The sequence below is a fragment of the Psychrobium sp. 1_MG-2023 genome (assembly GCF_030689115.1).
GTDB lineage: Bacteria > Pseudomonadota > Gammaproteobacteria > Enterobacterales > Psychrobiaceae > Psychrobium.
Genome location: NZ_JAUYVJ010000007.1, coordinates 1 through 57,671, shown reverse-complemented (window position 1 = coordinate 57,671; position 57,671 = coordinate 1). Strand labels below are relative to the sequence as shown.

Genomic DNA, 57,671 nt, shown 5'->3' with positions numbered 1-57,671 from the left:
AACAACAACAGATTTAAACCCAGATCAATTACTGAAACACCTCATCGATGAAAAAATTGATTATGCCATCGTTGACTCAACTGTGTTAGCACGCAATAGACGTTTATACCCAGACTTAAGCCTTGCTATGACCCTCAAGCACTCAAAGCCTATCGCTTGGGCGCTCTCAAAAAATACCGATGATTCTTTATTTAGTGAAGTCATTTCCTTTTTTGGTCAACACCAAGGGGACGGTGAGATTATCCAATTGGAAGAGAAGTATTTTGGTCACGTAAAACGCTTTGACTATGTTGATACTCGCGCCTTTATCAAAGCGGTAGAGACTAAGTTAAATAAATATCAAATCCTCTTTGAAATATACGCTGAGCAGTTAAGATGGGAGCAAGTTGCAGCCATATCTTATCAAGAGTCTCATTGGAACCCTCGAGCAAAGTCCCCTACAGGGGTTCGTGGAATGATGATGCTGACATTACCCACGGCAAAACAGATGGGTGTAAAGAGTCGTTTAGATGCGGAGCAAAGCATTCGAGGCGGTGCTCAGTATATTCAAAGTTTATTAAAGCGAGTCCCAGAATCAGTTCCACAAGACCAACGCTTTTGGTTCGCTTTAGCGGCATACAATGTCGGGTTTGGTCACCTACTTGATGCCAGAGCGTTAGCCAAAAAGATGAACAAGGATCCTGATAGCTGGACTAGCATTAAGCAAATATTACCATTGCTTGAAAAAGCCAAATATTACAAAAAAACACGACATGGCTTTGCTCGGGGTCGGGAAGCCGTTCACTATGTCGATAGCATCCGGCGCTATTTTGAAACACTCACAGCGATGAACATCAGTTCTAAACTCGAAGAGCCATCATTGGCGATAGCCGCTAAAGCAGACTCCTTGCCCCAGCAACCTATTGTACGTCAGTGGGCAACACCAAAAGTCGTTGAAGAGAAAAAACCTATTCTAGAACTACTAAGAATAAATTAAGGCCCCCCACCAAGGTGACAAGTTTTAATACGTTTTGCCTAATTGCCATTGACTTAAAACAATGACATAGTACTTTTTTTGTTCGAAGTACGATTGTTATAGTTCAATGGCATTTGGTGTGCCTAAAACTATTCTTATTAAAAATCGAGCTAAAGTTGATCCAAAACAACTTCACTAAAGTACTTATAGGTTTATCCTATTGGCTAATTATGTTTTCTGAACGTTTATTATCAGAATCTTCACACAAGGGACTCGTGTTATGACCTTTTCAGATATCTCTTTTAAGAAAAAAATCCTCATTTTAATCGCTTTGCCATTTATTGGCTTTTTAGGACTCAGCCTTTTTTCTATCTCTAAAAATGCAGCAACCCTAAGTGAAATGAATGCATTAACCCGATTAACTGAATTAACAACAACCTATAGCAATTTAGTACACGAGCTACAAAAAGAACGTGGGATGACAGCAGGCTACCTTGGTTCAAAAGGGTTGAAGTTCAAAGATAAACTCATTCAACAACGATTAGCCACAGACAACAAACGCTCACTCAAAGATACTTATTTAAACAACAATAAAATAACCGACCAAAACATTATCAATTTAAACCAAGCTATCAAACTACAATTAGATCAATTGCAAAGCACTCGCTCAACCGTCGATAACTTAACTATCCCTTTGCCAGAAGCGTTAAAATATTACACTCAACTTAACTCAACAATTTTAGATATATCAACGATTATCTCGAAAATAAGTTCAGACACTGACATTACCAATGCCACTGTCGCCTATTACAACTTTTTACAAGGAAAAGAGCGAGCAGGAATAGAGCGCGCTGTATTAAGTAATACCTTTAGTGCCGACTCTTTTGCCCCAGGGATGATGGTAAAATTTTTCTCACTGGTGTCACAGCAAGATACCTACTTTAATGTATTTAATGCTTTTGCCACTTCAGAGAATAAACAATTTTTAACTAAGTCACTCGATCACCCAGCTGTGGCTGAAGTACATCGCATGCGTAATATTGCACAATCGACAACAGCGGGCTTCTCCACTGACGGAGAATATTGGTTTTCTCAATCCACCCAGCGAATTGGACAACTAAAAGCCACTGAAAACTTTTTAAGTAAATCGCTATTAATTCTCGCTCAAAACACCAAGAGCGAAGCACAAACAGCTTTGACTATGGTGACCCTCTCAATTTGTGTTCTCGTTTTGCTCGCAGCAATTGTTAGTTATTACGTTATTAAAGAAATGCTCGGTCAAGTTCATGATCTTACTCACGTCATGGGCGAAGTTCGACATAACAATGACCTTAGTGTAAGAACCCAATTGACGAACAAAAGTGAACTGGGGCAAATATCAAAATCTTTGAATAACACTTTACTGACGTTTTCTAACGCTATACAGCATATTACCTCGGTAAGTAACTCCCTTGCAGATAAAGCGAATGAAACAAGCCAAACCTGTACAGACAACTCCGTTACTATGGAGCAGCAACAAAATGAAATTTCACTAATTGCCACCGCTATAGAAGAAATATCTGCAACAGTTAAAGAAGTTGCCAGTAATACGCAGTTAGCCGCAGATTCGGCCAAAGAAGCGGATGATGAAGCAACGCAAGGGTTAGCAGTAGTTGGCCGTTCTTACCATGCGATAGAGTCATTAGCTAAAGAAATAAATGACTTGGCTGAAAAAATTACTAATCTGCATGAAAGCAGTAACAATATCACCAATGTTGTCGATGTCATAAAGTCCGTTGCTGAACAAACGAACTTACTGGCGTTAAACGCTGCAATCGAGGCGGCTCGCGCCGGCGAACAAGGTCGAGGGTTTGCCGTTGTTGCAGATGAAGTGAGAACACTTGCCCAACGAACCCAAGAGTCGACAACGGAGATTGAAACCTTCATCACGGGCTTACAAAATGATGCAAACTCTGCCTTTAATGTTATCGAAGTCAGCCAATCAAAAGCATCAGAGGCTGTTTCTGAAGCCAAAGCCGTTGAACAAACATTATCAAATATCACTGCTTCCGTGGGTCACATTTTCTCCATGACAGAACAAGTTGCCGTTGCTGCTGAAGAACAATCTGTAGTGACGCAAGAAGTAGCTGAGAATATTGTTAATGTTGAACATAACTCGGCTGCTTCTACTACGGGGGCGACACAAATCGCAGCAACAGCTAACGAGCAAGCGGCGCTAGCAACAGAGCTGCAAACCTTAGCCAATACCTTTAAAGTGTCGTAACCCGTTAGAAGTGCCATTAAAAATAACTGAGATACAAAAAAGGAGAGCTACCGATTGCGGTGCTCTCCTTTTTTACTCATAGCTATAAGAAAACTGCTGGTTAGTGCTGTTCGCTCGCTAAGTTAACCGTATATTTAGGTATTTCAACAACTAAGTCTTCGTCACTAATACAGGCTTGACAACCCAAGCGTGATTCAGGTTCTAAGCCCCACGCTTTATCAAGCATATCATCTTCTAACTCATCACTCTCTTCTAACGAATCAAAGCCTTCACGAACAATCAAATGACAGGTCACACAAGCACATGACTTTTCACATGCGTGCTCAACACTGATTCCGTTGGCTAAGGCAACGTCTAAAATTGTTTCACCTTCTTGTGCTTCAACAACAGCCCCGTCAGGGCAAAGCTCTTGATGCGGTAAAAAAATCACTTTTGGCATAATCTTCTTCTCCACAGTTCGCTCGATATGCACTCACGAACTGACATAATTTAAATATCGTCTACTGATTGGCCTGATAATGCCTGTCGAATCGACTGATCCATTCGCTTAGCAGCAAAGTCTTGACTAGCGGCATCGCAATCGCTGATTGCTTGCTTAATTGATTTTAAGTCTGTCTGTGCCATCGCCTGCTCTAGCACTTGCATTGCATGACGAATCGGCGAAAGCTCTTCAGGTGATAATAAATGACCATCATCATGAATTGCACTGACTAACCCCTCTAACACGCGTGATGCTTCTACTTTCTCTTCAGCGAGCATTCTCGCGTCCATGTCATCACGCGCGAAGGTCATTGAGTCACGGATCATAGAGGCCACTTCGCTATCAGTAAGCCCAAATGATGGCTTCACTTCAATAGCAGCTTGAACACCACTGCTTTTTTCCATGGCACTCACGCTCAACAAACCATCAGCATCAACCTGAAACGTCACGCGAATATGCGCGGCACCGGCTGCCATAGGTGGAATACCACGAAGCTCAAAACGAGCTAGAGAGCGACAATCTTCAACCAGCTCTCGCTCACCTTGTAGGATGTGCACGGCCATTGCCGTTTGACCATCTTTGAATGTCGTAAACTCTTGCGCCTTAGCTACAGGGATTGTGGTATTTCGCGGGATAACTTTCTCGGTTAAACCACCCATAGTTTCAAGGCCTAACGATAACGGTAAAACATCAAGTAGCAGCATATCACTATCAGGCTTATTGCCCGCTAAAATATCTGCTTGAATTGCCGCCCCTATCGCCACGACTTTATCAGGGTCAATGCTAGTTAATAACTCACGCTGGAAGTATGCAGATACTTGCTCACGTACATGAGGGACACGTGTAGAGCCACCAACCATTACCACTTGTTCAATCTCGTCAATCGCTAAACCAGCGTCACGAACGGCACGACGACAGGCCATAATAGTTCGTTTGACTAATGGTGCAATGATTTGATTAAATTGTTCACGCGTTAAACTGCCCTGCCACTCACTGCCGCAAGGTAAACTTAATGACAACTCAGTTTCTTCAACAGAGCTTAGACGTTCCTTCGTTTCACACGCTAGGCGGCTTATTTCGCGTTGCAATGCTGGTGAGTGCTCACCGTCATAACCTGCTTGCTCAAAAATCCATTGCGATAAGGCTTGGTCAAAATCATCACCACCCAAGGCAGAATCACCGCCTGTGGCTAAAACTTCGAAAACACCTTTATTTAAACGTAAAATTGAAATATCAAATGTACCACCACCTAAGTCATATACAGCAATAACGCCTTCATCATCACTATCTAAACCATAAGCGATTGCCGCAGCGGTTGGCTCATTCAACAAACGAAAAACTTTAACACCTAATAACTCCGCAGCATCTTTAGTGCCTTGACGCTGCGCATCATCAAAATAAGCAGGTACGGTGATTACAACCCCATCTAGTTCGTCACCAAGTGTATCCGAAGCGAGTGCAACCAATGGTCTTAAAATTTCACTCGATACCTGTATTGGGTTAACAGTACCGTTGCATGTTTCGATATTAATTAAGCCGTTCTCGGTCGCAGACAGCTTATAAGGTAACTCACTGTGTTTAGCCTGTATATCGGCTAGCGTACGGCCCATAAAGCGCTTGACGGAAACGATAGTATTGGTTGCATCACTGATTGAATGCGCTTTAGCAGCATAACCAACATCAATACCTTCAGGAGAATAATGAACAATTGAAGGTAGTGAATCTCTACCATTCTCATCGGCTAACGTTGTTGCCTCACCGCTTCTAACGGTGGCAACCAACGAGTTTGTGGTACCTAAATCAATACCGGCAGCTAAGCGACGTTGATGTGGAGCAGTGCTTTGCCCCGGTTCTGAAATCTGCAATAAAGCCATAGTTAATTCTTATCAGTAAATAAAGGCGGTGGATGTATGCTATTTTATACCAAATCAATCGGTGAAGTGAGCTTAAATTTCACTGTTTTCACATCTAAAATCACTGTACCTATACACTTATTAGTAAGTGTATATTTGCTCTTCTAATGCTTCAGCTTCTTTAGATAATTTAAGCATAAACTTTAGCTTTCTGACATCATCCGCAGCTTGCTGTAATGTGTCCGCAGAGTTTTCTGCAAACTGACGACTGAAGTTTAGTTTAAACTGGGTGATAGCTTGTTCAACCTGTTGTTGAAAATCACTTAATGCCTGTTCAGGGTCTGAGGCTTGCGGAATATCTTCCAACAACTCTCTTAGTTCCATTTGTTGCATTAAGAACATCGGGTCTCTAAGCGTTTTCGTCTCGTGGGCTAACTCTATTCCGGCAAGGGATAGTAAATATTCAGCGCGTTTATCGTGACTTTTAAGCGTATCAAAAGCATCATTAATTTGTGCGGCTTTGTGCACAGCCATTAAGCGTTCTCGCTCACTCGCGTTAGCAAAATTGTCAGGGTGAATTGTACGCTGTAATTCTAGGTATTTAGCTTTGAGTTCTGAAGCATTGACTTCAAAAGTGGTTGGTAAGGCAAATAGTTCAAAATAATTCATGATAGGTAACTACTGAGACTAAACAGAGAAGCTTTCGCCACAACCACACTCACCATCGACATTCGGGTTTTTAAATTCAAACCCTTCGTTAAGTCCATCCTTAACGAAATCAAGCTGGGTACCATCAAGATAAACCAAACTTTTTGCATCAACGATCACTTTAACGCCATGCTGTTCAAACACTTCATCGCCTTCATTTAGCTCATCAACAAACTCTAATACATAAGCTAAACCAGAACAGCCGGAAGTTTTTACGCCTAAACGCAGACCTAGTCCTTTACCACGATTTTCTAAAAAACTGCTTACTCGTGCCGCAGCAGATTCTGTGACATCAATTGCCATAATCTATACCTTTGAGTGCCCCTAGGGGCACTTTTACTTAATCAGTTAATTATTTCGCTTTATAATCGTCAATTGCCGCTTTGATTGCATCTTCAGCTAAAATTGAACAGTGAATTTTAACTGGTGGTAATGCAAGCTCATCTGCGATATCACGGTTTGAGATTTCACCCGCTTGATCAAGAGTCTTACCCTTTACCCACTCTGTAACTAGTGAGCTTGAAGCGATAGCACTACCACAACCGTATGTTTTAAACTTAGCATCTTCAATCACGCCAGCGTCATTGATTTTAAGTTGTAATTTCATCACGTCACCACAAGCTGGTGCACCGACCATCCCCGTTGCGATTTGAGGGTCATTTTTATCAAATGAACCAACGTTACGTGGATTTTCATAGTGATCTAATAATTTTTCGCTATAGGCCATTGTTTTATCTCCTACTAAATTCTTTAATAACTGCTAGTGAGCAACCCATTCAACGCTGTCTAAATCAACACCGTCATTAAACATTTCCCATAAAGGTGACATTTCGCGTAAACGACCAATCGAGTTTGTCATTTGCTCAATCGCATGATCAATTTCTTGCTCCGTCGTGAAACGACCTACACTAAAACGAATTGAGCTATGCGCCATTTCGTCATTTAAACCAAGAGCCCGTAATACGTATGAAGGCTCAAGGCTTGCAGAAGTACAAGCACTACCTGATGATACGGCTAAGTCTTTTAATGCCATCATCAATGATTCACCTTCAACATAAGCAAAACTGATGTTAACGATACCGTTATAACCTAATTCTCGGTCACCATTTAGGTATGTTTCATCAATCTTTTGCAAGCCATCAATTAATCGTTGGCTTAACGTTGTAATATGCTGTTGGTCTTTAGTCATGTCTTCTTTAGCGATACGGAAAGCTTCACCCATACCAACAATTTGGTGAGTGGCTAATGTACCTGAACGCATACCACGTTCATGGCCGCCACCATGCATTTGTGCTTCTAAACGAATACGTGGTTTACGACGAACGTATAAAGCGCCAATGCCTTTAGGGCCATAGATTTTATGCGCTGAGAATGACATGAGGTCTACTTTTAATTCAGCTAAATCAATGTTTATCTTGCCCGCGCTCTGTGCGGCATCAACATGGAAAATAACTTTACGAGCACGCAGCATTTCACCAATAGCAGCAATGTCTTGAATAATGCCGATTTCATTATTGATATGCATGATTGAAACAAGCACAGTGTCTTCACGAAGTGCATCTTCAATTTGAGCCAGAGTAATGATACCGTTTGATTGTGGCTCAAGGTATGTTACTTCAAAACCTTCACGCTCTAACTGACGACATGTATCTAAAACGGCTTTATGCTCTGTTTTAGAAGTAATGATGTGCTTACCCTTCTTTGAATAGAAGTGAGCGGCACCTTTGATCGCTAAGTTGTTAGACTCTGTTGCACCTGATGTAAACACAATTTCGCGCGAGTCAGCATTAATTAAGTCAGCGATTTGATTTCTTGCAACATCAATCGCTTCTTCAGCTTGCCAACCAAAACGATGTGAACGAGACGCTGGGTTACCAAAGTTTCCTTCCATGGTTAAGCAATCAACCATTTTCTTGGCAACGCGAGGGTCGACTGGTGTTGTCGCCGCATAATCAAAATAAATCGGGAATTTCATCTATTACTCCACACCTACGAGTCTTATCGACTGTGGTACTATCTATTGCTAATAATTTTCTAGACTTTTATAAAAAAAGTTCTTATTAAAATAACGAATGTCAGCTGTAAAAATCAGCCAACATTAACTAATTCGGTTAGTATGCAAAATATCGTGCTGTAATTCTTGCACTTTATTTTGTTGCTTCGCGATAGCGATAACTTCAGAATTATCCATTAATTCTCCCAGCGATACACTATCGAGAAACTCTTGCATTTTATCGCTAAAGTCGTTCCATAATGAATGCGTTAAGCATCTGCCTGCAGGAGAACAAGGTTTATCGCCTTTACATCGTGTCGCTACAACTGAGTCATTAACAGCGCTAATCACGGCACCAATTGAAATATCAATTGCATCGCTGGCGAGTTGATACCCACCACCTGGACCGCGCACACTAGACACTAAGTTTGCCTTACGTAACTTTGAGAACAGTTGCTCTAAATAAGATAAGGAAATACGTTGACGCTCAGAGATATCAGCTAAGCACACAGGACCAACGGATTGATGTAATGCAACATCAAGCATTGCGGTTACCGCATAGCGACCTTTTGAAGTTAATTTCATGCTATTGCCTTAGCCATATTGAACAATAAGGCAATTACAACAAACCCGACTAAATTAGTCAAGTATATAACTGACTATTTTAGTCGGGTTTATTTTTTAACTGTTAAATCGACGCGATCCTACCACAAATCACTTAAAATGAGCCAGTCAAATAATCTTAGTCTTTAGTCTGTTTATTATTTGGCCCGCGTTGCGTAGCGGTTAAAATGCCACGTAAAATATTCAGTTCCACCTCTTCTGGTCGAGCTCGATTATATAAACGACGTAGTTTTGTCATCACTTGCCCAGGGTGTGCTTTAACAATAAAACCAATATCATTTAATGTATCTTCGAGATGAGCGTAATACCCTTCTAATTTTGCAGAATCAGGATATGCTTCTTCAACAGGTTTAATTTCTGTCAATGCAGCCATTCTAATCTCATAACAAATAGTTTGAACGGCCATTGCTAAGTTTAATGAACTATACTCCGGATTAGCTGGGATACAGACATGAAATTGACATAACTGTAGCTCTTCATTAGTTAAGCCACTATTTTCTCTACCAAAGACCACTGCAACTGGATAATTTCCCACCTCAGACATTAGCTTAATACCACATTCTCTTGGGTCTAGCATCGGCCACGGTAATGTACGTGAGCGAGCACTTGACCCAACAACCAAGCCACAGTCAGCAACAGCTTCTTCAAGCGTATCGACAATTGTCGCTTCTGATAATACATCACGCGCACCAGATGCCAGCGCATGAGACTTTTCATCGATTTCAGTTTGTGGGTCAACTAGTACTAAATCACTTAAACCCATCGTTTTCATCGCACGGGCTACACTACCAATGTTTCCCGGATGAGTGGTTCCAACCAGTACAACTTTCACTTTTGGTAACATTGATTCATTTGATTGACTGCTCACGTTTATAACCTTTTTATTTGCCCCGACGATCAAGGCGTCTCTAAATTTTTGCTATAGTAACAAAACTCACATCCAGTTGCTTCATTTTAACTACCCTAACTGCCCCTCTAAAATAATTTACCGTGACCAATGTTGTAGTTTATGAATGAATAAGCTTGCCATTACCAAAACCTCTGGTACAATTTGCGCCGTTTTTAATTCAAGCCAATGGCTGAATTTTCCGTTCTTTAAAATCCAAAGGTAGACACTATGCATCCGATGCTTAATATTGCAATTCGGGCAGCTCGTAGCGCGGGTAAAGTAATTATGCACGCGACTGAGCAGCTAGACAAAGTTGAAGTTCAACAAAAAGGAACTAACGATCTTGTCACAACAGTTGATAACGACGCCGAACAGGCAATCATTGAAGTAATTAAAAAAGCATACCCAGATCACGGCTTCATTTGTGAAGAAAGTGGTGAGTTAGGTAATCGAAGCAGTGAATACCAATGGATTGTCGATCCACTTGATGGCACGACCAACTTCATCAAGGGTATCCCTCATTTTGCTGTTTCTATCGCATTACAAGTTAATGGTAAGACAGAACAAGCTGTTGTTTTTGACCCTATTCGCGATGAGCTATTTACTGCGACCCGTGGACAAGGCTGTCAATTTAACAGCTACCGTACACGTGTAACCAAAGCAAAAGATCTTAAAGGTACTGTAATTGCTACTGGCTTTCCATTTAAAGTAAAGCACTATAAAGAAACCTATTTAGCTATTTTCTCAGATATGTTTGATGACACTGCAGACATGCGTCGTGCAGGCTCAGCAGCACTAGACTTAGCACACGTTGCTGCAGGTCGTTTAGATGGTTTTTGGGAAATTGGTCTAAAGCCGTGGGACACTGCCGCAGGTGAATTATTAGTAAAAGAAGCTGGCGGTATCGTTACTGATTTTACCGGTGGTCACGGCTATGTTGCTTCAGGCAATATTGTTGTTGGTAACCCAAAAGTTGTTAAGGCTATGCTTTCTAAAATGCGCCCGCATTTGACGCCGGCTTTATCACGTTAATCGCAGTGAATTCTCTCTACTAAGAGTATTCTCTCTACTAAAAGGGGCTAACGATGTTAGCCCCTTTTTTATTTATCATATACCTAACACCAACTCCATTCATGAAGTAATACCCATTCCGTTAATGTAAATGAACAATTTTGTAACGAGGCTAAACGAATTAGCGCACAACCTCTACGTTTTAACCGAACTTAAGGCCCAACAGAATCTAAGTTTCAATACCCATGTTGGCAAAGCGGCAGTTATTAACCAATTTAATTATTCTTATTCACTAATCAATAATACTGCCATCATTCTTCCATCCCGCAAACAGGTTCAAGGCTAAATGAGCGGTGCTGTTTAATGTTCTAAACTGACGTCCTTATCTGGCGAGTCATTAAACAACCGAACTTGATTTCGGCCAAGGTTCTTCGCTTGATAAACAGCTTTGTCCGCTTGTTCGAGTAACTCTTGAACATCTTGAGTCTGCTCTTGCCACATTGCTACTCCGATACTGACCGTTATGGATATCTGATGACCATGATAATCAACTATTGTTTTTTCGATGGATAAGCGAAGTCTTTCAGCTAACAATATGGCTCCTTTTTTGTCCGACTGAGGAAGGAGGATAGCAAACTCTTCACCACCAATGCGGGCGACGCAATCATATTCTCTTACTTGTGACATACAAGTTTGACAAAAAACTTTCAACACTTCATCACCACAAGCATGACCATAAGTGTCATTGACCTTTTTAAAGTAATCAATATCAAGCATTAAAATACTAAATTGCTGTTGGCAACGTCTGGCTCTTTCTAGCTCCTGGTAAGCAACGTCTTGAAACTTTCGCCGATTGATCGCACCTGTTAGGGGGTCAATCGATGCAAGCTCATTTAGTCGCTTTTTGTCAATTTCTTGTTGTTTGATTGACATAGCCTGTCGCTCAAAACGAATGGCAGAGATAATATCTGCCTGTAAAAGCTTCCTTCTATTCACTTCATAACTGGCAAACATTTCTCTCATTTGATCATCAGCAAACTCCAAAGTAAAACGCTTATCGCGCTGCCCTTCACTCAAGCACTTCATTGCATGGGTCATCAAATGAATTGGATAAATGATACTATGACCAAGCAACCAGGATATAACAGTTGAAAAGAAGACTAATACCAGCAACAAAGACGTGATGACAACAAATACAAATTGAATACTGTTCAACTCTTTTTGCACATTTTTCTCATTATCTAAAATCAATTGCTCGATAAAGGCATTTTTAGCATTAATTTTACCTGTCATCACCTCAAACCAATGCTCACTATCAATGGTCAATTCTGCCTGTGAGGCGATTGAACGTTCTAATTGCGTTTCGAGCGCCACGGCCTGTCGATAAACTGAAGAGCTAAGAACTTTTTGCCACTTATTTTTCTGTTCAATCGTTGCTGAGTTCATAAAGAGTGTTAGTAATCCACTCCTACTCCCTTGCAACAAATAAAAATCTTTTAAAAGCTTAGAGTCTATAGATTGCCCACTTAAAATCCAAGCGCCTATCGCTCGTTTAAGGCCCACGACTTCCTTCATATTAACCAATGCTGAAAGACTAAGCGTATTACGTGTAAGATCCGCGTTATGACCTAAAGAAAGTAAGCCATCAAGCACGGAGATAAGCTCTTTAATCGATTGTGTGTAGTATTGTTGGGTATTGGAAATATGACTAGTTTTGGAATTAACTAACCCTCTTTGCTGGTTTAATTCAGCTAATGCTATATCTGTATCAGCTAATTGCTGACTCACTCGATCAGCAACACTACCTGTTCTAATCTGCATTACCCTTTCACGGTAGTTACTCAAAGCCTTATCTGTAACAACACGCGATGCCAATAGTTCTGATGAAAATCTTTCGAAGTTCGACCCAATAGTGGCCGTTGTCAATCCCCTTTCAATCTGTAATGTATGAGACAATTTATTAGCAGCATTAAGCAAGCCTGTGACTTCAATAACTTGTTTTGCATTTTGGTAGTACTGGTAACTAAAAGTCACTACAGACGCACTTAATACGAGTAAGCCAAATAGTGGAATAATCATCCCTAAATAAATACGATTATCTAATTTAATTTGACGACCGACCCAAGCCTTAATACGTTCACTCCAAGATGGTGTAGAGCGATCATTTGTCGTTAACCCTTGCTCATGGACAAGCTTGGCATAAGACATGTCATCAACCACAATATGATTCATAATCCAGTTCAATAAAAACAAACTGACTTCTTGAGCAACTTCAATGGTTTCTGCGCTAAGCAAGCGCTCGCGTAATTCAGGAATTTTATTAATAAACTGTTGATGCTGCAGCTTATGTTCTTCGTAATCAGGGTAGTTACATTGTTGTAGCAACGCTTCTTCACGAGTAAAGTGCTGCTTCACATAATGCTCCAATTGTCGAAAAATATCTTTGATGATCAGCTCAGTCGAACCATTATTAATCGCTGTATTAATTTCATTGATGAGTTTTAACAGTTGTTTATGGTCTTGATCTATTGCGTCAACACCAACGCTCATACCATCGTTCCAATTTAGTTCATTCACAAAGCAGCCTACTCATATTTTTGTTCATCTAACTTGTGCTTGAAACTAGTTAAACGTGATTACTTATTTTAATGATTATACTAAATTTTAAACGTTGAACTACAACAACGTGGCCGGAATGAATACAATTAAACCAATTAATACTAATGTCATTAAATATCTGCCTACTTGGGCTTGTTAAAATAAGCTCATCGGCATTGCTCACAATTCCGATAACCAGGTATTCACCAGACGTCTTGCTCAAAAAAATTTACAAGCGACATAAGAGCACTTACTTAATGCAATCGCTAAACACACCGATTAGACAATTGGACGAACTACATTATTTACCGTTAGTGATAAGACACTGAGGCGTAACAATAGCGCCGATAAATACTGGCCTTTTACCAACACTAGCTATAAAATACGAATACCTCTCATTTACCTTAATATACGCATGAAAATTGCAGCCCCACATATCTTAATTATCGAAGACGACCTGTCGCTCAATGAACAACTCAGCGCTTTATTAATCACTAAAGGGTATCTGGTTACTCAACATCACGATGGAGAGCAAGGGCTGAATGCCGCAATAAGTCACAATTATTCCATGGTTTTATTAGATGTTAGGTTACCCATCATTGATGGCTTCACCGTACTACAACGACTGAGGCAGCACTCAACAGTGCCTGTCATCATGATCACTGCTTGTGCGGCTGAACAAGAACGAATCCAAGGGTTTAGTTATGGAGCTGATGATTACTTACCAAAGCCATTTAATATCACCGAATTAATTTTGCGTATTGATGCACTATTAAGGCGGGCCAACATTTTAGAGCAACCAACGCCTGGGACCACACTGAGTGTCGATGAAATCAAGCTATATAAAGATAACGCTCGAATCACATTTTCCGATAAACCGATTGAAATGACTCCTATTCAATTTAAGCTATTATGGACCTTAATCGAGAATAAAAACGAAACCTTATCTAAACCCTACCTTTCTCAAGTCGTTCTCGAAAAAGAGTTCAGTCAATACGATCGTAGCTTAGATATGCACTTAAGTCGTGTCAGAAAAAAACTCACTTCTGTTGGAATGCCTAGCACACGTATTATCACTAGCCATGGTCGCGGATACCGTTTTGAATGAATAGGTTATTTTTATGGAAGTTGATGCTCATTGTCGGCTTAGGTAGTGTATCGTTATTTTTTGTCATCGACCTATTATCACGCCATACTGAAACCAGAATGAGCCACATAACACAACAACATCAAACTGAAATTCTGATGTTTGCTGCAACGGCAGAAAGGCTCCACCAGCAACAAGACAAGGCAGCTTTAACACAATACCTAACACAGCTACAACACCAAGAAGACACTTGGGTCGCCGTCGTAGACTCACAACTTACGTCGTTATACCAATCAAGTTTAGACCCCCGCTTTCTAGACAACTTTACGCTTGGCCGCGACGTCAGTTGGAAAATACACCTTAATTTTCCTAATAACCCCGTCATGGACGTTGCATTTAGCAACAGTTCAATACACTTTTTAATCAGATTACCACAGCGTATGCGTCCGGGTGTTTATTGGAAACCAGCCTATATAGCACTGCAATTCATCCTGCCTCTGATCATTTTAAGTGTGATTGCATTCTATATTTACCAATATTTAATGCGTCCCTTAAAACAACTTAAACATGCCAGTGAGTTATTAGCAAAAGGTCAGTTTGATATCGAAATAGTTTCCAAGATAAATACGCGAGAACCCGAGTTCATTAGTGTTGCAACTACCTTCGAACATATGTCACATCGATTAGGACAACAAATTCAAAACCAAAGGCAGTTTATTGCCGATTTCTCACACGAATTAAGAACACCAATCGCAAGAATAGAAACGGCTTTAAATTGTGCAGAAAATAATATTTCATCGGTTCAAATGTTACATCGAGTTAGAGATGAAATCACCGGTATAAGAAAGTTGAGTGAAGATGCATTAACCCTAGCTTGGATAGAAAACGAACAGGTAGCACTTACGGTTGAAACCTTCGATTTAATCGATCTTGTTGACTCGATCATTGACGATGCCCAGTTTGAGTTTCACCCTAAAGTAATCACCTCAACATTACCTGACTCAGTCATTATCCAAGGGAGTATACGTCCGCTAGCTCAAGCAATCGAAAACATCATACGCAATGCGATGCGCTTTACACCAACGAGTATTGACATTACTGTTCACCGTTATGATAACTACGTTGAACTATGTGTGCGTGACCATGGCCCTGGTGTGGAGAATTGTGAACTTGAAAACATCTTTAGACCTTTTTACAGGATCGCTGGTGATAATACCTCTAGCAGCGGCTATGGCCTTGGACTTGCGTTGGTGAAGCGCGAAATTGAAGCCCTTCATGGCACAGTAAAGGCACAAAACAGAAGCCCAACGGGTCTACAAATGACGGTGAGATTGCCGCTCCACACTTAAATCAACTTAACAGAAGTGACGTGTAGTTTGTAACAATTGTAAAAGTGGTTCTGTTGGATTGCATGAAATGATAAATTACACAAATACGAATTATTATCATTAACAATAAGGCATCTAAAGCATCATGCAACTTGCAAATATTAAACTAACCACACTCTCTATAGCAATGATTTCTGTACTGGGCAGTCACAGTGTTTTTGCGAAACAGGCACCGCAAAAATCAAAAAGTGATACCGAAATGATTGTTGTCGTTGGTCAAGCGACAAGTGGTCTAGATAATCTAATCAATCAACAAGATATTGAAAACATTCAAGCCAATGACCTCGGTGATCTTTTCCGTCAAGATTCGACAATCAGTGTTGGTGGCTCAGTCGGCATGGGCCAAAAGCTATATTTACGAAATGTTGGTGAAGACTTACTCAATATATCAATCGATGGTGCAGCACAAGCTGGAACAGTGTTTCATCACAGTGGCCGAGTTAACATTGAACCCGAATTATTAAAACAAGTTGAAATAGAGGCAGGTACTGGTAGCGCGACTGCTGGTCCAGGTGCTTTAGGCGGTTCAGTACTATTTATTACTAAAGACCCAAGTGATTTATTAGCCCCCCAACAGACTCTAGGCGCCTTAATAAAAACCTCTTATTATGGAAATGGCGAAGGATTTAAAAATACAGCCACTGTTTACGCTCGTGATAATAACGAAGTCATTAGCGGAATGTTAAGCGTGACAGATTCTGATCTTGGAAATGTTGAAGACGGTAACGGGCATGAAATCCTTGGTACAGAATCAGAAAAAACATTGGGTTACGCTAAAATAAAATTGAACATTAGCCCTGAACAAACCTTATCTTTAAGTCATGAAAATATTGAAGAGCAAGGAGATATCTTATACAAACCTGAGCTCATTGCTAGTAAGCGCAATGTACCAGAACCAACAACAGGTAGCCGCGCGACCACTATCATTAACTATTCCTATGACGTTCTTGATAGTGATTACATCAGTATTGATGTTAACGCTTACGATACGGAGCAAGAGCAAATCAGAGAATTTCGAGGTATTGCGTATGACGGTGGCCGTAAATCGACGGGATTAACACTGAAAAATACCAGTACTTTTGCACAACATGACTTAATTGTAGGTTTGGACTACCGTGATGATACGAGCTTTCTCAATGACGTTGACTTTGCTAATGCACATTTCTCAGAAACAGGAAAAGTAGCGGGTCTGTTTGTACAAAATATTAGCCAATTGACTGACCAATTAACTTTAAGCTCCGGTGTTCGTTTTGATCAGTATAAGTTAGATGATACAAATGGCTTATCGTTAGATGATCAGGGATTCTCGCCAAACGCCAGCATTAACGTTACTTTATCGCAACAATGGAGTATCAGCGCAGGTTATGCCGAAGCGCTGCGCGGTCCAGAAGTAAAAGATTCATTTAAACTATCATCGGCCAGTAATGATCCAACGCTCAAAGCTGAACAAGCTAAAAACATCGAACTGGGTGTTGATTATAATCTAGAGCAGTTCAATTTCGCTGCTGGCATTTACCGTACAACAATCGAAAACCCTGTTGGCGGTGAAACTCCTTGGTCAAAAGTGTATCAAAATCTCAAGCATGATATTAAAACTGATGGTTTATTTTTAACCGCAAACTACACCAGCGATAACCTAACATTGAGCGCAAACTACCATAACGCAGAATCAACCATGAATGATGAACTGGTAACACGTTATGTTTATAGCTCTGCAGGTGTTTCCACTGGTGATAAATTAAGTTTAAATGCAAATTATCAACTACACGATGCACTGAGTATTGGTTGGAATGGTCAATTTGTTCAAGGCATTGATACTATCAATATCACCGTTGCAGGAGACAACTTAACCACAGTAAAGCCAGGCTATGCGGTTCATGATCTTTATGCTCGTTGGACTCCATTTTCAGAGCAAAAACTGACACTTAATATTGCAATAAAGAACCTGTTCGATAAACAATATTTAGATCACGCGAGCATGGAAGACTTAGAACATAACCCTGGGTACTCTGGTATTATTGGGGCACCAGAAATGGGTAGAGACTTACGCGTCAGCTTAGCCTATCAATTTTAAGCTATACAGTAATAGCGCATTAACGGCATGTTTTATGATGCCGCTGTAGCTTACGGCGGCATATACATTTGTAAATAAGGAATGGTTCTTTATGAAAAGTTACTAATATTGGGATAGGTTCACTGGGTTTTCTGATCTCCCGAACCTTGACGGCCAAACAAACCAAGTCCAAACGCCAGCTCTAAGCCAACGCCTAACATAATGAACACCATCACCCCAGATACCGTACCAAAAAGATAGCAAGCGACTGCAACAGCGATATACAGAAGCAGTATGATACTTCGATTTAAGTCTCTCATAAAACACCCTTCTCTGTTTAATATTTAACCTAAAGTTAAAACAAAAGTCGAACTAGGTCAATAGTATTAAACATAAAGTCTTTGTAACAAAGTATATTAACATTTAGTCTAAAAATTTTATCGACAGAACAGTAGCTTAAACAAATTATTAGATAAAAGTAGTAAACTTCGAGAAAAGCAGCGCGAAATAGCCATAAGTCTAAGGTTTTTTTTGTTAAAAGCCATTGCAATTGTTCACGGCCTATCTTACTGTATCAATCATCTTTTAAACAGTTATTAACGTTTGGCTAACATATGAATATTATCCTGAACCATCACCACCATCATATTATCCGGTAACTTTCAGGAACTATTCGGCTGGAAGATTACAAATAACATCTTCCAGCGGTTGCACAAAACGATGAACCTCTGGAAGACCAGAGGTTTTTTATTTTGGAGCAACAAAAAATGCAAACAAGCAACAGATTACGTATCGCGATTCAAAAAAAAGGTCGCCTATCTGACGAAGCCAAAAAGCTACTAAAAGGTAGTGGCGTCAAATTCAACACCAACTCTCAGCGTTTAATTGCTCACGCCACCAATCAACCCATTGACTTATTGCTTGTTCGAGATGACGACATTCCAACGCTAATCATGGATGGTGTTTGTGATTTAGGTATCATTGGCGAAAATGAGCTAGAAGAAACAGAGTTAGAACGTATCGCCGCTAACGCCCCAAGTGAGTACGATGTATTAAAACGTCTTGATTTTGGTGGTTGCCGTTTATCTTTAGCTATCCCATCGGAAGTGAAATACACGGGCGTACAACAGTTTCAAGGTCAACGTATTGCAACGTCATACCCGCATTTATTAAAACGCTACTTAGACAGTAACAATGTTGACTTCACCAGTGTAACGTTAAAGGGCTCTGTCGAAGTTGCACCGCGCGCAGGTATTGCCGATGCTATTTGTGATCTGGTTTCAACTGGTGCGACACTCGAAGCTAATGGCTTAAAAGAGTCTCAAGTATTCTTTGAGAGCCAAGCAGTATTAATCCAGTCAAAAAACAAACTCAGTGCTGAAAAACAGCAGTTACTCGATAAATTACTCACACGCTTTAATGGTGTGATTCAGGCACGTGAATCAAAATACATCATGCTTCACGCGCCAAAAGACAACGTTGACAAGATCATTAGTCTATTACCCGGTGCTGAAAACCCAACGATCTTACCATTAAGTGATGATGGTAAAGTAGCCGTTCACGCGGTTAGTAGTGAAACACTATTTTGGGAAACTATGGAAGAGCTTAAAACCCTTGGCGCAAGCTCGATCCTCGTCATGCCGATTGAAAAAATGTTGGGGTAGAGAGTCATGCGCACATTAACTTGGTCACAATTAACCACCGAGCAGCAACAATTACAGTTGCAGCGCCCTGCTCTTGAAAACTCAGCGATGTTGCAACAGCAAGTGGCCAATATCATCGACAATGTTAAGCAAAATGGTGACGCAGCATTAAAAGAGTATGCGACACGATTTGATAACATTAGCCTTGAGCATATTGCTGTGTCACCTGAGGCTATTGACGCCGCACAAGCGAATGTCTCAGCGGAATTAAAAGCCGCTTTAGCAATGGCTAAAACAAACATTGAGACCTTTCACCGCGCTCAACTGAGTCAAGACATTGTCGTTGAGACAACCCCTGGGGTTCAATGTGAATTACGCACACAAGCATTACAAAGTGTTGGTCTGTATACTCCAGGAGGGAGTGCGCCTCTTCCATCGACTGTCTTGATGACAGCAATCCCAGCCATGATCGCAGGTTGTCCGCAAATAGTTTTATGTTCGCCGCCGCCCATTTCGGATGTCATTTTATATACCGCTAAGCTCTGTGGTGTTTCAAAAATATACCAAATCGGTGGCGCTCAAGCCGTAGCAGCGATGGCTTATGGCAGTGAATCCGTCCCTAAGGTTGACAAAATATTCGGTCCTGGCAACCGCTTTGTCACCGAAGCGAAAAAGCAAGTGGCAATGGCTATCGGCGGTGCTTCAATTGATATGCCAGCAGGCCCCTCTGAAGTGCTAGTGATCGCTGATGAGCAAGCGAACCCTGCTTTCGTCGCTGCTGATTTATTATCTCAGGCGGAACATGGTACTGACTCGCAAGCAATCTTACTCACCCCTTGTAGTGAGGTTGCTAAGCAAGTGTCCATTGAAGTTGAGAATCAATTAAATAAACTAACCCGACAAGAAATTGCCCGTCAAGCAATCGAACACAGCCGTATTTTTGTCACCGACGATCTCAATCAAGCTATTGCCATCAGTAATCTCTATGCACCTGAGCATTTGATCATTCAAACCGAGCAGCCTCGGACAGTGCTTGATGCTATTTACGCAGCGGGCTCAGTGTTTCTAGGACGCTGGAGTCCAGAGTCAGCGGGTGATTACGCTAGTGGTACTAACCATGTTTTACCAACCTACGGTATGTGTAATAGTTACTCGAGCTTAAGTCTTGCTGACTTTTCACGCCGATTCACCGTACAAGAACTGACATTTTCAGGCTTAAGCACATTAGCTAACAGCATCTGCCCAATGGCAACAGCCGAAGGGCTCGACGCCCACAGAAATGCCGTAACAATCCGTTTAGATCAGGGAGAACACAATGAGCAATAGCCTAGCCCAACAACTTGCTAGACCCGAACTACTCGCGATGACCCCCTATCAATCGGCGCGCCGAATAGGTGGTAGTGGTGATATTTGGCTTAACGCCAACGAGTCCCCTTTTGCGGAAACAGAGCCAAGTTACAACCGCTATCCAGAGTTTCAACCTGATGCTTTAATTGAAAATTACAGTCGCTATAGCCAGCTGACACCAGAACAAGTGCTGGCAAGTCGTGGGGCCGATGAAGCAATCGAATTACTCATTCGTACCTTCTGTATCCCGGGGCAAGATAGCATCACTATCTGTACCCCAACCTATGGTATGTACGCCATCAGCGCAGCTACTTGCAATGTCGCGGTCAATACAGTGCCGCTAACCGACAGTTGGGAGCTAGATCCTCAGTTAACGGATAAACTTAATGGCAGTAAGTTATTATTTATTTGTAATCCAAACAACCCAACGGGCTCGACATTAACGCCTCAACAACTAGAGCCTATTGTCGCCAAATTGTCGCAACAATGCATCGTTGTTGTAGATGAAGCTTATATTGAATTTTCACCTGAACTATCAATGGCGTCATTGATTAAACAATACCCTAACTTAGTGGTGCTACGCACATTATCAAAAGCTTTTGCCCTAGCAGGGCTTCGCTGTGGTTTCATGTTAGCGAATCAAGGCATTATCGAATTAGCTAAAAAGGTCATTGCTCCTTACCCTATTCCAGCCCCCGTTGCTGAGATAGCTAGTGAACGCTTGACCGAAGCAGGCGTTCAAATAATGAAGGAGCACGTCGCAGAGCTTAACCAGCTTGCCGCAAAGTTTAAGGAGCAAGTCAGTGTTCTAGAAGGCGTCAGTAATGTGTATAGCTCAGGTGCTAACTTTATCTTGATTCGTTTTAACGATCAGCGCTGGTTTAACGCGTTAGGTGAAGCCGGCATCGTGGTCCGTAATCAGTCTAATGTCGCAACTTTAGAGAACTGCTTACGATTTAGTATTGGCAGCCGCAGTGAAATGAAACGGCTAATCGAAACCTTACAGCAAATAGCAAAACAACAAGCGGCCTAATTAATATTGATATTCAATTAATTACGCCAAAAACCAATGTACTCCCCGTTGAGAGAGCAATAGTCGAGAGCACAATGAGAAGCAAAATTTTATTTATAGATCGTGATGGCACTCTTGTTGAAGAACCAGCCATTGATAAACAACTAGACACCCTTGAAAAGCTGGTCTTTGAACCTAATGTTGTGCCTGTATTATTGCAGCTACAACAAGCGGGTTACCGCTTAATCATGGTCTCAAATCAAGATGGATTAGGCACGGAGAGCTTCCCAACGGCTGATTTTGATTTAGCCCATAACAAGATGATGGATATCTTCGCCTCACAAGGGGTTACCTTTGATGATGTCTTAATTTGTCCACACTTTGACCATGAAAACTGTGCCTGTCGTAAACCACGCCTAGGTTTGGTCAGTGAATTATTACAACAAGGTCAAGTCGATTTTGAAAACAGCTTTGTCATTGGTGACCGTGATACTGACGTCGAATTAGCCAAAAACATGGGAATTCGTGCCTTTAAATATCACCCTGAAACCCTTAACTGGAATGATATTGCACGTGCGTTAACCGTTAAAGAACGCACAGCACAAGTCATTCGAAATACCAAAGAAACTCAAATCAATGTCAGTGTTAACCTTGATAAACAAGGTAGCAGCGTGATTAGCACAGGCATAGGATTCTTCGACCACATGCTAGATCAAATTGCTACCCACGGCGGTTTTGAATTAAACGTTGCTGTGACCGGTGATTTACACATCGATGATCATCACAGCGTTGAAGATACGGCAATTGCACTAGGAACGGCTCTAAAGAAGGCATTAGGCGATAAGCGGGGTATAGACCGTTTCGGTTTTACTCTGCCAATGGATGAGTGTCTATGCCAATGTGCTCTCGATTTATCTGGACGTGGTTGGCTAGAGTTTGAGGCTCAATTCGCCAATGAACGTGTCGGAGAATTAGCCACTGAAATGGTGCCGCATTTTTTCCACTCATTGACCAATGCAATGGCCGCAACCTTGCACATAAAAGGTGAAGGAGAAAATACACATCATCTAGTCGAAGGGATATTTAAATCCTTTGGACGCACCTTGCGTCAAGCAATCAAAGTTGAAGGTACTGAACTACCAAGTAGCAAAGGAGTTTTGTAATGGCTGATAAGCAAGTCGTTATCATTGATACCGGTTGTGCCAATATTACTTCGGTGCGCTGTGCGTTTGAGCGTATCAGCAATAATGTCATTGTTTCGCGTGACCCACAAACCATTGTCAATGCCAGTCATGTCGTATTACCGGGCGTTGGTACAGCGGGTGCTGCCATGGAAAAATTAGTACAATTTGAGCTCATTGAATTAGTGCAACAACTTCGCCAACCCGTATTAGGTATTTGTCTTGGCATGCAGTTATTAACACAAGCGTCAGACGAACGAAATGTTGATTGTTTAGGTTTAGTCGACGCAAAGGTATCTCCACTAGAAAAACGAGCCGAGCTTCCCCTGCCTCACATGGGCTGGAATAAACTGATCCAACTAACAGGTCCACTCTTTGAAGGCGTTGATGAAGGAAGTTATGTCTATTTTGTGCATAGCTTTGCTGTGCCAGTTGGCCAATATACCCTAGCTCAATGTGACTATGGCCAAGCTTTTTCCGCCTCAATCCGTCAACGTAACTATTATGGCGTGCAATTTCACCCTGAACGTTCAGGTCAAGTAGGAGCACAGATTTTACGTAATTTTTTATCCATTGAATCAACTAATACACAAGAGAGACAAGCATGATTATCCCAGCACTGGACTTAATTGATGGCGAAGTAGTTCGTCTTTACCAAGGCGATTATGCGCAAAAAACTCGCTATGATTACTCTCCGGTAGAACAGTTAGCATTGTATGCTGAACAAGGTGCAACTTGGTTACACCTTGTTGATTTAACCGGGGCAAAAGACCCTGCTAAACGCCAACTCTCATTGATCTCAAAAATGATGGACGCGGTATCTAATGTCGGTCTGCAAGTCGGCGGTGGTATTCGTCAAGAACAAGATTTAGTTGACCTGTTTAACGCAGGCGCGTCTCGCGTAGTGATTGGTTCGTTAGCGGTCAAACAACCTGAGCTTATTGAGCAATGGTTGACTAAATATGGTAGTGAAAAAATTGTTCTGGCGTTAGATTTAAATATTGATGAGGCCGGTAACAAGCATGTTGCGGTTCACGGCTGGCAAGAAAACTCAGGGGTGACTATAGAAGAATTACTGCAGCGCTTCATTCCATTAGGGCTTAAACATGTCCTTTGTACTGATATTAGTAAAGATGGTACTTTAACCGGTTCTAATACTGCTCTTTACACTGAGCTTGTCAAAGAGTGGCCACAAATTCAATGGCAATCCTCTGGCGGTATTGGCACCTTAGATGACATTGCGGCACTTAACCCCTGTCATGTTAGCGGTGTCATTGTTGGCCGCGCACTACTTGAAGGTAAATTTGATGTAACGGAGGCAATTGCATGCTCGCAAAACGGATAATCCCCTGCCTCGATGTTAAAGATGGTTTAGTGGTTAAAGGCGTTCAGTTCCGTAACCATGAGATTATCGGCGATATCGTACCTCTGGCCCAACGCTATGCGGCAGAAGGGGCTGATGAGTTAGTCTTTTATGATATCACCGCATCATCAGATAATCGCATCGTTGATAAAAGCTGGGTTGAGCGTATTGCCGAACAAGTAGATATTCCATTTTGTGTTGCCGGTGGTATTAAAACTATTGCCGATGCCGCTAAGATCCTTGAGTTTGGCGCTGACAAAATCTCAGTTAACTCACCTGCATTAGCAAATCCCGCACTTATCACAGAACTGACTCATGAATTTGGTCAACAATGTATAGTGGTTGGAGTTGATAGCTATTTTGATCAAGCCACTGGTCAATATCAAGTAAAACAATTTACTGGTGATGAGAGCAAAACACGTACAACGCAATGGCAGACGCTAGATTGGATTAAAGAAGTGCAGCAACGTGGTGCGGGTGAAATCGTACTCAACGTAATGAACAAAGATGGTGTCCGTGACGGTTATGACATTGAACAATTAGCAATGGTTCGCGCCGTATGTGATGTCCCCCTTATTGCCTCTGGCGGTGCGGGTAAAATTGAGCATTTCTACGATGTATTTAAAAACGCTAAGGTTGATGGCGCACTCGCCGCCAGTGTGTTCCATAAACAAATTATCGAAATAGATGAGTTAAAACAAACCCTAAATAAGCAAGGAATCGAGATAAGACTATGTTAACAGATCAGAAAATTGAATCCCTTGACTGGGTAAAAGTTGATAATATGATGCCTGTTGTCGTGCAAGATGCCTATAACGGTAAAGTGCTGATGTTAGGTTATATGAATCAAGAAGCGCTCAATAAAACCCTCGAGTTAGGCCAAGTAACTTTTTTCTCACGCACTAAACAGCGCTTATGGACCAAAGGAGAAACGTCGGGTGATTTCTTAACCGTGGTTGATATTGCAAAAGACTGTGATAACGATACTTTGTTGATCATGGCAACACCTGCAGGCCCGACATGCCACTTAGGTACGCAAAGCTGCTTTGATGATAGTAAAGGCTTTGCTCTCGACTTCATCGGCCACCTTGATAATGTGATAGAGCAGCGATATAACAACCCAGATGAGGCCAGTTACACTAGTTCATTGTTTAAACGAGGCGTCAAACGCATGGCGCAAAAGGTCGGGGAAGAAGGTGTTGAAGTTGCATTAGCAGCTGCCACTAATGATCGAGAAGAATTAATTAATGAATCTTCTGATTTACTTTACCACCTTTTGGTATTGTTACGTGGTAAAGGTGTACCAATGTCAGAAGTTATGGACAATCTCCGCCAACGTCATAAATAACATCCCCTGCCGATGACGATTGCTTAATCGCCTTGATTACGCTAAATTTGACATAAAGCTGCAAGCATTTGCAGCTTTTTTTATGTCTATCGCAATTATAAGAATAATACTCATGCTAAAAAATATCGCCCTGCTACCGCCATTGATTGCGGGTTGCTTAGGTTTAACTCTCTTACCTCAAAATAGCAACGCCAAGGACCATTCAATCAAGATTGAAAATCCACAACAGTTTTTACCGCCGACTCTAGCGTGGCACGGAGCCAGCGAGCAACTGGTTGAATCTAGATTTCATCGCCAGACACCGATTGAGCAAAGCGATTTCAATACGACGCCAGACTATCAACAAACTATACGCTATTTGGAGCAGTTAGCAGCAAGCTCACCGCTCATTAAGTTAAGTTATTTTGGCCGCACAGCTCAAGGGCGACAGTTGCCCTTAATTCATGTTTCTACGGACTTTAACGCGAAGAACAGACCAAGCGTATTAGCCCAGGCAGGAATTCACTCTGGAGAGATTGATGGTAAAGACGCTGGGTTAATGATGCTGCGCGACTTTACGTTAGGTAAAAAACTAGCGCTTATTGAAAACATAGACCTATTATTTGTTCCTATTTTTAATGCTGATGGTCATGAAAATAGTTCGATATACAATAGAGTCAATCAGCGCGGTCCAACGAATATGGGCTGGCGTAGCACAGCTACAAACCTTAACTTAAATCGAGATTACGCTAAGGCACAAAGTGTTGAGATGCAGGCAATGCTTAAGCTTATTAACCACTACGAGCCAAGCCTCTATCTTGACCTACATGTGACCGATGGTACTGACTATCAATATGACATTACTTACGGTACCTTTGCCAAGCATAGTTACTCGCCACGTATCGCCCAATGGTTTGAAGATTATTATCGGCCACACGTAGATAAAGACTTAAGTAGCAACGGTCACGTTCCCGGCCCTTTAGTCTTTGCCATGGATAATAGCGATATAAAACAAGGGATCAAAGACTGGGTTTCAACGCCACGCTACAGCGACGGCTATGGCGCAGCACGCCACCTGCCAACCGTTCTCGTTGAGAATCATTCGTTAAAACCTTACCGCCAGCGAGTACTAGGCACTTACGTTTTTCTTGAATCATCGTTACAAGTGATGAATCACTTTGGAAAGGAGCTAACGCTTGCGATCACACAAGACAAGCAGTCCAGACCCAGCGAATTAGCTTTAAACTGGAGTCACAATAAGCCAACTCCAATTGCATTTAAAGGCATCGATTATGAACGCTTTGATGATCCCATTTCAGGAGCAAAACAAGTGAGGTGGCTGGGCACGAAAAAGCTGTATAAAACAATGCCATTTTATAAGAAGGATGTGGTGAACAATGTCACTAAAGTTCCTAAAGCGTACTGGCTAATGCCAGAACAAACCCAGGCGATTGACACTCTCAAGCACCATGGCATTGAGATCACAACGTTAGCGCAAGCTCAGACATTAACACTCGAACAATCAATGGCGACAAACGAGGTATTTGGTAAAAGGCCTTATGAAGGTGCGATGCGAGTGAAAGCTGATTTCACTACGAAAAAAATAAAAATCACCCTCCCTGTCGGTTCTGTGCGAATATCAACAGACCAAGCATTAGGAAAGTTAGCCTTTAGTTTACTTGAGCCTAAAGGCCCTGATTCATTGTTCCAATGGGGGGTATTTAATACTATCTTTCAACGCACTGAGTATATCGAAGGTTATGCGATTGTCCCTCTAGCCAATGAAATGCTTGCTCAATCCCCACAACTCAAGGCAGAATTTACAGCCAAGCTTGCAAGCGATAAGGCCTTTGCAGATAACCCACGTGCTAGGCTTGCTTGGTTTTACCAACGCTCACCATTTTATGATCGCAATCATCGTCGCTACCCAGTATTTAGACAGTGGTAAGGTTGATATAATAAGGCATGCTCCTCATAGAGCATGCCTTATTAACCACTAAATTAAAAAGCCGTGACGGTTAAACTTGAGCCGCAAAACCAATTCTAAACCCTCCCCAATGTTTACCATTGACAAAGATAGGTGCCGACACATCATGCATAATCTCGCCGGTATCACGCTTATAGGTTTGTAATAAAAACTTATCGGTATGACTACCACAGCGACTACCGGTAGCATCATCAAAGATTCGCTTGGTGCGGTTATTCGCAACATCGCTATCAAAATCACCGGTTAACGGCTTACAGAATTTATTATTGTGCGTTGGGAAGTAGCCATTTTTATCAACAGCACCGGCATATATCATCGCATTAAAGCGACTGAGTAATGGTTCTTGAATAGCCGGTAAAACTTGATCGGTAAAACTGTCGAAGGCGCTGTTATATTTAACAGGATTTGTATTGGCTACTTTAGTGTATCTAAAATCAAATAATTCGTTCTGGTTTATAGAGTTATCAGCTATATGTTGTTCAAATAACTCACCAATATCTTTAGCTGCTTGTTGCGCTTGCTGGTACATTTGTTCTATTAAAGAGTCCGTCTCAAAATGTGATAACTCAACAAAAATTGCTTCTGTTGAACGTGCCAACTGCGACGCATCATCTGAGACCTTCTGGGTTTCCTCACCTTTTTGTCTTAAGAACTCTCCAATATTAGTAATTGAACTAGAGACCTCTTCAGTCGTCTCATCTTGCTCTTTTAATGCCATGCTGATTTGCTCAATCGATTGTGATGAATCAGCCATTAACTGACTAATCTCAACGAGCGAATCTGATAACGCCTCAGTGACATTTACCACACTATCAGTTTGAGCTACCACCCCCTTCATCACATCGGTTGTGGTTTGAGTTTCACAAGTCATCTCATTGAGCATGACCCCAATACGTTCTGTAGCATCAGCGGTTTTAGAGGCAAGTGCACGAACTTCATCTGCCACCACAGCAAAACCTCGCCCTTGCTCTCCTGCGCGGGCTGCTTCAATCGCTGCGTTAAGCGCTAATAGGTTTGTTTGCTGAGCAATACCATCAATGACATCGGTAATGTTTTGTATTTCACTGGCTTTTTGTGCAAGCGACTGAATTTTATCAGCCGCATTGGTAATGCCTGTATTCAATGTTTTTATCGTATCTAAGTTATCTAGCAACTGCTCTTTGCTATTACTACTGGCATCCATTGCTTTAATTGCTAATTCAGATGTATTAGCTGCGTTACTGTTAATTTCTTTCGTACTAGCGACAAGTTCTTCGGTTGCAATGGCGATTCGATTAACATCATCACCACTACCATCGATGGCCTTGGCTAATTGCTCAACAAAAAATGCAACTTGAGCAGAATTTATCGCAAGGTTACTGGCACTATCATTAATCGTGCGTCCCGTTGTGGAGAGTTGTTTAGTTCTTTCATTGATTAACCCTTCAATACAATGGGTAGTCTCAGGTACTTCAAATAACGCACTAATTCTCAGTTGAGCTTGTCTTTGTGGTTTTAATATAAAGAAATAGCTCGCGGTGTATGTGACTATAGCCACAGTCATGCCTACGAGAGCGACTGTAATGAATGTAATATCGCTAAATTTGTTAACTAAAAGCGTTAACAAGATCACAGTAATAAAGTTAACTACTGCTATAGTGAGAACACAGAGGTTTGATTTCATGTAGATTGACCTTTTACAACAACTAAAGAACTAGCTAAATGCTAGAGGTCAGCATATCGTATAAGAAATATCAATTTCACATACTTTAGTCTAAAAAACCTCCCCTTTATGAACGTCAGACCAGTATTATATTGAGCCGTTAAGCCTATTCTTTTTCTTTTCACGCCTGCGCTTGGCGAAAAAATCACTAATTTTAGTTGAGCACTGCTCTGCTAATACACCACTGCTCAATGCCACTTGGTGGTTGTGCTTTACATCATTAATTAACGCGAAGGCTGAATTAGCTGCCCCTGTTTTTAAGTCTGTAGCACCATAAACAACGCGTTTTATCCGGCTGTGAACAATTGCACCAGTACACATACAGCAAGGCTCTAAAGTTATATAAAGAACAGCATCTAAGATTCGATAATTTGTGATAGTTTCACCACCTTGACGCAGTGCAAGTACTTCAGCGTGAGCCGTAGGATCATTTAAACTAATCACCTGATTAAAACCTTCACCGATAACTTGGTTATCTAACACTAATACAGCACCAACTGGCACCTCGCCAATAGCTTCAGCCTTATCAGCTAAGGTTAACGCATATCGCATCCAATAATGGTCTTGTTCGAGTTGGTTCATTTCATTTATATTTGTAATATCATTCATACAACTTTTACTATTTTAATAAGCACAAAAAAATACCAGTCAATCGACTGGTATTTTAAAACAATCAACTATGAAGGATTATTCCCATTCAATTGTTGCTGGTGGCTTACCACTGATGTCGTAAACAACACGTGAAATGCCATCAATTTCATTTATGATACGGTTCGATACGTGACCTAACAATTCATACGGTAATTGTGACCAGATAGCAGTCATAAAGTCGATAGTTTCAACACAACGTAGTGAAACAACCCAGTCATATTTACGACCATCGCCCATTACACCTACTGATTTTACAGGCAGGAATACAGTAAAAGCTTGGCTTACTTTATGGTATAAGTCTGCTTTATGCAGTTCTTCAATAAAGATAGCATCGGCACGGCGTAGTAAATCACAGTACTCTTTCTTCACTTCACCTAGAACACGAACACCTAGACCAGGGCCTGGGAACGGGTGACGGTAAAGCATGTCATACGGTAAACCCAATTCAAGACCAATACGGCGTACTTCATCTTTAAACAGTTCGCGCAATGGCTCAACTAGTCCCATTTCCATATCATCAGGTAAACCACCTACATTGTGATGTGATTTGATGACGTGAGCTTTACCTGTACCAGCAGCCGCTGACTCGATAACGTCTGGATAGATAGTACCTTGCGCTAGCCATTTAGCATTAACACACTTTTTAGATTCTTCATCGAAGATATCAACGAAAACGTGCCCAATGATTTTACGCTTAGCTTCTGGCTCATCTACACCTTTCATTGCATCTAAGAAACGGTTCTCGGCATCTATGTGCACAATATTTAAACCGAAGTGATCGCCAAACATTTCCATGACTTGTTCAGCTTCATTTAAACGTAACAAACCATTATCTACAAACACACACGTTAGCTTATCACCGATAGCGCGCTGAATTAGCATTGCAGTTACTGATGAGTCAACACCACCTGATAAGCCTAAAATCACCTCATCATCGCCCACTTGCTCTTTGATGCGAGCAACGGCGTCATCGATAATTGAACCTGGTGTCCATTTTTTATCACAGCCACAAATATCACTAACAAAACGCTCTAAGATACGACCGCCTTGCTTAGTGTGAGTTACTTCAGGATGGAATTGAACGCCATAGAAACGACGCTTTTCATCACTCATTGCAGCAAACGGGCAGCTATCTGTTTTTGCAACAACTTTAAAACTTTCTGGAATAGTCGCAACTTTATCGCCGTGACTCATCCATACATCGAGGAATGCTTTGCCGTCATGAATTTCATCTTCGATATTTTCAAACAGTTTACACTCGCCAACACGCTCTACTTGAGCATAACCAAACTCACGTTCAGTTGAGGTTTCAACACTACCACCAAGCTGTGCAGACATGGTTTGCATACCGTAACAAACGCCTAACACTGGTACGCCAGCTTCGAAAACGTATTGTGGTGCAACAGGGGCATCATCAAGCGTTACTGACTCAGGGCCACCAGATAGGATAATACCATTTGGGTTAAATTCACGGATTTTCTCTTCCGAAACATCCCATCCCCACAATTCACAGTAAACACCAATCTCACGGATACGGCGAGCGATTAATTGAGTATATTGAGAACCAAAGTCTAAAATCAATATACGATCGTCATGAATGTTGCTCATTTAAGAACCCTTACAAATAAAAATAGAAAGGCAGGAATACACCTGCCTTACAAAAAATTAATTAAGTGGGATTAACCCATACGGTAGTTTGGCGCTTCTTTAGTAATTGTCACATCGTGAACGTGACTTTCACCCATACCTGCTGAAGTAATTTTAACAAACTCAGCCTTTGTGCCAAGTTCTTCAATTGTAGCACAGCCCGTTAGACCCATTGCACTTCGGATACCACCTAGTTGCTGATGGATAATATTAGCAATTGGCCCTTTGTAAGCTACACGACCTTCAATACCTTCAGGAACAAGTTTAGATGCTTCGTTACTTGTTTGGAAATAACGATCTGAAGAACCGTCACGTTGATCCATTGCACCGATTGAGCCCATACCACGGTATGATTTGTAGTAACGACCTTGGTAAAGTTCAACTTCACCTGGTGCTTCTTCGGTACCAGCAAACATTGACCCCATCATCACACAATTAGCACCAGCCACTAGTGCTTTAGCGATATCACCAGAGAAACGAACGCCGCCATCAGCGATAACTGGAATACCACGACCAGCTAATGCATCGACCGCATCAGATACAGCAGTAATTTGTGGAACACCAACACCTGTAACAATACGTGTTGTACAGATTGAACCTGGGCCAATACCCACTTTAACCGCATTCGCACCCGCATCAGCAATAGCTAATGCACCAGCGCCTGTTGCAACATTACCGCCAATGATTTGTAAATCAGGATATTCAGTACGTGTTTGCTTGATGCGATCTAAAACGCCTTGAGAGTGACCGTGTGAAGTGTCAATTAGTAACACATCAACACCTGCAGCAACTAATGCGGCAATACGCTCATCAGTGCCAGCACCACAACCAACAGCAGCACCTACACGTAGACGACCTAGTTCATCTTTACATGCATTAGGCTTCTCTTCCGCTTTTTGGAAATCTTTTACCGTGATCATGCCTTTTAATTTAAAGCCATTATCAACCACTAAGATTTTTTCAATGCGGTTTTCGTGCATTAAGTGTAAAACGTTATCAGAATCTGTTGCGTCAGTTACCGTGACTAACTTTTCTTTAGGTGTCATTAAAGCCGTCGCAGGCTTAGTTAAATCGGTAGCAAAGCGCACATCACGAGAAGTAATGATACCTAATAGGTGATTATCTTCATCTACAACAGGGAAACCAGAAAAGCCTAAACGCTCACGCATTTCATTAATTTCACGGATAGTCACGTCAGGACGAACAGTTACTGGTGCAGAAACTACACCTGATTCGTATTTTTTAACTAATTCAACTTCATGAGCTTGTTGCTCAACAGTCATATTTTTGTGGATAAAGCCGATACCGCCTTCTTGCGCTAAGGCAATGGCTAAACGTGCTTCAGTAACCGTATCCATCGATGCAGAAAGCATCGGAATATTTAGGTCAATTGTCTGGGTTAGTTTTGTTCGAAGGTCTGCTGTGTGTGGAAGCACAGTAGAATGTCCAGGGACAAGTAGTACATCGTCGAAAGTTAAAGCTTCTTGCGCGATTCTTAGCATTGCAACATCTCACCTAAATAGTAAAAAATGGTCTAAATATTGCCGACATATTATAGGCATCTGTCAGGCATACGTAAATCAATATTTGTGTTTTTTTTTACTTGTAACCCCAATATCTTGTTGCATTTGTGTTAAATCCAAGCAATTAGTTGACTCCTGTGTCAATAAGTTAAAAAGTTGTCAGGTTTTTAGGCTATACTTGTGCATTAACATTTCAATTTTAAAAGTAGCCTAATGACAAAAAAATACATTGACGCTCAGCAACTCTTAGATGACTCATATAATCTAGCCTTAAACATTTTTGATAGTGGCTGCCGACCAAACTATATTATTGGCGTGTGGCGTGGAGGAACACCTGTCGGAATAGCCGTGCAAGAGTTGTTAGACTTCCTTGGCGTCAAATCTGACCACATTTCAATTCGCACGTCATCATATACGGGAATTGAACAACGCGTATCAAACGTAAGAGTCCACGGTTTAGATTATATTATCCGTAATGTTAACGCTGAAGATACACTTCTTATCGTGGATGATGTTTATGACTCAGGGCTGAGCGTTGCACAAGTTATTGAAGATTTAAGTAAAAAATGTCGTCGTAACACCCCCATTATGAAAGTGGCAACACCGTACTTCAAGCCGAAAAATAATAAAACAGAACGTGTGCCAGACTTCTACCTGTATGAAACCGATGAATGGCTCGTATTTCCTCACGAATTATCGGGTTTAACTAAAGAAGAGTTGCTCAATGAAAAACCAGGGATGATGCAGATCTTAAAAGACCGCATTGCTGATATGAGCTAATTTCATTAAAAATGAATCGCAGGTTTATCTAGCAACCCCTCCATATGTTTTTTGCTAGATAGACCTTTTTATTGAGACCTTGAACAACTCCAGTTAAACTTGCCTTAATTATCCTCAAAGCAAAGTCATCATGCAAAGTACCTCACAACCTAATATATATAATGTCTCAAAGTTAAATAATGATATTAAGCGTTTACTTGAAGGTAATTTTGGTCGAATCTGGCTTAATGCTGAGGTGTCCAACTTTGTCGCGGCTTCATCAGGCCATTGGTATTTCACTTTAAAAGATGCTCGGTCACAAATTAAGTGTGCCATGTTCAAAGGGCGTAATAGAGCCGTGAAGTTTCGACCTCAAAATGGCCAACAAATCATGGTCAAAGCCAATGTAAGTGTTTATGAGCCTCGTGGCGACTATCAATTATTAGTCGATGTTATGGATATGGCTGGTGATGGCCTACTACAACAACAATTTGAACAATTAAAGTGTCAATTAGCGAGCGAAGGCCTATTTGCGACTGAACACAAAAAGCCACTCCCCTCTCAAGTTAAACGTATTGGTATTATTACCTCCCCTACAGGTGCGGCAGTACAAGATATTCTAACCGTATTGAAACGTCGTAACCCGCTTGTTGAAGTTGTCATTTACCCAGCGCAGGTGCAAGGGCAATACGCGACGAATGAATTGGTTCATGCACTTGAGGTCGCTAACTATCGCCAAGAGACCGATTTAATTATTATTGGCCGAGGTGGTGGCTCACTCGAAGACTTGTGGTGTTTTAATAATGAAACTTTGGCTCGTACGATCTTTAGTTCACAGATCCCAGTGATTAGTGCCGTAGGTCATGAAGTCGATATCACCATCAGTGACTTTGTAGCAGACTATCGAGCGCCAACCCCCTCAGCGGCTGCCGAAATAGCCGTTGACAGTAACGAAGAGCTCATTAACAAGTTTAACTACTTACGCCAACGTTTAGTGCATGCATTAACCAAACAAGTACATCAAGAGAAAATGTCACTACAGCAGTTAGCCCATCGGCTATCAGCCCAAGACCCTAAATATAAGTTGCAACAACAGGCTCAATACCTTGACGAATTGAACACTCGCTTAATTAGCTGTACTCAATCAAAGTTAAACCACTATCAACAACGATTACATCTACTAAATCAACGTTTAACAAAACAAAGCCCACAATTAACCATCAGTAGAATGGCCGAACGCCATAAACAGCTAACCAATCGGTTAACTTACGCGACTAAACAAATGCTAACGACGAAGCAATCAAAACTTCATAGCTTATTGAGAGAGTTAAACACGGTCAGTCCACTTGCCACATTAGAGCGCGGTTATAGTATTAGTTATGATGACAATGAGAGTGTGATAACAAGTAGTAAACAGGTCAAAACCGGCATGAAAATGGTGTCACAACTTCACCAAGGTAAGGTTACTTCAATCGTCGAATCGATTGAATAGGTTAGGCAACCCTCTTGCTTAACCTAGTTTCAAAAGTGCCGTCCAGCATTTTTTCAAAATAAAAACGGCCCTACTGTTATTTAAACGTAGTACTAAGGCCGTTAATCTTATTGCTACTCTCTCTTATTTCAAGTGCATAGCGTTCAACTTGGGTACTAATCTCAGTATTTTCATGGGAGATTGAGTCGACTTGATGTACATTATTGCTGATTTCATTAGCGACAGCACTTTGCTCTTCTGCTGCGGTTGCGATTTGGTCAGTAAGGTTACTCATATCATCCATCGAAGTAATGATGCCATCCATCACAACCTTCGCTTGACCGCTATCTTCTGCACATTGTTCTGCACTGGTTTTACTCCCCAGCATCATTGAACTCCAATTACCTAATGTCTGCTGAAGGTTATTAACCGACTGCTGAATTTGCTCTGTTGCTGATTGAGTTCGCCCAGCGAGTGTACGAACCTCGTCGGCAACCACAGCAAAACCTCGCCCTTGTTCACCTGCTCGAGCGGCTTCAATTGCAGCGTTAAGTGCAAGTAAATTTGTTTGATCAGCAATTCCCTGAATCTCTGCCATTATCGTCGCTATTTCATCTGCATCTTTGATTAATACGCCAGCAGAGTTTGCGGCATTCTCTACTTCAATCACCAATTCATTGACCCGCTGTTGAGACGAGTTTAAAGCCGTTATTGCTCTATGACACTCTTTATTAACTCCCTCGACGCTATCACGAGAGTTAATCGTATTTTCACTAACTTCAGCGATAGTTGCACTCATTTGGGTAATCGCAGTCGCTAGTTGTCCTAATTGAGAGTTTTCTTCTAAAAGCCCTTTTAGTGCCTGAGCTGAAGATTGTTCTAACACTGCCGCGACATCAACTAAGCCATCACCCAAATCTTTACTTCGCCCTAAGATTGTTCTGACTTTTGCTTGGGCTAGTTGCGACGGATAGTCAGCAATTCCAGCTAAGCCAACCCCAGAAAAGACAAGGCGTGATGGGCTATCACATTCTGCTTTTACTTTATTGAGATATCGAGGAAGTTCAATCAGCTCTTCAAAGAAAATGGCGAAGAAACAAATAAATGTGATGATCTGAATGGCGATAGCAGCTAGAGCACCTGAAAAATAAAAGTGAGCTATAGCAGAAAAACACAACAATAAAACAGCCATTATTTTTTTAAATGCACCATTTCGCCACATGCCTTCAATAGACTGACCATTATTGAGTTTATGATAGAGCTTTTGTGCTGTGGCTACATCTTGAGACGTGGGTTTACTGCGCACGGACTGAAAGCCTGTAACAACGCCGTTTTCATACAGAGGCGTGACATAAGCGTCGACCCAATAATAATCACCATTCTTACACCGATTTTTTACAATGCCACGCCAAGACTCGCCCGCTTTTAACTTAAGCCATAAATCAGCAAAGGCACCTTTAGGCATATCTGGGTGACGGACAATATTATGATTTTGTCCAATCAACTCATCGGCCGTGAAACCAGCGATTTCACAAAAACTATCATTAGCATAAATAATCACACCGCGGGTATCTGTGACAGATACCAATTGCTGCTCTTGTGGAAAGGTGACTTCATTTTGCGTTACGTTCTTGCTCATTATCTATCCCTAAATTTTAACTATGTTGTACCCAGTGGTAGATAAGAAATTGTGCACCGCGGTCGTTTGTAATGATAAAGTATTAAAAAAAAACGATTTGCGCAACTAAAACCATCTTTCAAGGTACTATCTGCATGATATTTACACTAAAGTATAGACAGATTTTTACTTACCGTATGAAAGATAGCGTGTTTATAACCATCAGCCTATTAGCCAGAAGTCTTCATCACGCTCACACGCACCATTCCGTTTTCATGGCAAACTACTTATAACAGCGCGAACTTAACGATAAATAACCCAGCAAGTAGGATAACGCTATAGTTAAGATCAGAAAATCGGCCCGATGCCAGCTTAATTGCAACATAAGATATAAAGCCCAAAGCAATACCATGAGCAATAGAAAAAGTAAAAGGCATCACCAAAGCAGCAATAACTACAGGAACAGCCTCAGTCAAATCCTCCCATTCGACATTAATTAAACTCGAAATCATTAATACAGCAACATAAAACAACGCACCTGCTGTCGCATAAGTCGGGATCATACCTGCCAAAGGGGAGAAAAATAATGCTAAAATAAAAAGCAAACCAACAATCACAGCTGTTAAACCCGTACGTCCACCAGCAGCAACACCAGAAGTACTTTCCACGTAACTGGTCGTCGTTGATGTTCCTAAAGCAGCACCAGCCATGGTTGCCGTTGAATCTGCCAGTAAGGCTTTATCTAGCCTAGGTAACTTCCCTTGCTCATTTAATAAACCGCCTCGCTGAGCTACAGCAATTAATGTTCCTGACGTATCAAATAAATCTACAAACAAAAACGCAAAGATAACACTTAACATGCCAACTTCTAGTGCACCAGCAACATCCATAGCCATCCACGTTGGGGCAAGTGATGGCGGTAGGTCAACAATGCCATTATAGTTTGAGTGACCTGTCAGAACACTAATTGCGGTGACCAATAAAATAGAAATCATCACTGAACCATGAAGACCGCGATGAATTAAGCCAACGATCAAACATAAACCTAAACCTGCCATTAGAGCTGGAAATGATGAGATATCCCCCATAGTCACTAATGTATTGCTATCAGCAATAATAATCCCCGCATTTTTTAATGCAATTAATGCCAAAAATAAGCCAATACCTGCGGCAATTCCATAGCGGAGTGACATAGGTATACTCTCAATAATCCACTCTCGAATTTTAAATAGGCTCAATAAAACAAAGACTCCGCCCGAGATAAAAACACCACCTAAAGCGACTTCCCAACTATAACCCATGTCTAAAACGACAGTATAAGTAAACATCGCATTAAGACCCATCCCCGGAGCCAACGCTATCGGATAATTGGCAACAAGCCCCATCACCAAACAACCAATTGCCGCAGCCAAACATGTCGCGACAAACACTGCTCCTTTGTCCATGCCTGCGTCAGCAAGCATCGTCGGATTAACAAAGATAATATAAGCCATGGTTAAGAATGTAGTAAGACCTGCTGTGAGCTCTCTACGAACCGTCGTTTGATGATGTTCAAGCTTAAATAGTTTCTCTAGCATATAAACCTCAATGCTGGGTGAATAAAAAAGTCATTGGTTGAAGTGCTAACTAACAGTACTCAACTAAGACCTATATGTCATAAGGGTACCCGTCCAAATAAGGGATAACCTTATTCAACCACTGACTTAATACAAAGGCATTAGTATATATGAACCGTAAACTATAACAGAGTATATTGAATAAGTTTTTGTAGGGGTAAAAGCTTTTTTGAGTTAGTTTTTTTAATGCATGTAACTTTTAGTACTATGGTATAATTGCCAATCATTTTTTTAAGGGAGTCTTTCTGTGCCATTATCTACTTTATCACCACAATCAGTGTGGAGCTGGTTTTCTCAATTATGTGCAATCCCACACCCGTCAAAGCATGAAGAAGCACTTGCGACTTACATCATTGACTGGGCGACAAAAAAAAATCTAACGGTTACCCGTGATACCGTAGGCAACATTATTATCAAAAAGCCCGCAACACCGGGTTACGAAAATCGTAAAGGCGTTATCATGCAAGCTCACCTTGATATGGTGCCGCAAAAAAATAATGACACCCAACATGATTTTCTAACCGATCCAATTAAGCCATATATTGATGGTGAATGGGTCACTGCTCAAGGCACTACATTAGGCGCTGATAACGGTATTGGTCTTTGTGCTACCTTAGCAGTTCTGGGTGATGAGAACATTGAACACGGTCCTTTAGAAGCCCTATTAACCGTTGATGAAGAAGCCGGTATGACTGGTGCATTTGGCCTTGAACCAGGTTATTTCGATGGTGAAATATTATTAAACACTGACTCAGAAGAGGAAGGTGAAGTATATATGGGCTGTGCTGGCGGCGTTGATGCCAACATTAGCTTTGCAACAGAGTTCGAAGCTGCACCCGCTGAACATACCGCTTTCTCATTAGTCGTTGAAGGACTCAAAGGTGGCCATTCAGGTGTCGATATCCACCTAGGTCGTGGTAATGCGAATAAAGTATTAACTCGTGTTCTTTTTGAATTAAGCGATACTTTTAAACTAAAACTAGCCAGTATTGATGGCGGCAGCTTACGCAACGCCCTACCCCGCGAAGCGAGCGCTGAGCTATTAGTTCCTAATGAACAAGTTACAGAGTTTAAGCAAGCTGTTACACAATGGACTGAAACTTTTAAACAAGAACTGCAAGCCGTTGAACCGGATCTGGCTATTTTTGTTGACCCGACAGACGACATTGAACAAGTACTATCTCAGTCATTGCAAACCCGTCTTTTAGCTGCATTGTATGGTTGCCCTCACGGCGTATTTAGAATGAGTGATGAGATTGACGGTGTTGTAGAGACCTCAAATAATCTGGGTGTAATCCAAACACGTCATAACGAAATCCGCGTTCAGTGTTTAATTCGCTCATTAATGGATTCACGTCGTATTGATACACAAAACACCATTGGCTCAATCTTTAGTCTTGCGGGTGCAACAGTTGATTTTTCTGGCGCTTACCCAGGCTGGAAACCAAACACATCGTCAGAGGCTATGGCCGTTGTGCGCGATACGTACAATGAGTTATTTGGTGAAATACCAAAAGTCATGGTGATCCATGCGGGTCTAGAGTGTGGTTTATTTAAAGATGCTTATCCGCATTGGGATATGGTCTCTTACGGCCCTACAATTCGCTTCCCTCACTCACCTGATGAGAAAGTTAAAATTGATACCGTTGAACGCTTTTGGCAGTTAACTTTAGCAATTCTAAAGAATATTCCAGAAAAAACAGCGTAATTAGCAGGACGTTAAAACGACACACAAAAAAGAGCAGCTAATCATTTATGGGCTGCTCTTTTTTATTCATGTGTTTAATCAAATAAGTCTAGCTGAGGTACATCATCAGCCTTCGGTGCCGTAAACCCCACAGATAGCCCTATTAGCCGAACCGAGCGCCCATAACTTCTTTCTAGCGCTTGTTCAAGTAATTGCCGACATAACTCAAGACTAATGTCATCAACACTCTTTTCTACCGTCGTTGATTTAAAATCATTAAATTTAATTTTTATTCCTTGCTTAGCAATTATTTTGCCTTTCTCCACTTTGACTAAGCGTCTGTGAAGCTCTTGATACAATTGTTCAACAATTGGCCAGCAACTCGCTTGCCCGTTAATATCTGCGGCTAATGTGGTTTCTACTCCCGCCGATTTTCGTTCACGGTGCGGGTTCACTGTGCTGGGATCGATCCCTAAACTGCGTTGCTTAAGTACATGAGCCATTTTTCCGAAACGTTGCTCTAACCAAGGAAGCTCAGTGGCTCGAATATCTTCTCCTGTCATGAGTCCGAGTTGTTGTAATTTACCGAAAGTGACTTTACCAACACCGGGGATTTTATTTAGCGGTAAATTAAACGCAAACTCATCGACTTGATCAGGGGTGATAACGAATTGTCCGTTTGGTTTGTTTAAGTCAGATGCAATTTTAGCCATGAATTTATTAGGTGCAATGCCAGCTGATGCCGTTAAGCCTGTTTCGTCAAGGATATCTTGTCTGATTTGTTGAGCAATTAACGTCGCACTGCCAGAAAATAGCTGACAATCACTCACATCAATATAAGCCTCGTCTAAACTTAAAGACTCAACTAAAGAGCTATAACGTTTAAATATTTCAAACACCTGTGCTGATGCTTCTTTGTACGCTCCCATCCGACCAGGCACAAGTTGTAAGTGCGGGCAAAGCTTTAACGCCAAGGATGTCGCCATAGCACTTCGTACCCCATACTCCCGAGCAATATAATTACACGTAGCAATAACACCACGTCGATCACTCGCTCCACCAATCGCTATTGGCAAGCTGGCTAAAATTGGATTATCACGCATTTCGACCGCAGCAAAAAAACAGTCCATGTCAACGTGAATTATTTTACGCATCGGTAACCATCCCGTTTATAATACCCATCATCAAAAGCCCAATGACATTCATTATAGACAAGTACTGTATATAATAACAGTCACTCTAAGGACATTGTTTCAATAATGAGAAACATTCTATTCATTTTACTTTGCTTAATATCATCGTTTTATAGCACCGCAAAAGATATTGATGTGACTTATCACATCATTTCATCTGATGACTCTCTAACTAGTGCCGCAAAAAAGAATGTCAATGTCTACCTAAATCAGTTGTCATTTAACCAGAATGAAAGCTTAAGTTTTTGGCGTTTACAAGTCGTAAAACAAGCTACGATTGCATTGCAAGCTTTAGGCTATTATGCAGCGAATATTGAGGTTCAAACCCTAAATCAAGACGACCAGCCCGTAGCCAATATTGATATCAAACAAGGAGAACCAACGTTACTCTCACAAGTTGATTTTCGTTTAATTGGTATTGGGGCACTTGATGATGATTTTAAAAGGCAACAGCAACAGTACCCCTTTGCCGTTGGCAAGCGCATTCATCACGGCAGCTTCGATGATACTAAAGCTCAATTTGCTGATATTGCAGTAAACAAGGGTTATTTTGAAGCCAAGTGGTTAACTAGCGAAGTCATTATTGACATTGAAAAAAATAATGCCCAGCTCAGTCAAATATACGATACAGGCGTGCGTTTTACTTTTGGTGAGATAAAAATCCCTGAACACCACCCTGCACGAGAACTCATATTATCAATGGCTTCTTTTAAGCCAGGTGAACATTACCTAAGTGATACCCTTGCACAGTTTAACTTAGCCCTAAACCAAAGCCGCTATTTTAAGAGTATCCAAGCAATTCCTGAACCACCAAACCTATTAACAAAAACAGTTGATATTAACGTTGCAATTGTGGACAAACCTAAGAATATCGTTGAGTTGACGGCAGGGGTCAGTACAGATTTAAGTGGCGATACCGATCTTGGTATGCGGGGAGGTATCAATTGGATAAAACCTTGGCTTAATCGTCGTGGGCACAGTCTCGAAACCAGTCTTGAGCTCACAAAGCAAGAAAAGTCATTGACCGCAAGTTATAAAGTGCCTTATGCCGACCCAAACTATAATTACACTAACTATATTTTGGGCTGGCAACGCTCGGATGTACTGACAAATCCCTATGAGAAGTTCTCTCTGCAATGGCAGCGCCACAAAGCACTAGAAGGTGACTGGCAACGTATTTTATTTCTCAAGCTAGAACGAGAAAATGATCTGACGCTTAACCAACACGATAGTTTAATTTTACCCGGAGTGAGTTACACCCGGACACGCCGCCGAGGAGGATTAGACCCTAGTTGGGGCGACCGTCAAATATACTCTGTTGAGTTTGCTAACGAAGCTTGGGGCTCTTCTGTTGACTTAGCGAAGATATCCATTCGCTCTAATTGGCTCCGCCGCATTAATGGCACTCACCAATTCATATTTAAGTTTGATATTGGTGCAATTGAAGCTTCGTCGATTCATGATGTTCCTCAATCTATGCGTTTTTTTGCAGGAGGTGATGATAATTTGCGTGCCTATGACTTTAAATCTATAGCCCCCCTAGCCGAAACAACCAATGGTGATGACAAAGTGGTTCTTGAAGCGCAAGGTGGGTTATACCAAGCGCTAGCCAGCGCTGAATATAGTTACCCAGTCACAGAAAGTTGGCGTCTGGCTGCATTTTATGATGTCGGCACCGTTACTGATGATTTCTCAGAGTCATTAAAATCAGATGTTGGCGTAGGCATTCGCTGGCAAACCCCCGTGGGTCCGATTCGATTAGACTTTGCTTTTGGCTTAACAGAAGATGATCATGACCCTTTTGACAAGCCTTTTAGAATTAGCTTTGCTATAGGGTTAGACTTATGAGCCGTTTATTTTATCGTAAAGTTTTTGCTATCCCATTAAGCCTCATAGTCATTGTGGGTGTCTTACTATTTAGCCATCTTGGTAACAAGCTATTAATCAAAGTGGGCCAAAGTGCCGTATCAGGCTTAACGATTGAGCTTGCTAACGGGAGCTTATTTTTTTCTCCTCGTTTTAACACTATTGAATTTAAGCAACCGAGTCAACATCTACTCATCGAATCATTAGCCATTGACTGGCGTTGGGGCTGTGCATGGGACTCAGCGTTATGCGTTGAGAAATTAAAAGCTAAGCGTGTCACGCTAACTCAGACAGAAGTGTCAAAAGACGCTCCTCAACACACCAAAGCATTGGAACGAATCACTTTTCCATTTGCCATTGAGTTACAACACTTCTCCTTGGATCATTTTGTATTAGTGGCCCCTCAACACACGCTGAAAGTTAACCAGTTAGCTACGGCTATATCAATTGAAAATTCTAGGGTTGAGGTCAACAGCTTCAGCGTTGATACGGTATATTTCACTCAAGCACAGCCCGCTGTTCCCCCGAAAATTAGTACACCTAAACCACCATTAACAACAACTCAGCCTTCTCAACTTGTGGACCTTGGTTTTTTGTCTCAACTTAGTATCCCTACCATCCCATTAGATATAACACTCAACCAAGTATCTGTTCAAAAAATTAACGCAAGCTTGCAACAACAGCGTCAACCTAGCCCGATTGAACATGAGCTAACGCAATTATCATTACAGGCCACAGTCAACGAGAAGTTAATCAATATAGAGTCTTTTAAAGCCAATCACTCATTAGCAAAGCTAGCACTAAACGCGAAGATAACGCTGGGCCCTTTACTCCCTCATGAATTAGCTATTGATATCCAATCAAAGCAGAAAGTCGAACTTGCTGGTCTGGTGATTAATAAATCAACCTTATCACTACAAAGTAGCGGCCAATTAGATGACTTAACACTAGCCGTGGTCAGCGAAGGCGCTATTTCGAGTAAACTGAATGCTCAAGTCAATTTGCTCAATAAAGCCTTACCATTTACTCTCGATATAGATTGGAAATCAGCTCAAGTACCTTATCTAGAGCAAATGTTAATCATTGATGACGGGCACATTTCAAGTCAGGGAGTACTAGCAAACTTTGATTACAAGGCTAAGGGCGGTATTAATTTTCCACAATTACCCAAGGTTAAATGGCTCATCGCGGGTCAAGGCTCTCCATCAAAGGCAACATTAACCTTAGGCGAGATAACGACACTAGACGGTACAATCTCAGCGGTAGGCCAGTTACAATGGCTGAAGAAATTAAGTTGGAACGGCGAATTAGCACTAAACAATATCTCTCCTCATAAGTACTGGCCACAGCATCAAGGCAAAATTAATGGCGAGATATCCTCTAAATTACTCTTAGAAACAACCGAAGATAAGCCTCACTGGACAGTTGATATAAGCCGATTCGCGCTTAATGGGCACTGGTTAAATAAGCCTCTCGTTGCCACTGGGCAGGCCTTTGGCCGTAGTGCTGTTAAAGCCCCCTATGGCCAATGGCATATTAACCAGTTAATACTAAATGCTGGAAAATCTGAATTAATGTTAGATGGCACTATTGATCAGCAATTCAATATCGCCAGTAAAGTCACTATCGATTCTTTTTCCGATCTCCTTCCTCAACTTGAGGGTTCAGCAAAAGGAACGTTAGCGATTACTGGAGCGATAAGAGCCCCAAAGATAGAACATCAACTCACTGTCGAAGATTTTTCCGATAGTGAAAGTAAGACTACCATCGCGCGTATCGACAGTGAGGGCTTAATCACCCTTGATTCACGTTACCCATTATCAATTACTAGCAAAATCAAAAAACTACGCCTTGGTGACATCACTATTCAATCAGCTGATCTACAACTCAACGGTGACTTAGAGCAGCACCAATTGAGCCTAAAAAGCATTGGAGCTCCTTGGGAGGCTAACCTGCAACTGACAGGTTCAATGGCTGAGCAATGGCAAGGCCAACTTGAGCAGGCCAAGATAAGAACTCCTTTTGCACAATGGCAATTAACCCAATCAACCGCACTTAGCTATTCCATGCTAAACAATATTGTTAATCTATCACAACATTGTTGGCAACAACTGCGAGAGCAAGGAGCCAACATTTGTCTTGATAATGATTTATCTGTTGATGTGAAAAATTTTAAAAGTAACCAGGGTAACATCAGTGTTAATAACTTTTCTTTAGCGCAGATTAACAAACATATTGCCAAAGATATCATTCTTAGTGGCGACGCATCATTAGCGGCACAATTTACCCTGACAAATAAGTCACAGTTTAACCTTACATCGACCATTAATGTCAGTAATGCACTCTTCAGCGCCCAATATCAAGACAACACAATAAAACATCAGTTTAATCAACTCACCACTCAGGTTTTAGTTAATCAACACCTCGCTAATATTATCGTTGATTTGCAATCAGACACCTTAGGACGCTTTTATACCACATTAATTAGTGACGTTTTTTCTAAAGCTCCAACGCTTACCGGACACATTCAAGGTGACGGATTGCAGCTAGCACCTTATCGTTATCTTATTCCGCACATTGAAGCTCTAGATGGTGAAGTCAATATCAATACAGGTTTTACTGGTTCAGTTGAAAGCATGCAACTCTTTGGTAATTTAGCGTTAACAGATATCACCATTAATAGCAGTAAGTTGCCTAGTAATATCTACAAGCTCAACTCTTTAATTGAATTACAAGGTCAGGAAAGTGCTTTTAGTAGTCATTTTGAATTAGGCGATGGCTACGGGTTACTTTCAGGAACTGCAAATTGGGTCGAGTCATTGGAAGCACAAGTATCGCTACGAGGTGAATCATTGTCTCTAGCACCATCAAAAGATATCAATGTAACATTTAGCCCTGATATTCATATTGACCTAGGCACTACTCTGGCCAAAGTGCGTGGTGATATTAATATTGACCAAGGAAACATTAAAATTAAATCATTACCCGCCTCAGCGGTTTCTTTATCGGATGATGTAGTTATCAAATCAAAACAAAAAGAAAAACCCCTTGCGGTTGATTTGGATGTAAATGTATTAATCAACGATAAATTACGTATCGATGCATTCGGTTTAAAGTCATCACTAGCAGGAAAGCTGAATTTAATTCAAAACAAGAATATACCGCTTAATGGCCATGGCGATCTTGCTTTAAGTGACGCTACGTATAAAGCGATGGGGCAAAACCTACTGATTAAGCAAGGTCAGCTCATCTTTACCGGAGTTTTAACCAACCCCATCATCAATATCGAAGCAATTCGGGACCCACAAGATACTAACGATGATGTCATCGCTGGACTTTATGTTAATGGAGATGCAAAAACACCTAAACTCACTATATTTTCAACGCCTGTGATGGCGCAACAAGAAGCCCTATCATACTTAGTTCGAGGCCGCGCGATTAAAAGTAAAGACGGTATTAGTGGCGAAGATATGGCAATTTCAATGCTGCTTAGTAGTGGTATCGGGCAATCACAAGAGCTTGTCGGTGATATTGGTAATAAGTTAGGCATTAGCAATTTGAGCTTAAATACGAGTGGCAGTGGTGAGCAGACCAAAGTTGAAGTAAGTGGTTATATCGGACCAGACTTACAGATCCGCTACGGTGTTGGCGTCTTTGATTCTGAACCAGAAGTAGGTTTGCGCTATGAATTAGCACCACAATTTTTTGTGGAATTCATTCATAACACTCGCCAAGCACTCGACTTCTTATACCAGTTCTCGTTCGACTAAACTCATAGCGCTTTACAATTAACCAGAACGAGTTCTGGTCGGCTTTTTCTTGGTAAATTTACGTTTTCCCTTACGAACAGGCTTAGGCATAGACTTTAAACCTTGAAAGACTGATTTGGAAGTTAACGCTGCCGAGGCCACCAGCGGTGTTAAGCTAGCTTCAAGCGGCTGCATAAATGCTTGATACTGTAATTCTTTTCCAGCAATTGCATTGAGTTTTGACTCCCATAACGCGGTCATATCAGGCGTTGTAGACTCGACAGGTAAAGCTGTGATGAGCGCTACTCCAGCCTCAGTCGCTAAAATTTGCTTCCCCTGCTTATGCAAAAAATGCCGCTTAAAGAGTAATTCGATGATAGAAGCACGGGTTGCCTCTGTTCCTAAACCATCTGTTTCCTTTAAGACTTTCTTAATTTCAGGATCTTGTACGTATCGTGCAATACCTGTCATTGCCGCCAGTAAGGTCGCATCGGTAAAGTGCTTTGGTGGCTCAGTCACCTTATCCAAGACCGAAGATTTCAAACAATGTAATGATTCGCCCTCTTTAAGCTTAGGTAAAAACGATTCATTAGCGTCCGATTTAAATAATACTTTCCACCCTTGTTCAACCACTTGCTTAGCTTTGGCAGTGAATAAACCGCCAGCAATATCAACATCAACTTGTTGTTGTTGGTAATTAAAAGGCGGATAAAACTGAGCTAAATAATGTAGAACAATTAATTGATAAACTTTGTTTTCAGTACCACTTAAGTTAGCTGCTACGTACTTTTTATCTGTTGGGATAATAGCATGATGCGCAGAAACCTTTTTATCATCCCAAGCTTTTGATTTCCTAGTTAGATTTGCATTATCCACAGCATGTGATAAGTCAGGACAATTGTGCTTTATAGACTCACAAACGCGAGTGGCTTCTTTGAAATGTGCAACCGGTAAATGACGGCAATCTGAACGTGGATAAGTAATTAATTGATGCTTTTCATACAAAGCCTGACAAATATCCAGCACTTGCTTAGCGTTTAAGTTAAATTTTTTAGCGGCGTCTATTTGTAAACTAGATAAATTAAAAGGCAACGGTGCGTTTTGACGTTTACTTTGTTCGGTTATTTGTAACACTTTTGCCGCCTGCCCTTGTGTCCGTTCTACCACAGTTTGAGCTAGCTTACGAAATATTACACGGCCCTGATCATCCTGATACTTTTCACAGGCTTTACTAGGTTGCCACTTCGCCTCAAACTCCTCCTGCTGAGTCGTTTGTAATGTGGCCACAACATCATAATAAGGTGTTGGCGTAAACTGTTTAATTTCTTGATCGCGCCGTACCACTAGGCCAAGGACAGGGGTCTGTACTCGCCCCACCGACAAAACACCGTGATAACCCGCTTGCTGACCAATCAAAGTATACGCACGAGTCATGTTCATGCCATAAAGCCAATCTGCTCGAGAGCGAGCTAACGCAGAAGCAGATAACGGGCGAAACGTCTTATTACTTTGCAAGTTAACCAAGGCCTTTTTTACTGCAGCAATGTTTAAGTCACTAATAAGTAAACGTTGAACACTATCAAATTTAACACCTTTAACCCCAAGGTAACTGATAACTTCATCAACCAATAACTGCCCTTCACGATCAGGATCGCCCGCGTTAACCAAGTGACTAGCTTGCTTTACTAACTTACGTAGCACTGCTAATTGCTTTTTGGTTTGAGCTTTTGGTATCAGTTTCCACTGTTCGGGGATGATTGGTAGGTCAGCAAACTGCCATTTCTTATAGCGGTCGTCATACTTATCTGGCTCTGCTTGCTCAAGCAAATGACCAATACACCAGCTCACGACATCGCCATTGTCTAAGGTAATAAAGCCATCACCTTTTTTCTGTTTAGACGACAGGCCATTGGCGATAGCACGCCCAAGACTGGGTTTCTCAGCAATATAAAGAATCATTGGTCAATAAGTTAACTGTATAAAAGACCAGTAGTGTAACAGTCGAGTCAGTAAATAACAAAAAACATTTTGTTAAATCATCGTTAACAGTGTGCTAAACAAAAACAGCTAGAGCACTATTTTTTGCGAGCTTGCTTAGATACACCAAACTAACAACGTGACCGCCTTCACACTATTAATAATAAGTATCTTTAATCAAGTGTTTGATTTTTTATCTTAAAGCCATACCAAAAAAGCTGACACAACTGACAGGTTATTATCTAAGCACATGTAATAAGTATAATTATAAAATATCCACTACATTTATCCCCGTCTTTTCACTCTCTTAAGTTGCATAAAAAAAATGCAAAACCTGTGACATACAACTGTCATAAAAGTTCGATATTTTATGAGAAATATTTATAATCTCGCTTAGAAAAACTTCACTTTGTTAATTTTTTTAACAGCGTTTAACACCAAGGAACTATTCTATAATGAATAATTTACTGAAAAAAACTGCTGCAGCTAGTGCCGTTGCAGTCGCTTTAAGTCTTGCAACCCCAGCATTTGCTGCTGACACATCATCAGCTGTGCGTGGTAAAGTTGTTACTCAAGCTGGTCAACCGCTTGCTAACACGAAAATCACCATCATCCACGTACCAACAGGTGCTAAGCGTGTAATTGAAACTAATGCAGAAGGTAATTATTCTGCATCAGGTTTGAAAGTTGGTGGCCCTTACAAAATCGAAATCGATTCAGAGACTTACCAAGACCAAACGTTAACTGATGTTTACCTTCAATTAGGTGAAGTAAGAAAACTTACAACAGCACTTTCAATGAACGATGTTGAGCGTATCGCGGTAACGGGTTCAGTCATTGCTGAAACAGCTCCGGGTAGCTCAAGTTACTTCGGTCAAGACGCCATTGCTGGTGCATCAAGCTTAACACGTGACATCAAAGACGTTGTTCGTGCTAATCCACTTGTTACTATCTTACCTGGTTCTGACCGTGAAATGAGTGTTGCGGGTATGAACCCGAAATTTAACTCTATCACTGTTGATGGCATCAGCCAAAACGATGATTTTGGTCTAAACGGTGGTGGTTACCCAACACAGCGTTCGCCAATCCCATTTGACGCACTAGATCAAGTAACAGTTGATGTTGCCCCATTTAACGCGGGTGTATCTGGTTTCAGTGGCGCATTAATCAACTCAGTATTCAAGTCAGGTACGAATGAGTTTAAAGGTGGTTTCTTCTACGAAACACTTAATGATGACATGGCTGGCACACCTGAAACAGTTAAAAATGGAAAGCGCGTTGAAGTTCCTCAACCATTTGATGAAACAACTTACGGTGTTAGCCTTGGCGGTCCATTAATTGAAGACACATTATTCTTTTTCACGTCTTATGAAAAGTACGACGCCCCTAAAAGTGTAGAGTGGGGACCAGCAGGATCAGGTACGCCAAACGAGACAGATGCAACTCTTGAAGAGTTAGCTGAAATTCGTGAAATCGCTAGTAGCGTATATGGTTTAAACGATTTAGGTGATTGGGCAGTAACACCCGTTGAAGAAGATGAAAAGTTAGTTGCTAAAATCGATTGGAACATCAACGATGAGCACCGCGCATCTTTCACGTACCAATATAACAAAGGGAACCGTACCCGTAATACAAGTGATAGAGAAAATGAATTACGTTTATCTTCACATTGGTACAATAAATCAGAAGAGTTAAATAACTTCGCAGTTAAAGTGTACTCAGATTGGTCTGATGATTTATCTACAGAAATCAGCATCACACAAAAGAGTGTAAAGACTTTACAAGACTCGTTCGATATGGGCATGGCTGATGTAACGATTGAAAACTTAAAGAGTGGTGGTGACATCGCTTTTGGTCCTGATCAATACCGCCACGCTAACTACCTTGAAAATGACACTTTCACGTTCAAATTTGATGCAACTTACCTAACAGGTGATCACAGCATTAAATTCGGTACTGATTACACAAACATCGATATCTTCAACCTATTTGTCCACTCATCTAAGGGTGTGATAGTTTTTGACGGTATTGATGCATTCCGCGAAGGTAATGTTGAAGAATATTTCTACCAAAATGGTACAAATAATGATGCTAATAACGCTGCTGCTGACTTTAACCGTGAATCTTTAGCCTTATATATCCACGATACTTGGGCATACAACGACGATCTAACCCTTGATTTCGGTCTCCGTTACGAAGTGTTAGGTTCTGATGACAAACCTCTTTACAATGCGAACTCAGAAGCGCGTACAGGTTATGACAACACTGAATCATTAGACGGTATTGATATCTTCCTACCGCGCGTTGGTTTTAACTACATGGTCAATGATGACTTGACTATCCGTGGTGGTGTGGGTCGCTTCTCTGGTGGCTCACCAAATGTTTGGATTTCAAATGCTTATTCAAATAATGGTGTTAACGTAGGTGTATTCGAAAAAGAAGACTTTGAAACATCACCAACTCCTAATAACAACATTATTACTAGTATTCATGAAGAAGGAATTGATAAACTCAATGGCGCAGTAGCTGAAGGTGATGTTAACTTAACAGACCCTGACTTTAAACTTCCTTCCGATTGGCGCTACCAATTAGCTGCTGACTACCTACTTGATATTCCGGGTGTTGGTGAAGATTTTTCTTTCTCTGCTGAAGCTATCTACGTACAAAAGATCGATCAGCAATGGTGGGTTGATGCTTCATTACTAGAATCTGATAAAACAGGTACTACAGCTGATGGCGGTTTAAACCTTTATGAAGGTGATGAAAGACGTTATGACTTAATGCTAACCAACTCTGATAAAGATGGTAGATCACTAATCTTATCTACCTCGTTAGCTAAAGCGTTTGATAACGGCTTTAAGTTCTCTGCCTCTTACACTAACCAAGACATCACTGAAGCACACGGTGGTTCTAGCTCAACGGCTCGTTCTAACTATCGTTACAATGTTGGCTTAAACCGTAATGAAGCTTATGTTGGTGCTGCAAACTATGAAATCGAACATAGCTTCAAGCTTATCCTTGGTTATGAAACTGAATTATTTGACGGTTATGCAACAAACTTCGATGTATTCTTCGAGCGTCGCTCTGGTAAGCCATTCTCTTATACAACCAATTTCAACCGTTTCACTACTGACCGTAACACCCCTGACGAGAAGAAATGGAATAGCCCATGGGATCTAATCAGCCCAGGTCTGTTTGGTGGCAACTACCTTCCATATATCCCTACTGCGGGTGATGAGAATGTTATCTACACTGGCAATACTACTGAAGCTGAAGTATTAGCCCGCATCGAAGAAGCAGGCCTTTCGGGTTACGCTGGTGGTTATGCGCCTAAGAATACGTTTACGACACCTTGGGTTAACACACTTGATTTAACAGTTCGTCAAGAAATCCCAGGTTTAATGGAAGGTCATAAAGGTTCATTATACTTCACTGTTGATAACCTACTGAATCTAATCGATAGCTCACAAGGTAAAACGTACGTCAATGATTTTGGCACTTCGCGTTTATACACTGCGACTATCGACCCAGATACAAGCAAATACGTGATTGACGGTGTTAAAAACGACTCGCACTCATTTGAACCGCTAGAGTCTACATGGCGTATCAAAGTTGGTGTTAGCTACAAGTTCTAATCGAACTTAGCTAAAAACGACTAAACACGTTAAAATGCCAGTCTTATGACTGGCATTTTTATGTTCATACCTATTACTTTTTACAGGATTTTTCATGGTAAAAGTTATCTTATCAATGCTCTCTTTAATCACGTTAGCGGGGTGTAATATGACCACTAGCTCAAATAATCAAGCTAACAGCTTTACAGCAATCAAAGTCGCCAGTTTCAATGTCAGCATGGACGCGAGCAACTATGTTGGCCGTGATATGAGCAAAGCCAACAATCAAGTTTTACGCAATCAATTAAAAAACAACAACCAACAAATTAAAAACATCAGTGAGATCATTCAGCGCACTCGTCCTGATATCATTTTGCTCAATGAGTTTGATTACATCGACGATCCAAGCCAAGGCATTGAGCGTTTTATCAAACAGTATCTTAATGTGGCTCAGCACCCTTCGGTAAATGCCATTGACTACCCTTATTATTATTACGCGCCAGTCAATACAGGTAAACCAAGCCCATATGACTTAACCGGTGACGGAAAAGCAACAGGCAAGCAAGGTGATGCATGGGGCTTTGGCTTCTTTGAAGGGCAATATGGTATGGTGTTATTGTCAAAGTACCCTATCGATGTGAACGCGATACGTACTTTCCAACACTTTAAATGGAAGGATATGCCAAACGCACTTCGCCCGATAAATCCAGCAACAGGGGAGTTCTTTTATAACGATGAAGTGTGGCAACAATTTCCATTATCATCAAAGTCACACTGGGATATTCCCGTTGATATCAATGGTAAAACGATTCACATTTTAGCATCACACCCGACCCCACCGGTGTTTGATGGACCAGAAGATAGAAATGGTAAACGCAACCATGATGAAGTACGTTTTTGGCACGACTACATTAGCCCGCAACAGGCTGACTATATTTATGACGACCAAGGTGTTTTCGGTGGTCTAGCAGACAAGCAGCGTTTTATTATCATGGGCGATCAAAACGCATCCAAAGATGAAGGAAATTCATTAAAAGAAGCAATCACGGCATTATTAACCAACCCGTTGGTCAATGATGCGAAAATCCCCCAAAGCATTGGCGCAAGTCAAAACAAGCAAGCAAACCCAATAGCTAAATTTCATACCGCCTATTGGGGAATACGAGCTGACTATGTATTGCCATCACAATACGGCTTAGAGGTGTTAGCGAATGGGGTTTTCTGGCCACAAAAAAACCAAGAAACATATCGCTTGATTAAAGATCGTAAGGCATCTTCGGATCATCGGTTAGTCTGGAGTGAGCTAACCGTTAAATAACGGACGGTAACTCTCCGTAAGACGAATAGCCAAACGGTCACTTCACATTGAAGTGACCGCTTTTACTTATGCCTCTCGCCATCGGCACCTTGATATGATGCTACTCAAGGCCCCGACTTTTTACTGAGAATGTAAAAACGAGATTCCGGCTAAAAGCATGCCGGAACGACGAATTAGAGGCTAAACCACAGCTTATTCAGCGTCGACTCGACCGCTTACGTACTCTATTGGGTTCAGTTCTATGTCCTGCCAACCTAACTTGTCACAGGTTTGTGTAAAATCTGTACCAAGGGGGGCGACAATCTTTATGCATTGTTGTGTAATAGGGTGAACAAATTGTAATTGCGCAGCATGAAGCATTAACCGCATATCACCAAAGTGTTGCTTAAAGTATTTATTTTGTTTGCCATCACCATGGGTGGTATCACCAATAATCGGGTGACGAAGGTGTGCCAAATGACGGCGCAGTTGATGCTTGCGTCCAGTTTGAGGTTTTAACGCGACTAAACTATAGCGTGCCGCTGGATACTTACCAATAGGCTCAGGATATTCGCTGAGAGCGACATTTGCCCAATCTGTTACCGCATCTTGCGCTTCTTTATCTTGCTGGGCTTTTTTATCAACAATTTTATCGAGGATTTCTTTTAACGGGTAGTCCAAACGGTCACTACCTTCAAGGTAGCCTCGCACCATCGCTAAATAACCTTTGACGACTCGACGTTCGCTAAATAACTCACTCAGTTGACGCGCGACTTCACTCGATAATGCAAACAGCAACACCCCAGAGGTTGGTCGGTCAAGGCGGTGAATTGGATAAACATACTGACCAAGTTGATCCCTTAAAAGCTGCATCGCAAAGTATTTTTCTTTACGTGCTAAGTAACTTTTGTGGACTAACAACCCGGCAGGCTTATTAATCGCGACCATATATTGGTCTTGATAAATAATTTCTAATGGCTCAAACATCGCTTAAGTCTAACTTAGTTAATCGTTGCATTAAATTGAGCATCAAGCTCAGCAATCAACTTAAGCAACGGGGTGGTGTTCTGCGCTACTCCTTTAAACGATTCTTCAGCCATCGGTAAGATTAGAAACTCTGTCGGTAGAGGCATATTTGAATCAATCAGCATCTGCATTTTTGGTAATAAAATAAACTCTAACCACTGCGCAAAAGTCAGCGTATCACAGCAAAAAGGTTCACTACTCTCTAGTGCCGCTTTATCTGGCGAAGTGCTTTGCCATAAATCAATACGGACCATTTCTTGGTTTATTTGTTCTAATAAGACACTGACTTGTTGTGCGTCGCTCATCGCTACTACCTGCTGAGAAAAATTGTCCTCATCATACGCAAAAATATTGCCAATACCAATACATAACAATGATTGCTACAATAGCGAAAATTTTTTTGTAGGGTAAACATCTTGGACCAATTTAATACATTAAGTGAATTCTTACTTCAAGCAGGGACTCAATATCGCGTGTTTGATATGGGGCGTCGAGTACAAAAGATTTCAACCGACCTTTTTAGTGATTTTGAACATGCTGTTGCTCCCTACCCTTACCCACTGCAACAGCACGCTTGGTTGGCTGTTCTCTTTTGGAATAAACAACAAAGCCAAGAACACTATGTGTGGTTTTTAAAGTTGCCATTAGATGAGCGAGGATTATTAGAACAGGCATCTCGTAATCAGTTCCTTGAACTCGTCGTCAATGCGTTAGGTAAGTCGATGAATAAAGAACCGGATCAAGAGCAACAATCCGCGTTAGATCACAACCCAATCATCTTTAAGCCTTCTGAACAAAAACTTGCTGCATTTACTAGCCAAGTGCGCCAAGTCATGAAGTTGGCGCCAAGTAGTTATATGACCCCAGCGCTTGATTATTTAAATACGCCAGAACAACATAGTCAATGGCAAGAAATCGGTTATCAAGGCTTAGCGGACATTGCGAGCAAAGCCGATGACCCTTTGTTTAACCAAGCAATTGTTAATGCACTGCCGGTTCTCCCATCGCAAACATTTTGTGCGTTATGCTGTAGTTTAGAAAACATTGCCATAGACACTGCAATTGCAGATGTGTTGTTAAACCAACTCAAACAAGCGATAAACGAGAGTGACTTAAATCACGTCATTCATGCTGCACGCGCTCTATCACACGCCAAAGGGCCTGGTTTTCAACAACAAGCGCTCGATGCACTCTATTCTAGTGAATTAATAAAAACTGAACGTGACATTGTGGTTATTATCGCAGGTCGTTACTGGCAATTAATCACCACAGAAGACAGTGCGCTGTTATTTTTAGAAGCTGTGGCCACCCTCAATGTTGAGCAAGATATATTTAATCAACTATTCTCTGATGTCGTGGGTATACCAACATCAAGAACAGCAATGCTCAGTGCACTACGCAACCCACAACGTAGTGAAAAATTAGCCCACTATATTGCAAAACTAATTTCAGGATAATTATGGCTCTGCTTGAAATTTTATCGTTACTAGTCTTAATCACTGTAGTTTGGCTTTTTTGGCAAACAAGGGTGATGGCAGAAATCGTCAAAACGGCAATCACTGACTATTGTGAGCAACATAATTTACAGTTGCTCGCTGTTGCTAGGCTGAAGTTAAAACCATCACGAAACAGTCATGGGCGCTTTTGCTGGCAAGCAAAGTACCAGTTTGAGTTTAGTAGTGACGGTGAGAGTTATTACATTGGTTATGCGGTGATCAATGGTAAGCAGATATTAAATATCGAGACGCCAGCTTATCGCCAAGGCTAATCTCTAGAACAATTGACTGATGTGTTTTTAATGTGACCTTATGGCTCTTTTTCAGGGTCTCATTTAGAACTAGATAATGCTCTAAGTTCCTTAGAAAAGCAAAAGGGTATAACGTTAGCACGATATACCCTCTCTAATTTAGTACGATTTTCAACATATTACGCACCATCCTTTATTTGGTCACTCCATAGAACCTTCCCTTCACTCGGTCCTTAAGCAATCCCCTTAGTTTTCCATAACTGTGTCCATTAGCCAGTTCGCAAAATGACCAATCGTATATCCTATACAGCAGCATCCGACTGCTCAGTTTATCTAAACTGCCCGTTCATCCATGAGGCAACCATCCTAGCTACCTTACTATCCCTCGTTTTATCCATCCATAGCCGTATCTAAAAAGTCCATCAGATGCGGTAGCATTCCTATGCTAATCCTTAATCTTCCTTGTGATAACTATCCTAGTTATCCTGCTAATTCCATTTCCTACCATCCAGTGGTGATGATATCCATCTAAGTAATTTCATTCCCGATATTACTGTTGCTCTGCCTGAGCCTGTCCTTGTTCTTCCTTGAGATAGCTATCCTCGCTATCTAACCAATCCTTTAGCGCATCATCCTGATGCTATAATCCATTGCAGTAATTTCATTCCTCGATATTACTGTTACTCTGCCTGAGCCTGTCCTTGTTCTTCCTTGAGATAGCTATCCTCGCTATCTAACCAATCCTTTAGCGCATCATCCTGATGC

General features: G+C 41.3%; 44 protein-coding genes (1 of these 44 running past the window's edge). 24 read left to right on the top strand and 20 right to left on the bottom strand.

Annotated elements, in window-relative coordinates; genetic code table 11:
• Positions 1-976 carry the 3' portion of a membrane-bound lytic murein transglycosylase MltF gene (gene mltF, locus Q8W26_RS05325; protein ID WP_153071478.1) on the top strand. 524 nt of this gene lie to the left of the window's left edge, so only the last 976 of its 1,500 coding nucleotides appear in the window; its start codon lies beyond the left edge, outside the window; its stop codon occupies positions 974-976.
• 259 nt (positions 977-1,235) lie between these two features.
• On the top strand, positions 1,236-3,218 hold the full coding sequence (locus tag Q8W26_RS05320; protein ID WP_305472603.1) for a methyl-accepting chemotaxis protein: 1,983 nt from the start codon (positions 1,236-1,238) through the stop codon (positions 3,216-3,218).
• Between the two features lie 100 nt (positions 3,219-3,318).
• On the opposite strand, the gene fdx is transcribed toward Q8W26_RS05320, so the two are convergent.
• From fdx to trmJ, 8 genes are all read right to left on the bottom strand, one after another.
• Positions 3,319-3,657 carry an ISC system 2Fe-2S type ferredoxin gene (gene fdx / locus Q8W26_RS05315; RefSeq protein ID WP_101213857.1) on the bottom strand — a complete coding sequence of 113 codons (339 nt, stop codon included), beginning with the start codon at positions 3,655-3,657 and terminating at the stop codon, positions 3,319-3,321.
• 50 nt (positions 3,658-3,707) lie between these two features.
• Complete coding sequence (gene hscA / locus Q8W26_RS05310) at positions 3,708-5,573, bottom strand: Fe-S protein assembly chaperone HscA (RefSeq protein ID WP_305472600.1); 1,866 nt, start codon at positions 5,571-5,573, stop codon at positions 3,708-3,710.
• A gap of 120 nt (positions 5,574-5,693) precedes the next feature.
• Positions 5,694-6,221 (bottom strand): co-chaperone HscB, encoded by a 528-nt coding sequence (hscB, locus tag Q8W26_RS05305; protein ID WP_101213855.1) that lies wholly within the window; start codon positions 6,219-6,221, stop codon positions 5,694-5,696.
• Positions 6,222-6,239: 18 nt separating this feature from the next.
• Positions 6,240-6,563, bottom strand: a complete 324-nt coding sequence (gene iscA, locus Q8W26_RS05300) for an iron-sulfur cluster assembly protein IscA (RefSeq protein ID WP_101213854.1) — start codon at positions 6,561-6,563, stop codon at positions 6,240-6,242.
• Positions 6,564-6,612: 49 nt separating this feature from the next.
• Complete coding sequence (gene iscU, locus Q8W26_RS05295; RefSeq protein ID WP_101213853.1) at positions 6,613-6,987, bottom strand: Fe-S cluster assembly scaffold IscU; 375 nt, start codon at positions 6,985-6,987, stop codon at positions 6,613-6,615.
• A 33-nt stretch (positions 6,988-7,020) separates the two neighbouring features.
• A complete protein-coding gene (locus Q8W26_RS05290; RefSeq protein ID WP_101213852.1) occupies positions 7,021-8,235 on the bottom strand; it encodes an IscS subfamily cysteine desulfurase in 1,215 nt (404 codons plus the stop codon).
• A 123-nt stretch (positions 8,236-8,358) separates the two neighbouring features.
• Positions 8,359-8,838 carry a Fe-S cluster assembly transcription factor gene (locus Q8W26_RS05285; protein WP_101213851.1) on the bottom strand — a complete coding sequence of 160 codons (480 nt, stop codon included), beginning with the start codon at positions 8,836-8,838 and terminating at the stop codon, positions 8,359-8,361.
• 157 nt (positions 8,839-8,995) lie between these two features.
• The gene (gene trmJ, locus Q8W26_RS05280) at positions 8,996-9,721 is read right to left on the bottom strand and encodes a tRNA (cytosine(32)/uridine(32)-2'-O)-methyltransferase TrmJ (protein ID WP_101213936.1); all 726 of its coding nucleotides are present in this window, start codon (positions 9,719-9,721) and stop codon (positions 8,996-8,998) included.
• A gap of 273 nt (positions 9,722-9,994) precedes the next feature.
• Between trmJ and suhB the strand changes: the two genes are divergently transcribed.
• Entirely contained in the window at positions 9,995-10,798 is an 804-nt protein-coding gene (gene suhB, locus Q8W26_RS05275) for an inositol-1-monophosphatase (RefSeq protein ID WP_101213850.1), read from the top strand.
• Positions 10,799-11,137: 339 nt separating this feature from the next.
• Here suhB and Q8W26_RS05270 read toward each other — a convergent pair whose 3' ends face one another.
• On the bottom strand, positions 11,138-13,354 hold the full coding sequence (locus Q8W26_RS05270) for a bacteriohemerythrin (protein WP_305472594.1): 2,217 nt from the start codon (positions 13,352-13,354) through the stop codon (positions 11,138-11,140).
• Positions 13,355-13,796: 442 nt separating this feature from the next.
• On the opposite strand from Q8W26_RS05270, the gene Q8W26_RS05265 reads away from it, so the two are divergent.
• The 3 genes from Q8W26_RS05265 (at position 13,797) to Q8W26_RS05255 (ending at position 17,924) form a co-directional block, all read left to right on the top strand.
• On the top strand, positions 13,797-14,483 hold the full coding sequence (locus Q8W26_RS05265) for a response regulator transcription factor (RefSeq protein ID WP_101213935.1): 687 nt from the start codon (positions 13,797-13,799) through the stop codon (positions 14,481-14,483).
• On the top strand, positions 14,480-15,811 hold the full coding sequence (locus Q8W26_RS05260; protein ID WP_305472592.1) for a histidine kinase sensor domain-containing protein: 1,332 nt from the start codon (positions 14,480-14,482) through the stop codon (positions 15,809-15,811). Before Q8W26_RS05265 ends, Q8W26_RS05260 begins: the two co-directional genes overlap by 4 nt.
• 124 nt (positions 15,812-15,935) lie before the next feature.
• On the top strand, positions 15,936-17,924 hold the full coding sequence (locus tag Q8W26_RS05255; protein WP_305472590.1) for a TonB-dependent receptor domain-containing protein: 1,989 nt from the start codon (positions 15,936-15,938) through the stop codon (positions 17,922-17,924).
• 119 nt (positions 17,925-18,043) lie between these two features.
• Here Q8W26_RS05255 and Q8W26_RS05250 read toward each other — a convergent pair whose 3' ends face one another.
• Complete coding sequence (locus Q8W26_RS05250) at positions 18,044-18,223, bottom strand: hypothetical protein (protein ID WP_101213847.1); 180 nt, start codon at positions 18,221-18,223, stop codon at positions 18,044-18,046.
• 447 nt (positions 18,224-18,670) lie between these two features.
• Here Q8W26_RS05250 and hisG point away from each other — a divergent pair, with 447 nt between their 5' ends.
• From hisG to Q8W26_RS05205, 9 genes are all read left to right on the top strand, one after another.
• Positions 18,671-19,567 (top strand): ATP phosphoribosyltransferase, encoded by an 897-nt coding sequence (gene hisG, locus Q8W26_RS05245; RefSeq protein WP_101213846.1) that lies wholly within the window; start codon positions 18,671-18,673, stop codon positions 19,565-19,567.
• A 6-nt stretch (positions 19,568-19,573) separates the two neighbouring features.
• Positions 19,574-20,872: a histidinol dehydrogenase gene (hisD, locus tag Q8W26_RS05240; RefSeq protein WP_101213845.1), complete on the top strand. Its 1,299-nt coding sequence runs from the start codon at positions 19,574-19,576 to the stop codon at positions 20,870-20,872.
• Positions 20,862-21,926, top strand: a complete 1,065-nt coding sequence (gene hisC / locus Q8W26_RS05235) for a histidinol-phosphate transaminase (RefSeq protein ID WP_305472587.1) — start codon at positions 20,862-20,864, stop codon at positions 21,924-21,926. Before hisD ends, hisC begins: the two co-directional genes overlap by 11 nt.
• 74 nt (positions 21,927-22,000) lie before the next feature.
• Entirely contained in the window at positions 22,001-23,068 is a 1,068-nt protein-coding gene (gene hisB / locus Q8W26_RS05230) for a bifunctional histidinol-phosphatase/imidazoleglycerol-phosphate dehydratase HisB (protein ID WP_305472585.1), read from the top strand.
• The gene (gene hisH / locus Q8W26_RS05225; RefSeq protein ID WP_305472583.1) at positions 23,068-23,694 is read left to right on the top strand and encodes an imidazole glycerol phosphate synthase subunit HisH; all 627 of its coding nucleotides are present in this window, start codon (positions 23,068-23,070) and stop codon (positions 23,692-23,694) included. Before hisB ends, hisH begins: the two co-directional genes overlap by 1 nt.
• Positions 23,691-24,431 carry a 1-(5-phosphoribosyl)-5-[(5-phosphoribosylamino)methylideneamino]imidazole-4-carboxamide isomerase gene (gene hisA / locus Q8W26_RS05220; RefSeq protein ID WP_101213841.1) on the top strand — a complete coding sequence of 247 codons (741 nt, stop codon included), beginning with the start codon at positions 23,691-23,693 and terminating at the stop codon, positions 24,429-24,431. The genes hisH and hisA overlap by 4 nt, the downstream gene beginning before the upstream one ends.
• Positions 24,413-25,189 carry an imidazole glycerol phosphate synthase subunit HisF gene (gene hisF, locus Q8W26_RS05215; protein WP_101213840.1) on the top strand — a complete coding sequence of 259 codons (777 nt, stop codon included), beginning with the start codon at positions 24,413-24,415 and terminating at the stop codon, positions 25,187-25,189. The genes hisA and hisF overlap by 19 nt, the downstream gene beginning before the upstream one ends.
• Positions 25,183-25,797 carry a bifunctional phosphoribosyl-AMP cyclohydrolase/phosphoribosyl-ATP diphosphatase HisIE gene (hisIE, locus tag Q8W26_RS05210; RefSeq protein WP_101213839.1) on the top strand — a complete coding sequence of 205 codons (615 nt, stop codon included), beginning with the start codon at positions 25,183-25,185 and terminating at the stop codon, positions 25,795-25,797. Before hisF ends, hisIE begins: the two co-directional genes overlap by 7 nt.
• 112 nt (positions 25,798-25,909) lie before the next feature.
• Positions 25,910-27,724, top strand: coding sequence for a M14 family metallopeptidase (locus Q8W26_RS05205; RefSeq protein WP_305472580.1), 1,815 nt, complete (start codon positions 25,910-25,912; stop codon positions 27,722-27,724).
• Positions 27,725-27,794: 70 nt separating this feature from the next.
• Here the strand turns inward: Q8W26_RS05205 and Q8W26_RS05200 are convergent, their stop codons facing one another.
• From Q8W26_RS05200 to guaB, 4 genes are all read right to left on the bottom strand, one after another.
• Positions 27,795-29,426: a methyl-accepting chemotaxis protein gene (locus Q8W26_RS05200; RefSeq protein WP_305472578.1), complete on the bottom strand. Its 1,632-nt coding sequence runs from the start codon at positions 29,424-29,426 to the stop codon at positions 27,795-27,797.
• A gap of 126 nt (positions 29,427-29,552) precedes the next feature.
• Entirely contained in the window at positions 29,553-30,074 is a 522-nt protein-coding gene (gene tadA / locus Q8W26_RS05195; protein ID WP_101213837.1) for a tRNA adenosine(34) deaminase TadA, read from the bottom strand.
• A gap of 78 nt (positions 30,075-30,152) precedes the next feature.
• Positions 30,153-31,724, bottom strand: a complete 1,572-nt coding sequence (guaA, locus tag Q8W26_RS05190) for a glutamine-hydrolyzing GMP synthase (protein WP_101213836.1) — start codon at positions 31,722-31,724, stop codon at positions 30,153-30,155.
• Between the two features lie 71 nt (positions 31,725-31,795).
• Positions 31,796-33,265 (bottom strand): IMP dehydrogenase, encoded by a 1,470-nt coding sequence (guaB, locus tag Q8W26_RS05185; protein ID WP_101213835.1) that lies wholly within the window; start codon positions 33,263-33,265, stop codon positions 31,796-31,798.
• Between the two features lie 234 nt (positions 33,266-33,499).
• On the opposite strand from guaB, the gene Q8W26_RS05180 reads away from it, so the two are divergent.
• Both Q8W26_RS05180 and xseA read left to right on the top strand, forming a co-directional pair.
• Entirely contained in the window at positions 33,500-34,066 is a 567-nt protein-coding gene (locus Q8W26_RS05180) for a phosphoribosyltransferase (RefSeq protein ID WP_305472574.1), read from the top strand.
• Between the two features lie 130 nt (positions 34,067-34,196).
• Complete coding sequence (xseA, locus tag Q8W26_RS05175) at positions 34,197-35,537, top strand: exodeoxyribonuclease VII large subunit (RefSeq protein WP_101213833.1); 1,341 nt, start codon at positions 34,197-34,199, stop codon at positions 35,535-35,537.
• A 76-nt stretch (positions 35,538-35,613) separates the two neighbouring features.
• On the opposite strand, the gene Q8W26_RS05170 is transcribed toward xseA, so the two are convergent.
• Together Q8W26_RS05170 and Q8W26_RS05165 are read right to left on the bottom strand one after the other, a co-directional pair.
• Positions 35,614-37,155, bottom strand: a complete 1,542-nt coding sequence (locus tag Q8W26_RS05170) for a PAS domain-containing methyl-accepting chemotaxis protein (protein WP_305472571.1) — start codon at positions 37,153-37,155, stop codon at positions 35,614-35,616.
• A gap of 266 nt (positions 37,156-37,421) precedes the next feature.
• Positions 37,422-38,711: an NCS2 family permease gene (locus Q8W26_RS05165; RefSeq protein WP_305472569.1), complete on the bottom strand. Its 1,290-nt coding sequence runs from the start codon at positions 38,709-38,711 to the stop codon at positions 37,422-37,424.
• 286 nt (positions 38,712-38,997) lie between these two features.
• Here Q8W26_RS05165 and Q8W26_RS05160 point away from each other — a divergent pair, with 286 nt between their 5' ends.
• Positions 38,998-40,458 (top strand): aminoacyl-histidine dipeptidase, encoded by a 1,461-nt coding sequence (locus tag Q8W26_RS05160; protein ID WP_101213830.1) that lies wholly within the window; start codon positions 38,998-39,000, stop codon positions 40,456-40,458.
• Positions 40,459-40,532: 74 nt separating this feature from the next.
• Here Q8W26_RS05160 and dinB read toward each other — a convergent pair whose 3' ends face one another.
• The gene (gene dinB, locus Q8W26_RS05155) at positions 40,533-41,591 is read right to left on the bottom strand and encodes a DNA polymerase IV (RefSeq protein WP_305472567.1); all 1,059 of its coding nucleotides are present in this window, start codon (positions 41,589-41,591) and stop codon (positions 40,533-40,535) included.
• A gap of 105 nt (positions 41,592-41,696) precedes the next feature.
• Between dinB and Q8W26_RS05150 the strand changes: the two genes are divergently transcribed.
• Both Q8W26_RS05150 and Q8W26_RS05145 read left to right on the top strand, forming a co-directional pair.
• Positions 41,697-43,478: an autotransporter assembly complex family protein gene (locus Q8W26_RS05150; RefSeq protein WP_305472564.1), complete on the top strand. Its 1,782-nt coding sequence runs from the start codon at positions 41,697-41,699 to the stop codon at positions 43,476-43,478.
• On the top strand, positions 43,475-47,266 hold the full coding sequence (locus Q8W26_RS05145; protein ID WP_305472562.1) for a translocation/assembly module TamB domain-containing protein: 3,792 nt from the start codon (positions 43,475-43,477) through the stop codon (positions 47,264-47,266). The genes Q8W26_RS05150 and Q8W26_RS05145 overlap by 4 nt, the downstream gene beginning before the upstream one ends.
• A gap of 18 nt (positions 47,267-47,284) precedes the next feature.
• Here Q8W26_RS05145 and Q8W26_RS05140 read toward each other — a convergent pair whose 3' ends face one another.
• The gene (locus Q8W26_RS05140) at positions 47,285-49,204 is read right to left on the bottom strand and encodes a DNA topoisomerase III (protein ID WP_305472560.1); all 1,920 of its coding nucleotides are present in this window, start codon (positions 49,202-49,204) and stop codon (positions 47,285-47,287) included.
• Between the two features lie 473 nt (positions 49,205-49,677).
• Here Q8W26_RS05140 and Q8W26_RS05135 point away from each other — a divergent pair, with 473 nt between their 5' ends.
• Positions 49,678-52,857, top strand: coding sequence for a TonB-dependent receptor (locus tag Q8W26_RS05135; protein WP_101213825.1), 3,180 nt, complete (start codon positions 49,678-49,680; stop codon positions 52,855-52,857).
• A 94-nt stretch (positions 52,858-52,951) separates the two neighbouring features.
• Positions 52,952-54,154: an endonuclease/exonuclease/phosphatase family protein gene (locus Q8W26_RS05130; protein ID WP_101213824.1), complete on the top strand. Its 1,203-nt coding sequence runs from the start codon at positions 52,952-52,954 to the stop codon at positions 54,152-54,154.
• Between the two features lie 192 nt (positions 54,155-54,346).
• Here the strand turns inward: Q8W26_RS05130 and truC are convergent, their stop codons facing one another.
• Together truC and Q8W26_RS05120 are read right to left on the bottom strand one after the other, a co-directional pair.
• The gene (gene truC / locus Q8W26_RS05125; RefSeq protein WP_101213823.1) at positions 54,347-55,120 is read right to left on the bottom strand and encodes a tRNA pseudouridine(65) synthase TruC; all 774 of its coding nucleotides are present in this window, start codon (positions 55,118-55,120) and stop codon (positions 54,347-54,349) included.
• Positions 55,121-55,134: 14 nt separating this feature from the next.
• The gene (locus Q8W26_RS05120) at positions 55,135-55,464 is read right to left on the bottom strand and encodes a YqcC family protein (protein WP_101213822.1); all 330 of its coding nucleotides are present in this window, start codon (positions 55,462-55,464) and stop codon (positions 55,135-55,137) included.
• Positions 55,465-55,575: 111 nt separating this feature from the next.
• On the opposite strand from Q8W26_RS05120, the gene Q8W26_RS05115 reads away from it, so the two are divergent.
• Together Q8W26_RS05115 and Q8W26_RS05110 are read left to right on the top strand one after the other, a co-directional pair.
• Positions 55,576-56,616, top strand: a complete 1,041-nt coding sequence (locus Q8W26_RS05115; protein ID WP_305472553.1) for a DUF3549 family protein — start codon at positions 55,576-55,578, stop codon at positions 56,614-56,616.
• A 2-nt stretch (positions 56,617-56,618) separates the two neighbouring features.
• A complete protein-coding gene (locus tag Q8W26_RS05110; RefSeq protein ID WP_101213820.1) occupies positions 56,619-56,927 on the top strand; it encodes a DUF3301 domain-containing protein in 309 nt (102 codons plus the stop codon).
• The last annotated feature ends 744 nt before the right edge of the window (positions 56,928-57,671 follow it).

What these genes read in the sequence shown, in the direction of transcription:
- Q8W26_RS05290 (WP_101213852.1), bottom strand. Translation starts at nt 8,235, where the DNA reads ATGAAATTCCCGATTTATTTTGATTATGCGGCGACAACACCAGTCGAC.
- suhB (WP_101213850.1), top strand. Translation starts at nt 9,995, where the DNA reads ATGCATCCGATGCTTAATATTGCAATTCGGGCAGCTCGTAGCGCGGGT.
- hisF (WP_101213840.1), top strand. Translation starts at nt 24,413, where the DNA reads ATGCTCGCAAAACGGATAATCCCCTGCCTCGATGTTAAAGATGGTTTA.
- guaB (WP_101213835.1), bottom strand. Translation starts at nt 33,265, where the DNA reads ATGCTAAGAATCGCGCAAGAAGCTTTAACTTTCGACGATGTACTACTT.
- Q8W26_RS05200 (WP_305472578.1), bottom strand. Translation starts at nt 29,426, where the DNA reads ATGAAATCAAACCTCTGTGTTCTCACTATAGCAGTAGTTAACTTTATT.
- hisD (WP_101213845.1), top strand. Translation starts at nt 19,574, where the DNA reads ATGCGCACATTAACTTGGTCACAATTAACCACCGAGCAGCAACAATTA.
- Q8W26_RS05135 (WP_101213825.1), top strand. Translation starts at nt 49,678, where the DNA reads ATGAATAATTTACTGAAAAAAACTGCTGCAGCTAGTGCCGTTGCAGTC.
- guaA (WP_101213836.1), bottom strand. Translation starts at nt 31,724, where the DNA reads ATGAGCAACATTCATGACGATCGTATATTGATTTTAGACTTTGGTTCT.
- fdx (WP_101213857.1), bottom strand. Translation starts at nt 3,657, where the DNA reads ATGCCAAAAGTGATTTTTTTACCGCATCAAGAGCTTTGCCCTGACGGG.
- Q8W26_RS05145 (WP_305472562.1), top strand. Translation starts at nt 43,475, where the DNA reads ATGAGCCGTTTATTTTATCGTAAAGTTTTTGCTATCCCATTAAGCCTC.
- Q8W26_RS05285 (WP_101213851.1), bottom strand. Translation starts at nt 8,838, where the DNA reads ATGAAATTAACTTCAAAAGGTCGCTATGCGGTAACCGCAATGCTTGAT.
- truC (WP_101213823.1), bottom strand. Translation starts at nt 55,120, where the DNA reads ATGTTTGAGCCATTAGAAATTATTTATCAAGACCAATATATGGTCGCG.
- hisIE (WP_101213839.1), top strand. Translation starts at nt 25,183, where the DNA reads ATGTTAACAGATCAGAAAATTGAATCCCTTGACTGGGTAAAAGTTGAT.
- Q8W26_RS05110 (WP_101213820.1), top strand. Translation starts at nt 56,619, where the DNA reads ATGGCTCTGCTTGAAATTTTATCGTTACTAGTCTTAATCACTGTAGTT.
- Q8W26_RS05320 (WP_305472603.1), top strand. Translation starts at nt 1,236, where the DNA reads ATGACCTTTTCAGATATCTCTTTTAAGAAAAAAATCCTCATTTTAATC.
- iscA (WP_101213854.1), bottom strand. Translation starts at nt 6,563, where the DNA reads ATGGCAATTGATGTCACAGAATCTGCTGCGGCACGAGTAAGCAGTTTT.
- hisA (WP_101213841.1), top strand. Translation starts at nt 23,691, where the DNA reads ATGATTATCCCAGCACTGGACTTAATTGATGGCGAAGTAGTTCGTCTT.
- Q8W26_RS05130 (WP_101213824.1), top strand. Translation starts at nt 52,952, where the DNA reads ATGGTAAAAGTTATCTTATCAATGCTCTCTTTAATCACGTTAGCGGGG.
- Q8W26_RS05150 (WP_305472564.1), top strand. Translation starts at nt 41,697, where the DNA reads ATGAGAAACATTCTATTCATTTTACTTTGCTTAATATCATCGTTTTAT.
- xseA (WP_101213833.1), top strand. Translation starts at nt 34,197, where the DNA reads ATGCAAAGTACCTCACAACCTAATATATATAATGTCTCAAAGTTAAAT.
- dinB (WP_305472567.1), bottom strand. Translation starts at nt 41,591, where the DNA reads ATGCGTAAAATAATTCACGTTGACATGGACTGTTTTTTTGCTGCGGTC.
- Q8W26_RS05255 (WP_305472590.1), top strand. Translation starts at nt 15,936, where the DNA reads ATGCAACTTGCAAATATTAAACTAACCACACTCTCTATAGCAATGATT.
- Q8W26_RS05205 (WP_305472580.1), top strand. Translation starts at nt 25,910, where the DNA reads ATGCTAAAAAATATCGCCCTGCTACCGCCATTGATTGCGGGTTGCTTA.
- hisC (WP_305472587.1), top strand. Translation starts at nt 20,862, where the DNA reads ATGAGCAATAGCCTAGCCCAACAACTTGCTAGACCCGAACTACTCGCG.
- iscU (WP_101213853.1), bottom strand. Translation starts at nt 6,987, where the DNA reads ATGGCCTATAGCGAAAAATTATTAGATCACTATGAAAATCCACGTAAC.
- Q8W26_RS05180 (WP_305472574.1), top strand. Translation starts at nt 33,500, where the DNA reads ATGACAAAAAAATACATTGACGCTCAGCAACTCTTAGATGACTCATAT.
- Q8W26_RS05250 (WP_101213847.1), bottom strand. Translation starts at nt 18,223, where the DNA reads ATGAGAGACTTAAATCGAAGTATCATACTGCTTCTGTATATCGCTGTT.
- Q8W26_RS05260 (WP_305472592.1), top strand. Translation starts at nt 14,480, where the DNA reads ATGAATAGGTTATTTTTATGGAAGTTGATGCTCATTGTCGGCTTAGGT.
- Q8W26_RS05120 (WP_101213822.1), bottom strand. Translation starts at nt 55,464, where the DNA reads ATGAGCGACGCACAACAAGTCAGTGTCTTATTAGAACAAATAAACCAA.
- tadA (WP_101213837.1), bottom strand. Translation starts at nt 30,074, where the DNA reads ATGAATGATATTACAAATATAAATGAAATGAACCAACTCGAACAAGAC.
- hisH (WP_305472583.1), top strand. Translation starts at nt 23,068, where the DNA reads ATGGCTGATAAGCAAGTCGTTATCATTGATACCGGTTGTGCCAATATT.
- Q8W26_RS05170 (WP_305472571.1), bottom strand. Translation starts at nt 37,155, where the DNA reads ATGAGCAAGAACGTAACGCAAAATGAAGTCACCTTTCCACAAGAGCAG.
- trmJ (WP_101213936.1), bottom strand. Translation starts at nt 9,721, where the DNA reads ATGTTACCAAAAGTGAAAGTTGTACTGGTTGGAACCACTCATCCGGGA.
- Q8W26_RS05140 (WP_305472560.1), bottom strand. Translation starts at nt 49,204, where the DNA reads ATGATTCTTTATATTGCTGAGAAACCCAGTCTTGGGCGTGCTATCGCC.
- hisG (WP_101213846.1), top strand. Translation starts at nt 18,671, where the DNA reads ATGCAAACAAGCAACAGATTACGTATCGCGATTCAAAAAAAAGGTCGC.
- hisB (WP_305472585.1), top strand. Translation starts at nt 22,001, where the DNA reads ATGAGAAGCAAAATTTTATTTATAGATCGTGATGGCACTCTTGTTGAA.
- hscA (WP_305472600.1), bottom strand. Translation starts at nt 5,573, where the DNA reads ATGGCTTTATTGCAGATTTCAGAACCGGGGCAAAGCACTGCTCCACAT.
- Q8W26_RS05165 (WP_305472569.1), bottom strand. Translation starts at nt 38,711, where the DNA reads ATGCTAGAGAAACTATTTAAGCTTGAACATCATCAAACGACGGTTCGT.
- hscB (WP_101213855.1), bottom strand. Translation starts at nt 6,221, where the DNA reads ATGAATTATTTTGAACTATTTGCCTTACCAACCACTTTTGAAGTCAAT.